48 protein-coding genes and 1 pseudogene (1 of these 49 running past the window's edge) are annotated in these 57,671 nt (G+C 37.8%); 22 read left to right on the forward strand and 27 right to left on the reverse strand.

Annotation, left to right across the window (positions count from 1 at the left end; genetic code table 11):
• Window positions 1–357 (forward strand): annotated as a pseudogene (locus PGN18_RS18100) (hypothetical protein); the annotation flags it as partial.
• Window positions 358–738: 381 nt separating this feature from the next.
• On the forward strand, window positions 739–1,035 hold the full coding sequence (gene trxA / locus PGN18_RS18105) for a thioredoxin (protein WP_335321002.1): 297 nt from the start codon (window positions 739–741) through the stop codon (window positions 1,033–1,035).
• Here trxA and pdeM read toward each other — a convergent pair.
• From pdeM to PGN18_RS18125, 4 genes are all read right to left on the reverse strand, one after another.
• On the reverse strand, window positions 1,032–1,670 hold the full coding sequence (pdeM, locus tag PGN18_RS18110) for a ligase-associated DNA damage response endonuclease PdeM (protein ID WP_335321003.1): 639 nt from the start codon (window positions 1,668–1,670) through the stop codon (window positions 1,032–1,034). The two genes, trxA and pdeM, sit on opposite strands and share 4 nt — an antisense overlap.
• A 116-nt stretch (window positions 1,671–1,786) precedes the next feature.
• Window positions 1,787–4,264, reverse strand: a complete 2,478-nt coding sequence (locus PGN18_RS18115) for a ligase-associated DNA damage response DEXH box helicase (protein WP_335321004.1) — start codon at window positions 4,262–4,264, stop codon at window positions 1,787–1,789.
• Between the two features lie 185 nt (window positions 4,265–4,449).
• A complete protein-coding gene (locus PGN18_RS18120; RefSeq protein WP_335321005.1) occupies window positions 4,450–6,039 on the reverse strand; it encodes an ATP-dependent DNA ligase in 1,590 nt (529 codons plus the stop codon).
• The gene (locus PGN18_RS18125) at window positions 6,036–7,070 is read right to left on the reverse strand and encodes a ligase-associated DNA damage response exonuclease (RefSeq protein WP_335321006.1); all 1,035 of its coding nucleotides are present in this window, start codon (window positions 7,068–7,070) and stop codon (window positions 6,036–6,038) included. The genes PGN18_RS18120 and PGN18_RS18125 overlap by 4 nt, the downstream gene beginning before the upstream one ends.
• A 154-nt stretch (window positions 7,071–7,224) precedes the next feature.
• On the opposite strand from PGN18_RS18125, the gene PGN18_RS18130 reads away from it, so the two are divergent.
• Entirely contained in the window at window positions 7,225–7,836 is a 612-nt protein-coding gene (locus PGN18_RS18130; RefSeq protein ID WP_335321007.1) for a SatD family protein, read from the forward strand.
• The gene (locus PGN18_RS18135) at window positions 7,836–8,546 is read left to right on the forward strand and encodes a DUF3307 domain-containing protein (protein WP_335321008.1); all 711 of its coding nucleotides are present in this window, start codon (window positions 7,836–7,838) and stop codon (window positions 8,544–8,546) included. The genes PGN18_RS18130 and PGN18_RS18135 overlap by 1 nt, the downstream gene beginning before the upstream one ends.
• 32 nt (window positions 8,547–8,578) lie before the next feature.
• On the opposite strand, the gene PGN18_RS18140 is transcribed toward PGN18_RS18135, so the two are convergent.
• The 6 genes from PGN18_RS18140 to PGN18_RS18165 all read right to left on the reverse strand — a co-directional run bounded on the left by PGN18_RS18140 (window position 8,579) and on the right by PGN18_RS18165 (window position 17,099).
• Window positions 8,579–10,747: a S9 family peptidase gene (locus PGN18_RS18140; RefSeq protein WP_335321009.1), complete on the reverse strand. Its 2,169-nt coding sequence runs from the start codon at window positions 10,745–10,747 to the stop codon at window positions 8,579–8,581.
• Window positions 10,748–10,845: 98 nt separating this feature from the next.
• The gene (locus PGN18_RS18145) at window positions 10,846–11,493 is read right to left on the reverse strand and encodes a DUF4412 domain-containing protein (protein ID WP_335321010.1); all 648 of its coding nucleotides are present in this window, start codon (window positions 11,491–11,493) and stop codon (window positions 10,846–10,848) included.
• Between the two features lie 20 nt (window positions 11,494–11,513).
• Complete coding sequence (locus PGN18_RS18150; RefSeq protein ID WP_335321011.1) at window positions 11,514–12,290, reverse strand: enoyl-CoA hydratase/isomerase family protein; 777 nt, start codon at window positions 12,288–12,290, stop codon at window positions 11,514–11,516.
• A 1-nt stretch (window position 12,291) separates the two neighbouring features.
• Window positions 12,292–14,379 (reverse strand): ComEC/Rec2 family competence protein, encoded by a 2,088-nt coding sequence (locus PGN18_RS18155; RefSeq protein ID WP_335321012.1) that lies wholly within the window; start codon window positions 14,377–14,379, stop codon window positions 12,292–12,294.
• 3 nt (window positions 14,380–14,382) lie between these two features.
• Entirely contained in the window at window positions 14,383–16,614 is a 2,232-nt protein-coding gene (locus PGN18_RS18160; protein WP_335321013.1) for a helix-hairpin-helix domain-containing protein, read from the reverse strand.
• A gap of 149 nt (window positions 16,615–16,763) precedes the next feature.
• Window positions 16,764–17,099, reverse strand: a complete 336-nt coding sequence (locus PGN18_RS18165; RefSeq protein WP_335321014.1) for a MerR family transcriptional regulator — start codon at window positions 17,097–17,099, stop codon at window positions 16,764–16,766.
• Window positions 17,100–17,215: 116 nt separating this feature from the next.
• Here PGN18_RS18165 and alaS point away from each other — a divergent pair, with 116 nt between their 5' ends.
• Entirely contained in the window at window positions 17,216–19,855 is a 2,640-nt protein-coding gene (alaS, locus tag PGN18_RS18170; protein ID WP_335321015.1) for an alanine--tRNA ligase, read from the forward strand.
• A gap of 77 nt (window positions 19,856–19,932) precedes the next feature.
• Here alaS and PGN18_RS18175 read toward each other — a convergent pair whose 3' ends face one another.
• The 6 genes from PGN18_RS18175 to pdxH form a co-directional block, all read right to left on the reverse strand.
• On the reverse strand, window positions 19,933–20,445 hold the full coding sequence (locus PGN18_RS18175; RefSeq protein ID WP_335321016.1) for a hypothetical protein: 513 nt from the start codon (window positions 20,443–20,445) through the stop codon (window positions 19,933–19,935).
• Window positions 20,446–20,558: 113 nt separating this feature from the next.
• Window positions 20,559–20,750 carry a hypothetical protein gene (locus tag PGN18_RS18180; RefSeq protein WP_335321017.1) on the reverse strand — a complete coding sequence of 64 codons (192 nt, stop codon included), beginning with the start codon at window positions 20,748–20,750 and terminating at the stop codon, window positions 20,559–20,561.
• Window positions 20,747–21,049, reverse strand: coding sequence for a hypothetical protein (locus tag PGN18_RS18185; RefSeq protein WP_335321018.1), 303 nt, complete (start codon window positions 21,047–21,049; stop codon window positions 20,747–20,749). Before PGN18_RS18185 ends, PGN18_RS18180 begins: the two co-directional genes overlap by 4 nt.
• Before the next feature lie 483 nt (window positions 21,050–21,532).
• On the reverse strand, window positions 21,533–22,555 hold the full coding sequence (gene ruvB / locus PGN18_RS18190) for a Holliday junction branch migration DNA helicase RuvB (RefSeq protein ID WP_335321019.1): 1,023 nt from the start codon (window positions 22,553–22,555) through the stop codon (window positions 21,533–21,535).
• Window positions 22,556–22,578: 23 nt separating this feature from the next.
• Window positions 22,579–23,481 (reverse strand): 3-hydroxyacyl-CoA dehydrogenase family protein, encoded by a 903-nt coding sequence (locus PGN18_RS18195; protein ID WP_335321020.1) that lies wholly within the window; start codon window positions 23,479–23,481, stop codon window positions 22,579–22,581.
• Window positions 23,482–23,569: 88 nt separating this feature from the next.
• Entirely contained in the window at window positions 23,570–24,220 is a 651-nt protein-coding gene (gene pdxH, locus PGN18_RS18200) for a pyridoxamine 5'-phosphate oxidase (RefSeq protein WP_335321021.1), read from the reverse strand.
• Window positions 24,221–24,266: 46 nt separating this feature from the next.
• Here pdxH and PGN18_RS18205 point away from each other — a divergent pair, with 46 nt between their 5' ends.
• The gene (locus PGN18_RS18205) at window positions 24,267–24,830 is read left to right on the forward strand and encodes a YqgE/AlgH family protein (RefSeq protein ID WP_335321022.1); all 564 of its coding nucleotides are present in this window, start codon (window positions 24,267–24,269) and stop codon (window positions 24,828–24,830) included.
• Between the two features lie 318 nt (window positions 24,831–25,148).
• Here the strand turns inward: PGN18_RS18205 and purE are convergent, their stop codons facing one another.
• Both purE and PGN18_RS18215 read right to left on the reverse strand, forming a co-directional pair.
• Window positions 25,149–25,655: a 5-(carboxyamino)imidazole ribonucleotide mutase gene (gene purE, locus PGN18_RS18210; protein WP_335321023.1), complete on the reverse strand. Its 507-nt coding sequence runs from the start codon at window positions 25,653–25,655 to the stop codon at window positions 25,149–25,151.
• Window positions 25,656–25,737: 82 nt separating this feature from the next.
• Window positions 25,738–26,877, reverse strand: a complete 1,140-nt coding sequence (locus PGN18_RS18215; RefSeq protein WP_335321024.1) for a 5-(carboxyamino)imidazole ribonucleotide synthase — start codon at window positions 26,875–26,877, stop codon at window positions 25,738–25,740.
• Window positions 26,878–26,931: 54 nt separating this feature from the next.
• On the opposite strand from PGN18_RS18215, the gene PGN18_RS18220 reads away from it, so the two are divergent.
• From PGN18_RS18220 to PGN18_RS18230, 3 genes are all read left to right on the forward strand, one after another.
• Window positions 26,932–28,122 (forward strand): NAD(P)/FAD-dependent oxidoreductase, encoded by a 1,191-nt coding sequence (locus tag PGN18_RS18220; protein ID WP_335321025.1) that lies wholly within the window; start codon window positions 26,932–26,934, stop codon window positions 28,120–28,122.
• Window positions 28,123–28,461: 339 nt separating this feature from the next.
• Entirely contained in the window at window positions 28,462–28,704 is a 243-nt protein-coding gene (locus PGN18_RS18225) for a DUF433 domain-containing protein (protein ID WP_335321026.1), read from the forward strand.
• Window positions 28,688–29,014, forward strand: coding sequence for a DUF5615 family PIN-like protein (locus tag PGN18_RS18230; protein ID WP_335321027.1), 327 nt, complete (start codon window positions 28,688–28,690; stop codon window positions 29,012–29,014). The genes PGN18_RS18225 and PGN18_RS18230 overlap by 17 nt, the downstream gene beginning before the upstream one ends.
• On the opposite strand, the gene PGN18_RS18235 is transcribed toward PGN18_RS18230, so the two are convergent.
• A complete protein-coding gene (locus PGN18_RS18235; RefSeq protein ID WP_335321028.1) occupies window positions 29,005–29,694 on the reverse strand; it encodes a hypothetical protein in 690 nt (229 codons plus the stop codon). The two genes, PGN18_RS18230 and PGN18_RS18235, sit on opposite strands and share 10 nt — an antisense overlap.
• A 271-nt stretch (window positions 29,695–29,965) precedes the next feature.
• Here PGN18_RS18235 and PGN18_RS18240 point away from each other — a divergent pair, with 271 nt between their 5' ends.
• A complete protein-coding gene (locus PGN18_RS18240; RefSeq protein WP_335321029.1) occupies window positions 29,966–32,176 on the forward strand; it encodes a B12-binding domain-containing radical SAM protein in 2,211 nt (736 codons plus the stop codon).
• Window positions 32,177–32,632: 456 nt separating this feature from the next.
• On the opposite strand, the gene PGN18_RS18245 is transcribed toward PGN18_RS18240, so the two are convergent.
• On the reverse strand, window positions 32,633–32,896 hold the full coding sequence (locus PGN18_RS18245) for a hypothetical protein (protein ID WP_335321030.1): 264 nt from the start codon (window positions 32,894–32,896) through the stop codon (window positions 32,633–32,635).
• A 157-nt stretch (window positions 32,897–33,053) separates the two neighbouring features.
• Window positions 33,054–36,281 (reverse strand): amidohydrolase family protein, encoded by a 3,228-nt coding sequence (locus PGN18_RS18250; protein WP_335321031.1) that lies wholly within the window; start codon window positions 36,279–36,281, stop codon window positions 33,054–33,056.
• A 72-nt stretch (window positions 36,282–36,353) separates the two neighbouring features.
• Here PGN18_RS18250 and PGN18_RS18255 point away from each other — a divergent pair, with 72 nt between their 5' ends.
• From PGN18_RS18255 to rplT, 9 genes are all read left to right on the forward strand, one after another.
• Window positions 36,354–38,252 carry a RecQ family ATP-dependent DNA helicase gene (locus PGN18_RS18255; RefSeq protein WP_335321032.1) on the forward strand — a complete coding sequence of 633 codons (1,899 nt, stop codon included), beginning with the start codon at window positions 36,354–36,356 and terminating at the stop codon, window positions 38,250–38,252.
• A 252-nt stretch (window positions 38,253–38,504) separates the two neighbouring features.
• Complete coding sequence (locus PGN18_RS18260; protein WP_335321033.1) at window positions 38,505–39,812, forward strand: MFS transporter; 1,308 nt, start codon at window positions 38,505–38,507, stop codon at window positions 39,810–39,812.
• Window positions 39,813–39,833: 21 nt separating this feature from the next.
• Window positions 39,834–40,571: a (Fe-S)-binding protein gene (locus PGN18_RS18265; protein ID WP_335321091.1), complete on the forward strand. Its 738-nt coding sequence runs from the start codon at window positions 39,834–39,836 to the stop codon at window positions 40,569–40,571.
• Between the two features lie 655 nt (window positions 40,572–41,226).
• Complete coding sequence (locus PGN18_RS18270) at window positions 41,227–42,129, forward strand: hypothetical protein (RefSeq protein WP_335321034.1); 903 nt, start codon at window positions 41,227–41,229, stop codon at window positions 42,127–42,129.
• 190 nt (window positions 42,130–42,319) lie between these two features.
• Window positions 42,320–43,426 carry an acyltransferase family protein gene (locus PGN18_RS18275; protein ID WP_335321035.1) on the forward strand — a complete coding sequence of 369 codons (1,107 nt, stop codon included), beginning with the start codon at window positions 42,320–42,322 and terminating at the stop codon, window positions 43,424–43,426.
• Window positions 43,427–43,633: 207 nt separating this feature from the next.
• Entirely contained in the window at window positions 43,634–45,559 is a 1,926-nt protein-coding gene (thrS, locus tag PGN18_RS18280; protein WP_335321036.1) for a threonine--tRNA ligase, read from the forward strand.
• A gap of 17 nt (window positions 45,560–45,576) precedes the next feature.
• Window positions 45,577–46,146, forward strand: coding sequence for a translation initiation factor IF-3 (infC, locus tag PGN18_RS18285; protein ID WP_051691975.1), 570 nt, complete (start codon window positions 45,577–45,579; stop codon window positions 46,144–46,146).
• 29 nt (window positions 46,147–46,175) lie between these two features.
• The gene (rpmI, locus tag PGN18_RS18290; protein ID WP_010600880.1) at window positions 46,176–46,376 is read left to right on the forward strand and encodes a 50S ribosomal protein L35; all 201 of its coding nucleotides are present in this window, start codon (window positions 46,176–46,178) and stop codon (window positions 46,374–46,376) included.
• A 73-nt stretch (window positions 46,377–46,449) separates the two neighbouring features.
• Entirely contained in the window at window positions 46,450–46,794 is a 345-nt protein-coding gene (rplT, locus tag PGN18_RS18295; protein ID WP_025144714.1) for a 50S ribosomal protein L20, read from the forward strand.
• Between the two features lie 261 nt (window positions 46,795–47,055).
• Here rplT and PGN18_RS18300 read toward each other — a convergent pair whose 3' ends face one another.
• From PGN18_RS18300 to PGN18_RS18310, 3 genes are all read right to left on the reverse strand, one after another.
• Entirely contained in the window at window positions 47,056–48,507 is a 1,452-nt protein-coding gene (locus tag PGN18_RS18300) for a DUF294 nucleotidyltransferase-like domain-containing protein (RefSeq protein ID WP_335321037.1), read from the reverse strand.
• Window positions 48,497–49,174 (reverse strand): 3'-5' exonuclease, encoded by a 678-nt coding sequence (locus tag PGN18_RS18305; protein WP_335321038.1) that lies wholly within the window; start codon window positions 49,172–49,174, stop codon window positions 48,497–48,499. Before PGN18_RS18305 ends, PGN18_RS18300 begins: the two co-directional genes overlap by 11 nt.
• A gap of 81 nt (window positions 49,175–49,255) precedes the next feature.
• Complete coding sequence (locus PGN18_RS18310; protein WP_335321039.1) at window positions 49,256–50,467, reverse strand: TCR/Tet family MFS transporter; 1,212 nt, start codon at window positions 50,465–50,467, stop codon at window positions 49,256–49,258.
• A gap of 254 nt (window positions 50,468–50,721) precedes the next feature.
• Between PGN18_RS18310 and gyrA the strand changes: the two genes are divergently transcribed.
• The 3 genes from gyrA (at window position 50,722) to PGN18_RS18325 (ending at window position 55,673) form a co-directional block, all read left to right on the forward strand.
• Window positions 50,722–53,313 carry a DNA gyrase subunit A gene (gene gyrA / locus PGN18_RS18315; protein WP_335321040.1) on the forward strand — a complete coding sequence of 864 codons (2,592 nt, stop codon included), beginning with the start codon at window positions 50,722–50,724 and terminating at the stop codon, window positions 53,311–53,313.
• 26 nt (window positions 53,314–53,339) lie between these two features.
• On the forward strand, window positions 53,340–54,428 hold the full coding sequence (locus PGN18_RS18320) for a tetratricopeptide repeat protein (protein ID WP_335321041.1): 1,089 nt from the start codon (window positions 53,340–53,342) through the stop codon (window positions 54,426–54,428).
• A gap of 99 nt (window positions 54,429–54,527) precedes the next feature.
• A complete protein-coding gene (locus PGN18_RS18325; protein WP_335321042.1) occupies window positions 54,528–55,673 on the forward strand; it encodes a tetratricopeptide repeat protein in 1,146 nt (381 codons plus the stop codon).
• A gap of 148 nt (window positions 55,674–55,821) precedes the next feature.
• Here the strand turns inward: PGN18_RS18325 and PGN18_RS18330 are convergent, their stop codons facing one another.
• The 3 genes from PGN18_RS18330 to ccoG form a co-directional block, all read right to left on the reverse strand.
• Window positions 55,822–56,523: a sulfite exporter TauE/SafE family protein gene (locus tag PGN18_RS18330; protein ID WP_335321043.1), complete on the reverse strand. Its 702-nt coding sequence runs from the start codon at window positions 56,521–56,523 to the stop codon at window positions 55,822–55,824.
• A complete protein-coding gene (locus tag PGN18_RS18335; RefSeq protein ID WP_335321044.1) occupies window positions 56,520–56,951 on the reverse strand; it encodes a FixH family protein in 432 nt (143 codons plus the stop codon). The genes PGN18_RS18330 and PGN18_RS18335 overlap by 4 nt, the downstream gene beginning before the upstream one ends.
• A 129-nt stretch (window positions 56,952–57,080) precedes the next feature.
• Window positions 57,081–57,671, reverse strand: the 3' portion of a protein-coding gene (gene ccoG / locus PGN18_RS18340; protein WP_335321045.1) for a cytochrome c oxidase accessory protein CcoG. 789 nt of this gene lie beyond the right edge of the window; only the last 591 of its 1,380 coding nucleotides appear in the window; the start codon falls outside the window, past its right edge — the gene reads right to left on this strand; it ends in the stop codon at window positions 57,081–57,083.

Consider the following 57,671-nt stretch of genomic DNA (forward strand, 5'->3'; position numbering starts at 1 on the left):
ACCAAATACTATTTACATGCTTTAGATATTGCGGTTTGTCGTTATTTAAAAGCCGTGTTTAATCTTTCTGGTTATGATTTAAAATTTGCTGCTTACTTATTTGTTACTTACGCCATTGAAGTGCGTGCAGATGAATTGTATCCAATTTATCAGGCGGCTCTGGACGAAGCAAAAAGCAAGGTAAATGTGAAATCGATTATCCTGGAAGAAGAAGGCCATTTAGAGGAAATGATGAATCAACTGGTTAGTTTTTCTGATAATTGGGAAAACCATGCGGCTGAGGTAATTAAAATAGAAAAGGCTTTATTTGATAATTGGATTGCTGCCTTAGCTGCAGAACTGCCCGTAAGCGCTTAACCATATATCATATTATTTCATATTAGGGTTTTAAAGCATCAAGTCTTTTAAACACAAAAGAAGTCAAGTTTGCCTAGCACATAAGCTATTAAACTTGACTTCTTTCATTTAAACCAGATATCATATTATTGCATATTAGGGTTTTAAGACATCAAGTCTTTTAAAGAGAAAAGAAGTCAAGTTTGCCTAGCACATAAGCTATTAAACTCGACTTCTTTCATTTAAACCATATATCATATTATTGCATATCAGGGTTTTAAGACATCAAGTCTTTTAAAGAGAAGAGAAGTCAAGTTTGCCTAGCACATAAGCTATTAAACTTGACTTCTTTCATTTAAAACCAATCCAACTTTTTCTTGTTTCTAAATAAAGACAAATGTCATGGCTAAATTTTCAGATTTAATTAATGGGGATAAACCTGTACTGGTAGATTTTTTTGCAGAATGGTGTGGTCCCTGCAAAATGATGAAACCGATTTTGGAACAATTAAAATCACAAGTAGGCGATTCGGTATCAATTATTAAGGTAGATATCGACAAAAATCAACCGGCTGCTTCATCATTTAATGTTCAAAGCGTTCCAACATTAATTTTGTTTAAAAAAGGAAAGCAAGTATGGAGACAAAGTGGTGTGCTGCAAACTTCGCAGTTGAAACAGGTGATTGATGCCCATGCTTAAACTTCCAACACGCTCCTGGGCGTAACGGCAAATATACGCTCACTAATTTTAGGGTATATGTTGTAAAGTCCTGTAAATAAGCTAAAAGCTGGCAAAACGGCATATTCCTTACCGAAATAAAAACAGGGAAATTTTAATTTTTGCTTTGCTTTTCCTACAATGGTAACACCAGGGTGGATATGCCCGCTAATAGGGTATAATTCTTCTTCAGTACAGTTTGGTGCGTCATGAATAAAACAAAATGGCCCCAAACAAAAGCTTGGCTCATGTATGTCGATATTCATTGCTGCATAATTTGCATCGGAAAGCCGGTCGTGATTCCCTTTTACCAATAATAAATTAAGTTCTTGGTATTGCTTTCTCCAAATGGAAAATGCTTCAATATCTGTATTTAAACCATGGTGAAACATGTCACCGTTGATCAATAATGTTTTAGGATGGTATTGTTTAATTAATAAGCTTAAACGCTGTAAATCTGTTTGAGCAATGGTTGCCGGCACTTGTAAACCCGATTGGCGGAAGTGTGCAGATTTACCCAAATGCAAATCGCTTATCGCTAAAAGCTGATGTTTGGGTAAGAACAAAGCCCTTTCTTTATCTAAAATCAGTTCTTCTCCCTGGCTTGTAATATTCATTAATAATATCTAAAAAAATCTGAACATTTAAGAAATATAGAGGTTATAAGGCATATTGGCAGAGGGTCACAGCTTATATTTTCTCAAATGTCTTATATAGTCAAAATGATTTGTTTTTATTTAATTCTCTCCGCTTCGGCTTTCATTCTGGCAATCCGATGTTCTAATTCTTCTGAACTCATGTTTTCACGCAAACTGTCTACTTTAATTGGAAAAGACAGTGGGGTGAAACTTTTTGGATTGGTGATAATAATCGCTCCATCCTGGATTCTTTCTAAAGCGGCTGCCAATCTGGGTTCTTCCAGTTGTTGGTAAAAAACCTCATCGTATGCCTGTCGCAAAAGTAAATTATGTTTATCGTAATCGCTAAAAACATTAAAAAACAGACCAGCAGATGACTGGAGGTGTTTATTGGCTACATATTTACCGGGATAGCCCTGAAAAACGAGTCCTGAGATGCAGGCAATATCCCTAAACTTTCTTCTTGCCATTTCAGTTGAATTGATACTCAACGTAATGTCTTCCGTTAAATTCTTAGGTGAAAAAACTGCATAAGCAATTGATTCGTCCATAGGGATTTCTGTTTCACTTAAAAGCTCAAATCCATAATCGTTCATGGCAATAGAAAAACTGATGGGCAGCAATTTACTCAAACGATAGGCGACAAGGGCCGCTAAAACCTCATGTACCAAACGGCCTTCAAAGGGGTAGGCAAAGAAGTGAAAACCTTCTTTATTATTGATGAGTTCTATCAATAATTCGTCGTTTTGAGGTACATGAGAACGTTTTTCTTGTAATAAGAATAGTGGATAGACAGAGTCCAGTTCTTCATCCTGGTGGGTTTTGTCCAGGGCTTCATTGTATTTTTTTCTCAAAACTGATCCCAAATTGGAAGATAGGGGTAAGCGGCCACCGTTCCAGCTCGGAGAAATGGCATTTTTCTGTTTACTTACCCGCACTACAACGGTCATGTCTTTCACCTGTACAAACTCCAAAACCCTTCCGGCTAAGCGGAAGTTATCTCCAGCTTTCAAGCGGGTTACAAAATACTCTTCTACCATGCCAATGTAGCCACCAGAAATGAATTTTACTTTGAGCATCGCATCACTTACAATCGTCCCAATATGTAACCTATGCCGCATGGCTAACTGCCTGCTCTTCACTTTCCAAAGTCCGTCTTCATCTTTGATTACCTTTTTAAATTCTGTATAGGCGCTTAAACTATCGCCTCCTGAGGTGATAAACTGCATCACCCAGGTCCATTCTTCGGGTAGAATAAGTTTAAAGGCATGGGTATTCTTAATTTCTTCGTAAATGATTTTATCGTCAAATCCATCGCCTATGGCCAGTGTAACCAAATACTGAATTAGGGTATCAAATACCATAATAAAGGGCTCACGGCTCTCTATATTGTTTGTTTTAGCAGCTTCTTTAATCGCTGCTGCTTCAACCAGCTCTAAAGCATGCGTAGGTAAAAAATATATTTTTGAAATTTCATAAGGGGAGTGGCCGGAGCGCCCTGCTCTTTGCAAAAACCTGGCAACACCCTTTGGCGACCCGACCTGAACTACTGTATCCACAGGTTTAAAATCTACACCCAAATCTAACGATGAAGTAGCGATAACGGCTTTGAGCTGTCCGGTATGTAAGGCATCTTCGATCCAGTTGCGGAGCTCAAAATCTATTGATCCATGATGTATGGCAATGCGTCCGGCAAGTTCAGGTTCAATATTCAGCAAGTGCTGGTACCACATTTCCGATTGTCCGCGAGTATTGATGAAAATTAAGGTCGTTTTACTTTTTTCTATAATGGGTAGGAGCTTGTAGGCGAGCTTTAGACCCAAATGCCCTGCCCAGGGCAATGTCTCAATATCATCAGGCAGGATAGATTTGATCTGGATTTTCTTTTCCAAATCGGCTTTAACGATAATCCTTTTGGCTTCTAAATTGGGTTCCAATACATCCAAAGCTTCCTCAATATTTCCAATGGTTGCAGAAATCCCCCAGATTCTTAAAAACTGTTTTTTTTCAAGCCTTTGCAAACCTTTAATGCGCGAAACAGCTAATTCAACCAACACACCTCGTTTGCTGCCTAAAAGTTCGTGCCATTCATCCGCTACAATACATTTAAGATTGCGGAACAGTGTTGACGAGCCTTTTTGCGCGAGCAACAGATGCAGGCTTTCCGGCGTAATCAATAAAATTTCAGGCATTGATTTTTTTTGTTGTACTTTTTCTGCCTGTGTCGTATCGCCATTGCGTACACCCACATGCCAATCTAATTCAAGTTCCAATAAAGTTTCCCGCATCGCCCTTGCAATATCTTTGGCCAACGAACGTAATGGCGTAATCCAGATCAATTGTAACCGGTCTTTGGCTTTTTTATTATTGGTTGCTGAGGCATTTAAGGCTTCAATTACTACAGCTAAAAAAAGGGAAAATGTTTTTCCAAAACCGGTAGGTGCGTTTACCAAACCACTATAGCCATTAAGATAATACTGCCAGGCCTCTTCCTGGAATTGAAAAGGCTTTCGCTTGTTTGCCTTTAACCAGGCTTTTATCTTTTTATAACCTTTGGTTTTGGTTTGGTCCATTCTTTTCTTGTGATATTTATATTGATATGTTTTTGGTTTTTGAAAAGCAACTCCAGTAATGCTTGGGTAATAGCAGCCCCGCCGTACGCTTTACCTTTTTTGCAACAACGCTTCGTTCTATGTCCTCACAGACCGAAATTTTCAAGTTGATGTAATGGTCTGTTGGGACACAAACCATGGCGGCGCTATAAGGTAGATTGCAGCAACTGCCTTAAGTCTTCCAAAGTGTTAATTTCATCTGCTTTTTTATCTTTTCGCCAACGCAATATACGTGGAAAGCGTAAAGCTAATCCTGCTTTATGGCGTTTACTTTCAGCAATTCCTTCAAAGGCAATTTCGAAAACAAGTTCAGGTTTTACAGTGCGTACCGGACCGAATTTTTCTATTGCGTTACGGTTTACAAAAGCGTTTACTTCTTTAATTTCCTTATCAGTTAAGCCCGAATAGGCTTTTGCAATCGTGACTAAATTTTCGCCATCACGAACGGCAAAAGTATAATCCGTAAAGAAATTAGCTCTTCTGCCACTTCCTTTTTGTGCATAGATCATTACTGCGTCAACTGTATAGGGGTTAATTTTCCACTTCCACCAATCGCCCCTTTTTCTTCCGCTGTGATAGTGAGAGCTTAGTTTTTTAAGCATAATGCCTTCACTGTTGATCGAACGCGATGTTTGTCGCAGCTCTGCCAATTCCTCCCATGAACTGCAATTGATTACCGGGGATATTATCACCGGACTTTCATCTAAATCGCCTATTAACTTTTCAAGTATGTTACGCCTTACACTTAAAGGTTCTTCCCTAAAATCTTTGGCTTCATATTCTAAAATATCGTAAACAAAAAATCCTATTGGTGCATCGTCCAGCTGTTTTTTACTGATCGTTTTACGGTTTAAACGTTGTTGTAATGTGCTAAATGATAAAACCTGTTTATCTTGTACTGCCAGTATTTCGCCATCTAAGACCACACCATCGGGCAAAACATCAATCATGAAATGCAATTCGGGAAACTGTTCGGTAACCAGTTCTTCACCACGGCTCCAGATAAAGAGTTCTCCATTGCGCTTTACAATCTGCCCGCGGATACCGTCCCATTTCCATTCAGCCTGCCATTCAGAAATATCTCCCAATTTTTCGGGCTCTTGCTCTAAGGCATAAGCCAGGCAAAAGGGGTACGGCCAAGAGTTATCAGTATTCACATGAATACCATTGATCAGTTCATGAAAAGTAATTTCGTAAGGATTCCATTTACCCATAATGCTGTGCATAATCTGGGCGCTATCTAAACTGCTTTGTTTGGCCAAGGCATTCACCAACATTTTGTTGGAAACGCCTATCCTAAAATTACCCGAAATCAATTTGTTAAAAATAAAACGTTCCTGCGTTTCGAGTTTATTCCAGGCACTTAAAATGAAGTCTTTTTTGGTATCATCATCTTTGCCTTCTAAATCGTGCAGATCTTCCACCCATTTATGCAATTGAAAATCTGATGTATTTTCAGCAGGCGGCAATAATAAAGCAATGGTTTCGCTTAAATCACCAACATTGCTATAACTTTCTGCAAATAACCATTCTGGTGTTTGGGTAATGTCTATGGCCCAGTATTTCAATAAGGCTGATTTAATTGGTCTTTTAGGTTTTTTACCCGTAAATAAGGCAATTACCCATACTTTATCTTTATCGTCAGCATAGTTAAAATAATTAACAAGGGCTGCGATTTTATCGTTGGTTTTGTTGCTCAGTTCGAGCTGCTGGATCAATTTTGCAAAACGTTTCATGGCTGCTTATTTTCGTTCTGCTCGGCTAAATCAACTTTATTTTCTTCATCATCTTCCTGGCCAAATTTGGTTAAAACTTCTGCCGCTTCTATACCTTCATCATTTAAAAAGCGGCTAAAAGCAGCTGTAAAACCATGGGTAACATATAATTTCTCGGCACCTGTTGCGGTAATGGCTTCCATTAAACCTGGCCAATCTGCATGGTCACTCAGTGCGAAACCTGCATCTGCACTTTGCCAGCGGCGGTGCGCCCGTACCTGCATCCAGCCAGAACATATACCGGTGACCGGGTGGGATAAATTTTTGATCCATCGGCTATCCCGCATGGCAGGCGGTACAATTACAATTCCTTTCTGTAGCTCGTCTTTTGTGGTTTCAGGGGTAATTCTAATGGTTTTTGGAAGGTTTACACCAGCTTCTATAATCACCTCATTCAGGTTGGCAATGCTGTTATGAACATAAATAGGGGTATCGCCAGCCAGATTCTTAATTAAACGCTGCGCTTTACCTAAACTATAGGCAATTAATACACTTGTTTTCTGCTGATTAATGTTATCATTTACCCAGTTCTTAATTCCGTTGAAAACAATTTCCTGTTTTTGCCATTTGTAAACTGGGAGGCCAAAAGTGCTTTCTGAAACAAAAGAATGACACTTTACCGGTTCGAATGGAATGGTAATGCCATCATCTTCAATTTTATAATCGCCAGAGATGACACAGATTTCACCTTTATATTCCAGGCGTACTTGTGCAGAGCCAATAATGTGCCCTGCAGGAAAAAAAGAAATATTTACACCATTACGGGTAATGCTTTCTCCATATTCCAGTGTTTCTACATTTAAATCTTCACTGATCCTACGTTTGATGATGGGTTTAGTTAAAGTATGGCAGAGGTAATATTTATTGCCGAAGCGCACATGATCACTGTGCCCATGTGTAGTTACGGCATAATCTACAGGCCACCAGGGGTCTACATAAAAATCGCCCTGCTTACAGTAGATTCCTCTTTTAGTAAATTCTATTAATGCCATAGCTACTAAACAATAATACCGATGATTAGTTTTGGACGATTATCGGCTAAATACCCGATAATTTAAAATATCGGCTAAATACCCGATAAATAGAAATATCGGCTAATTAGCCGATATTATTTTAGAATATGAATAATAAGTTCGATATTGTAATATGATTTGCATTATAACGGGCGACATTATAGGCTCCAGAAAGATTAAAGATAGCTGGTTATCAGATCTAAAAACAGCTTTAAAAATAGTTTCTGATCATAGTAGTAAGTGGGAAATTTATCGGGGAGATAGTTTTCAGTTGGAAATAGAGCCAGAAAATGCCATTAGAACTGCTGCCTATTTAAAAGCATGCATTAAAGTAAATAAACCAGCAGATGTACGAATGGGCATCGGAATTGGAAATCTAAAAAACAAACGAAAAAAGCTTTCCGAATCCAGTGGAGATGCTTTCGTGCATTCAGGAGCGGCTTTTGACAGTTTAAAACAAGCTAAGGTTAATTTAGCTGTTAAAACAGATTCTACTGATTTTGATGAAGAAATTAACGTATTAATCAAGTTATCGCTTATTGCGATGGATAGCTGGGGCATTGTAGCTGCAGAAATGGTGAAACTGGCATTGGAAAATAACGACTTGTTACAGAGTGAACTGGCAGCTATTTCTGGCCGAACGCAATCATCGGTTAGTGAGGCGTTAAAACGTGCGCACTATACTGAAATTATGGAGATGGACAGGATTTACCGTAAAAAATTGAACCAAATGATTTTAACATAATGGATATCTACTTAATCAAGCTTATTCTTGCCCATTTAATCGGAGATTTCTTTTTGCAGCCAAATACCTGGGTAAAAGACAAGGAACGGAAAAAATTAAAGTCAACCAAGCTCTATTTACATGTAATGATACATGTGGCTTTGATATTTATTATTTTTTTAAGCTACGGTGTTTGGAAAATGGCATTAACAATAGGTATAATCCATTTGATTATTGATGCGTTAAAATCCATCTTTCAGACTCATAAAAATGCTCGTATATTCTTTTTTGTTGATCAGGTTTTGCATTTTAGCTCAATTGTAGCGGTATGGCATCTTTTCTACAAAGGAAGTTTGAATATTGATTTTTTAAATGATCCACATACCTGGCTACTCCTTTCAGGCGCTTTATTTTTAACCCTGCCTACAGCAATTATAATGAAGGTGGTCATTGCTAAATGGATTCCGGATAATCAACCTGACAGCCCAAAATCATTGGAGAATGCAGGTAAATACATCGGTATATTGGAAAGGACATTAATTTTTCTGTTTATTCTTACCAATCATTTCGAGGCCGTTGGTTTTTTACTTGCAGCTAAATCCATATTTCGGTTCGGTGATTTAAAAGAAAAACACGACCTAAAATTAACCGAATATGTACTTATTGGAACTCTGTTAAGCTTTGGTATCGCCATTGTAACGGCAATGTTTATTCAAATGATTATCGCATAAAAAAAGCAGCCCGAAAGCTGCTTTTAAATTTTCTATCTTGCTCCCGGAGGGCAATTTTCTTTTAAAAATTTAGTATAGGTTAAAGATAAATGTTTGCTGGTACCTTCACCCTCAGAAATACTGTGGGTACGGTTTGGATAACTCATCAACTGAAAAACCTTTCCGTTTTTAACTAATTCATTAATCAGCATTTCGGCATTTTGGTAATGCACATTATCGTCGCCCGTACCATGGATATATAATAAATTGCCTTTTAGGTTTTTAGCACGTGTAACCGGGGAACCTTTAATGTAAGCCTCTTTACTTGGAAAAGGTGTTCCCATATAGCGTTCCTGATAAACATTATCATAAGTTAACTGATTACCAACTGCTGCAATAGCAATACCTGTTTTATAAATTTCAGGAAATTGGAACATCAGGTTTAATGTAGAAGAACCGCCTCCGCTCCAGCCCCAAACAGCCACACGGTCTTTATCCATATAGGCATGAGTAGCCAATAACTTTTTAGCGGCCATCGCCTGATCGCGGATATTAATTACACCAATGTTTTTATAAATGCCTTTACGCCATGCGCTTCCTTTCGGAACTGGTGCACCTCTGTTATCCATTGAAATATAGATGTAACCATCCTTAGCCATGTCGCCATCATATAAATGATTTGTACCTGCGCCGTCAACATCCAATGCTGTTGCACCTGCAGGCTCGCCATAAACATAAAATAAAACAGGATACTTCTTATCCGGATTAAAATTATCAGGCTTTTTCATCCAACCATCCATTTCAATACCATCTTCGGTAGTTACTTTAAAAAACTCCACTTTGTTTTTTGTTGCCGATTGTTTCGCCAGTTGCGTAGTGATGCTTCCATCCATAGTAAATGGATTCCCGGTAGTAAAGTTCATCCACTCTGTAATATACCTAACAACCGAACTGTTATATGAATGGCGTGCAAAAGCAGCATTCGGTGAAATATCGTAATTGTGTGTGCCTGGTAAAACAGATGGCGTAACCTGTTCTAATTTTCCTTTGCCATCCAGCTTGGTTTTAAAAAGATACTTCTGTGTAGCGTTTGTTGGTGAGGCCAGAAAATAAACCAGGTTATTTTTTACATCGATCAATTTAACATCAATCACATCATAATTGCCCTTTGTAACCAATGTTTCTTTCTTTCCATCCAAACTAATCCTGTATAAGTGGTTCCAGCCATCCTTGTCGGATACAATTGTAAACTCTTTATTGTCATTTAACCACTTCCATTCATCTTGCGCATCAATCCAGGCTTTTGCTTTTTCAGTATAAACAGCTTTTGATGATCCTGTAGCTGCATTACAGATAAATACTATACTTTCGTTCTGCTCGCGGTTAAGCTGTTGCAAAATAATATCATTACTGTTCGGTACCCACTGCATACGTGGAATGTAGTGCTGAATATTATCGCCAGGAACCTTTAACCAGTTTGTTTTGGCTGTTGCAACATCAACTACGCCAACTTTGCAGGCAGAAGGATTTTCGCCCACTTTCGGATATTCTACAGGAATGGTAAATGGATAAATAGAATCGGTATTATTGATCATCAAGAAATTTTTGATTTTGGTTGCGTCTAACTGCCAATAAGCGATAGATTTACCATCTGGACTCCATCTAAAACCATCCCTGCAATCAAATTCCTCTTCATAAACCCAATCAAAAGTACCGTTAATCATTCGTTCTGTCCCATCTGTAGTTAAAGCTTTACTTCCAGTGCCATCAATATTTTCGACATATATGTTATGCTTACTTACATAGGCAACTTTGCTGCCATCGGGCGATAATTTAGCAAACATTAACGATGAAGCTGGTTTATCTTTTCCAATCTGAGTAATTTTGTTAGCCGTTAAATCAGCCAACCAATAATCACCACGGGTATCATAACGCCAAACTTTTTTACTGTTGGTGTAGATTAATGCTTTTGTACCATCATCAGACAGTTGAAAGCTCCTTACCGGAATAGCATTAGCTTTTCCTGCTGGTGTTAACAGTGCCCTGGATATAATTGTTTTTCTGTCATTTTTAGGAAGGGTAATTGAAATAATTTCCCCATTTGCAATCTGATAGTAAGAATTACCGTCTTTTGCCCAGTTGATAGTTTGAGCTTTTGCATCAATTAGCGAACAAAATGCTATACAAGCAATTGATAATCTGAATAATAATTTTTTAATCATATATAATTTTTGGACATAAAAAAAGCTTTTCAACTTTCGGGCTAATTTAAATAAAAAGCCTGCAGTTAAAAAGCTGTAAATTACCTTGAATTAGCTAATTATTCACCACCACCTTGCATGGCTTTCAAATCTTCCATCGTTACTACTTCGTAACCGGCAGGAACCTCAGTGTTAATGGCACCCACTTTGGCTTCAGAAAGAGATTTTAAAACCAGGTCTGAATTTACACCATTGATTAATGCCGAATATTTCACAGGAAGTGCACCCAGTCCTTTAAATAGACCACCGGTTGTAATTGCTGGAATTTCAACATCTTTTGTGGCCCATAATTCATGCGCTCCGCCTTTGTCGTCTTTGTAAGTATATTTTTCTGCATTAAATCCTGCGATGGTCTGTTTTTCGCCGGTTGCTTTATAGTCAGAATATTTTGGCATTAAAGCTTCCTGCGCTTCTGTTTCTGCCTTGCTTACCTTTACTGCAAACTGTTTTTGAGCTACGGGCACATCAATCAATAATAATCCGGTTTTATCTGCTGTATTCGAAATGATATTTACCAGGGCCGGGCCGTTCTCAATTTCTATTTTGGTTAAGCTGCCATTAAATTTCGTTTTAACGTCAGTTGTTGAACCATTCGCCGTTACGGCAAATACTAAAGTACCTTCGGCAACTTTCTTTTGTGCATGGGCAATTATAGCTGTACTCACTAAGATTAATGCTACAATGCTGGTTTTGATTGATTTAAACATGTTTATTGTTGTTAAGTTAATTACCAATTAATTTTTTCTTTTTTTAAGAATGAGTAAACTCCCTTTTTAAAATCCTCACTTTCTCTTACCCTCGCATTAATCTGTACTGCGGTTTCTAAACTTTTCTCTAAATGCAGGTTAACAGTTTGGGTAATCAGCTGTTTGGTAATCATAAGTGAATTGCCTGAACTTTCTGTACACAAACTTAATGCAAATTCTCTTGTTTTTTGATGGATCTCGGAAGAATTTGTTACAAAGTTTATTAAATTATATTTTAATGCCTGCTCGGCAGAGAAAGTTTTTCCGGTCAGTAAAATTTCTTTTGCGATGGATTCGCTTACCTTTTGTTTTAAAAAACAGGAAACTATGGCTGGGACAAAGCCAATCTTTACTTCGGTGTAGCCAAAATTACTTTCGGGGGTTGCAAAAATAATATCACATATGGTTGCCAGGCCACAACCACCGGCAATAGCATGTCCCTCAACCTGGGCTATGACTACCTTTGGCAGATAATAAATTGTGGTAAAAAGTTTTTTTAAATGATTGGAATCAGCTACGTTTTCTTCAAATGTATTGTACTGCAATTGCTGAAGATAGGCCAAATCAGCACCAGCACTAAATGCATCTCCATTTGCATTTAATATCAATACTTTTACCTGATCATCTTCTGATGCCATTATGAATGCTTCAGTTAATTCAGTGATAAGTTGAGGATTTAGCGCATTTCTCTTTTCGGGTCTGTTGATTGTTATCGTCGCTATTCTTTCAGCAACCTGATATAAAACCAGATTTTCCATATTATTGGCTTAGTTGCACCAAATATGCTTTATTTTTCTTTAAAACATGCACACCAATATTATTATTCTCAATTTCTTTTTTTAAAATCTGAATTTTATAATCTTTATTGGTAGCATCTATTATTGCTGTTTTATATTTTATGTCAGATTGTATATTAGCCAGCCTAAATTTTGTATTTCCGCTTAACCAGATGCCAGAAAAGTTAGCATTTCCATTTATCTTTTTGTTATTTAGCTGTTCATCAATTAAAAGAACCTTGTATTGAAAAAATGCAATTTGATTGTTATTTAACACAAAGTGTCCCAAAACTGTATCTTTTTTTAATTTAATAAAATGTATTTTATCTATTTGCAATTGAGATAGTGCAGGCTCAACAGAAAAGGTATAGTTTTTATCTTCTCTGTTTAAATCTGAAACTAAAACCACTTCTTTTCCATTAATAAACGCAACCGCATAATTTTTTCTTAGCGAAAAGAAAATGATTTCACGCTGGTGAAAAACCTTCAGATCATCGCTTGCAATCAAAAGTTGATAACAAACAAACAGAAATAATGAAGAAAACAAAAGTTGTTTGTTAAGTTTTATCAACGCATAAATAAAAACGCCTAACGAGAAGCTCAATAATATAAATTCAGGCAGATCAATCCATATTGATGAAACGCTGGCATAGGGTAAATTGGCAATCCAATTTAGCCCTGCATTCGTAAAATTTATGATCCACTCAAATACCGGAGCCAGAAACCTTAATGAAGGGATTAATACCACAATCCCTAAATACATCATTAATATTAATGGAAGAGTAATGAAAAGATTAGCAAATAAAAAGTAAAGGGGAAATTGATGAAAATAATAAATACTTAATGGAAAAGTGACTATTTGAGCGGCGAGAGACATGGATGTAAAACTCCATAATTTATCTATGCAGCCCTGTTCAGTGTAAAGAAGCTTATATATTTTAGGCTGAAGATAAACTAATCCAAATACGGCAAGGTAGGAAAGTTGAAATCCAACATCCCAGACTAAAAATGGATTGTAAATGAGTTGACAAAAAGCTGAAAAGGCCAAAACATTATAGCTGTTGGTTTTTTTCGATAAAACTTTTGCCGTGATTAAAATGCTGATCATGATGGCTGAACGGATTACAGAAGGCGATAATCCGGTCAGCAAGGCATATCCCCAGATCAAAGTGCAAAGAAGCAGTAATTTTACTATTCTTAATACACGGTTCTTATTCAAAAAGAAGAGCATAAAATCTAAAACGACATAAATGATAGCGACATGCGCTCCTGATACGGATAAAGCGTGAATGGTTCCTGTTTTAGAATAGGCCGATAAGGTTTCTTTACTTAAATCGGCACGGTAACCTAAAATAAGCGTAGAGGCAACGGCAAAAGCTTCATTATTTTTAATCAATCTTCTGTATTTTGCTACTTGCTTTTCCCTTATGTTCAGGGCCATTTTTATAATCGGATTACCAACATTGTTTTTGGTAATAATAATGTGATCCTGATCTATAAATGCCTGATGATAAATATTCTGACTGGCCAGCCAGGCTTTAAAATCAAATTCTGCAGGATTGTATGGAGGTTCTATTTCCGTGTATTTAATGGAGATCATCAGTTCATCACCATACTTTATCCTGAGGGGGTTTAAGCTGTCTGATTTTACATTCAGAAGTAACTGGCCCGATGTTTTGATCTGCTTTTCATTTCGATAACCGGATACCATTCCGACTTTCAAGCGTATGATATCATTATTTTGTTGAGGTTCATTAGTTACCCAAACTTTAAAATAATCGCATCCAGTTCTTGAAAAGTAGTTTTGGCTTAATCTTTCATTTTTGAGCAAACAAAATAAGCCGCCGAGGCTGAAAAAAAGTGTGTGGATTAAAATTCCGACAGCACCTTTGTGGCGATATACATTGAATCGTTTATAATTAACATTTAAAAACAAAAGGCAAAGTAGAATGATGAATAGGGTGTTCATCAACCATTTAGTATATGCCAATGCCGGGAAACAATAAAAAATGCAGATGCCCAGAATAAAAGGGAGCAGGATCCTAACAAAGATATATTCCGTTTTAAACATGGATTAAAATTGATAGCGGATTTGAATTTTAACCTCCGATTTTTTGTTACCCTTAATCTCATCCAGATAGGTACCTACTGTTTTAACATCCTGATAAATAAACATCCCATATCGAAGCCAGACATTAAACTTTTTGAAGATATTGTATCGCATGTTGAGGTATGTTCTGAAGCCTTTTCCATTATACATCCCAAAAGCAAAACTGTATAAAACATCATCTTCGTAAGCATAAATTCTACTGTTATAACTTGGTGTATTGAAATAGGCAAACCGTACATTTCCAGAAAGCTTAGCAAACATCGGTGAATAGTCTATGTCCTGATAAACGAGATATCCAAACTCCCTTTTTGCACTTCCTTTTTTATATTGAGAAACTTCCAATCGGTTTTGAAAGTGCCAATTTTTATTCAGTTGCCAATTTGTCTCTGCCCGGTAGCCTTCTCTTTTTACGTCGTCTAGAAAATTTTCAGGTACATCCATATCAGTGTTCTGTTGCTTCTTTTCTGATTTGTACCGAACCAAAACTTTAAAGTTTTTGTTGGGCATGTAAATGGCCTGTGCTAAAACTTCATAGCCTTTTGAAGGTTCATCCACACGATATTTTAACCAGGGAAACCTGAATAAATCACTATAAAAAGAGAATGACCAATGTTTGTTTGGATTAACATTTAAACCTGCATACAATCCCCTCTCATTTACTGCTTCGCTCGACTCGGATACTGCCTGATTAAAGAAACTATGGTAATCTTTGGCATAATTGCGATAGGTGAGGGCTGCAGAAACTGCTGATGACAAACTCACTAATACACCGTTGATATAAGCAAATCCTCCACCTAAACCTTTAGCCCCTTCGCCATAGAGGTACATATTTTTATAGGTATAATTATAAAATAATCCCAGATTGGTTAAAGATTTTCCTGTAAAACTGTACCGATCGTAAGCTGCCGTTTGTGTGATAAAACGACTCTTAAAATTGGTATGATAGGCAATTGCGCCGATGGCAAGATCGTCGTTACTGTATTGAACGGTAGTACCAAATACAGTCTGTGCTAAAGCACCTTTATTCTTAAGCTCCGTGGGCGTTCTGTGCAAACCAGTTTGATTGATGGTAGACTGAACTAAATTTCCATCGGCATCTAACTTCTGACTTGCGTCGAGTTTGCGGAACGAAACAAATGGCGTTATATCAACATTTTTGAATAAATTAATGGTTGCGGCGGCACCTCTGAAAAATGAATATTCGTTGGTAGAATTATAAGGCCTTAAGCCCAAATCTTTTTTGGCTACGCTGGTAACATCAGGACCTTTGCCAAAAGAAAAACCCGACCACAATGTTAGTCCCTGGCCAAACTGTTGCGTATAATCACCAATTACTAATTTTTTTAATCTACCTAATTTAAATAGCGCGATGTTTCCAGAATAAAAATCGAAAGGTCTGCCAATAAATTTTTCTCCAGCATCTTTATCTAAGGTGAACGCTGCTGATAGAATTGAACTATATTGATACCGATATCGCATCTGAAATTTTTCTGGTGAACCTAAGTAGCGGTTTCCAGGTAAATCGGTGAAGCCTTTTTGTTTTTGTAAGGTTTGCGCTAAACGAATCATCAGATCATTTTCGCCAACATGGATCAGGTTTTTAAAATTGATTTGCTGATAATCACTCCTATCAGTTAATGCTACAAATGGGAGCAGATTTTGAATTGTTTTAATATCAAAGCCAGGAATACTCTGCAGTTCCAGTACATCCGCAAGTGGACCATTTTCTTTGATGTGGGTAAAGAAATTAGCAATTTGTAGGGGAGATAAGAATACCAAACTATTTAATTCTTCTACCGAAGTTTTATTTAGGTTAATCGGATGTTTACGGTACCTTTCTAACACATCAACCAACTCAGTCATATCATAATCATCCGGCAGGTTTTCGGCCATGCTCTCCAAAATATCCCATATATCTGTCTCCTGCGTATTGGTTTGTGCATTTGCCATAAAGCCAGCCAGTACTAAAGCGACAGTTAAGATTCTAAATGCATAGCCATTTATAATTAAGAATTTGTGATAAAGAGCAGTAAACCATGAAATGATCAGATTTCGGCAACTGACCAGCATTCTGATTGAAGGATTTGCTCGCCGCAGCAAATTATCCGGTAATGCACGTGAAACGATACCAAAATATTTTTTTGGAAATGAAAAATAGGGAGAAGAGAATGGCAATACTACACACAAAATTTTCATAAGCAGGGTTTAAGCTGGTTAATAAAAAATTAGGGTGATTTTTTGTATTGGTATTTCTAATATAAGAAAATAATTAAAAACTACAAAAAATGTATTTTTAATTACTTGAATGGCAATAGAAAGACCTACAATATAAAGAAATAATATAATTAGAGTTCCTGAGCCAGATTTACCAAAAAGCTTTTTAGTTTTTCTAATGAATCAATAATTTTCTGATTCTCCCTTACACCTGTTTTATTGTTCTTCAAATATTCTTTGGCACCTTTCAATGTAAAACCTTTTTCATCAACCAGATTGAAAATAATTTTTAGATTTTCAATGTCTTCTGGTGTAAAGAGGCGGTTGCCTTTTTTATTTTTTTTAGGCTGAAGGATATCGAATTCCTTTTCGTAAAAGCGGATTTGCGACGCGTTAACGTTAAACATTTCAGTCACCTCGCCCATAGTATAATACATTTTATTAATGTCTCTTTCTTTATAAGGCATATTTTGTGATTGATTATGAGTGTTTTATATCAATTAATTAAAGTATTCAAATGTAGCTTGATTTTTCCTTATTAACGCAATAAAATTTTAATTTTGTTCCCTCCAATAATATTGAAATGACAGCAAAAGAGATTAGACAGGCATTCCTTAGTTTTTTTGAATCGAAACAACACCATGTTGTACCCTCGGCACCGATAGTGGTTAAAAACGATCCCACTTTAATGTTTACCAACGCCGGTATGAACCAATTTAAAGATCTTTTTTTAGGGGAAGCCGCCATAAAATATTCTCGTATTGCAGATACGCAACGCTGTTTACGTGTTTCGGGTAAACATAACGATTTGGAAGAAGTTGGTATTGATACTTATCACCATACCATGTTCGAAATGTTGGGCAATTGGAGTTTTGGCGATCCTGCCCGTCCGACAGGCGGATATTTCAAAAAAGAAGCCATTGCCTGGAGTTGGGAATTGTTAACTGAAGTTTATAAGATTCCAAAAGATAAATTGTATGTTACCTATTTCGAAGGCGATGAAAAAGAGGGATTAGAGAGAGACCAGGAAGCTTATGATTTTTGGAAACATTATGTTGATGAAAGCCATATTTTACCTGGAAACAAAAAAGATAATTTTTGGGAAATGGGCGATACCGGACCATGCGGGCCATGTTCTGAAATCCACGTAGATTGCCGTACTGACGAAGAAAAAGCTTTAGTTGATGGTGCTGGCCTGGTAAATGCAGATCACCCTCAGGTAATCGAAATCTGGAATAATGTATTTATGCAATTTAACCGTTTAAAAAATGGTTCATTGCAAAGTTTACCTGCTAAACATGTTGATACCGGGATGGGTTTTGAGCGTTTGGTACGTGTTTTACAGGAAAAAACTTCTAACTACGATACAGATGTTTTCCAACCGATGATTCAATTTATTGCAGAAAAATCGGGTATTAAATATGGAGCAGACGAGAAAACTGATATTGCCATGCGTGTAATGGCCGATCATATCCGTGCCATTTCGTTTGTTATTGCAGATGGCCAACTGCCTTCTAATAATAAAGCAGGTTATGTCATCCGCAGGATTTTACGTCGGGCTGTACGTTATGCTTATACTTTCCTAAACTTTAAGGAGCCATTTTTAAATCAATTGGTGCCGCTATTGGCAGAGCAGTTTAAAGGTGTGTTCGATGAATTGATTTCGCAACAGGATTTTGTGCAGAAAGTAGTGCTTGAAGAAGAAGTTTCTTTCTTGAGAACCTTATCTATTGGCATTCAGCGTTTCGAAAAATACCAGGCTGCCAATAGTATGGTTGAAGGAGCTTTTGCTTTTGAATTGTCAGATACCTTTGGTTTCCCGATTGATTTAACCGAATTGATGGCTAGAGAAAAAGGTTGGAGTGTTGATCTGGCTGGATACGAGCAGGCATTAAAAAAGCAAAAAGATGATAGCCGTGCCGCAACAGCCATTGACACGGGAGATTGGATTATTGTGAATGAAGACGATCAAAGTGAGTTTGTGGGTTATGATGATTTGGAAATCGAAACGGAGATTTTGAAATACCGTAAGGTAAAGGCCAAGGGTAAGGAACAATATCAGATTGTGCTGCGCCAAACGCCATTTTATGCTGAAAGCGGTGGTCAGGTTGGTGATACAGGTCGTTTGGAAGACCATAGCCGCCAGTTTTGGGTGGATATTACCGATACCAAAAAAGAAAATGGGCTAACCGTTCATTTTACCGATATATTGCCCGATAATCTGGAAGGCAAATTCTGGGCGGTTGTAGATGAAGATAAACGTATTTTAACCGAAGATAACCATTCGGCTACGCACTTGTTGCACGCAGCTTTAAAACAGGTTTTAGGCAAACATGTTAACCAGAAAGGCTCGTTGGTGAATGCAGATTATCTTCGTTTTGATTTTTCTCACTTCGCTAAGGTAACCGAGGAAGAATTGGCGCAGATTGAAGTTATTGTGAACCAGAAAATCAGGCAGAATATTAAATTGAAGGAACAACGTAATGTTCCTTATCAGGATGCCATAGAAAGTGGTGTAACCGCTCTATTTGGTGAAAAATATGGTGATTTTGTCCGTATGATTACTTTCGACGATCATTTCTCTAAAGAACTTTGCGGGGGCACACACGTAAAAGCTACCGGACAGATCGGTTCTTTTAAGATCGTTTCAGAAAGTGCAGTTGCAGCCGGTGTTCGTCGTATTGAAGCCATTACCGCAGATAAAGCGGAGCAGTTTTTCTTAGATCAAAGAAAAGAATTGGGTCATTTAAAAGCCTTATTAAATGGAAGCAAAGATTTGTCAGCAGCTGTTCAGGCTTTGCTGGATGAAAATGCAAAACTGAAAAAGGAAATTGAAAAATCAACTATAGAGCGTATAAATACGTTGAAACATGACGTTGTACATCATGTAAGAGGAATTAATGGTGTTAACCTGATTGCTAAACACATTGATCTTCCGAGTGCTGAGGCCGTTAAAAACCTGGCTTTTTTGTTAAAGGATATGGTCGATAATCTTTTCCTTGTTTTTACATCAGAAATTGATGGCAAACCCGGAATAACAGTAATGTTATCTGATCAATTGGTGAAAAAAGGATTAAATGCTTCAAATATTGTTCGTGAACTGGGTAAAGAAATCCAGGGCGGTGGTGGCGGACAGCCGTTTTATGCAACAGCGGGTGGTAAAAATCCAGCAGGTTTAAAGGTCGTTTTGGAAAAAGCGGAAAGTTTTATTCCACATCAATAGCATATGAAAAACGGCGTCTTGATTTACTTTAGTGCGATTTGTTAAATAAAAAAGAGGCTTTAAGCCTCTTTTTTATTTTAATGTCTTCCATGGCCATGTTTCTCTCGATAACCTCTGGAAAACAAACTTGTATTTACCCTTTTATCATGATGCCTGTGATCAATGTGATGTGGTTTATGATGGCGCTTCGGTGCACGATATTTAATCCTATCCATACCACCACCATAGGATGAACGGTAATAGTTGTTGCGACTAACGTAGGTTGCCCTATGCGTGTGGTAATGGCGGTAAGGACTATTTCCACGCATTACAATTTTTCGGCCATGATGCAGGTCGTAACCTCTGTACCTGGCAGGTAAATACCTTGATCTAACCCAACGGTTCCCATTTAAATAAACGAACTGCCGTTGAGGAACATAATAGTAGGAGTGAACTTCCGGAAGATAATAATAATTAACATTTTGGTAGCCAGCAGGTACCCACGTTGGTTGAGGGCCAATGTTAACGTTAATATTTACCTGAGCGCTCGATTGATTAGAAGTCAAAGCCACGATACCTAAAATCGCAGAGATGATGAATAACTTTTTCATAATAATCCATTTTATTTGTGTGTGGTTCAAACAATTCAAACGCTGTGCCAAAACATCTATTGTAACAGATATATAAAAGAGGCATATTATTTACCTTCTTCTATTAAAATAGTTTAGTGTTTACCATTCCCATGACCTTTTCCATTATCGTGTTTTCCGTAAATTTTTTTTGCCTGTCCAGGAGGCATGCCATTGGGATGTCCTTTCACGCTATAATATTTACGATCTCGACTATCTCTAATCACTAACTGGCCTTTGTTATCTTTATATTTAGCATATTTTACCTTATCATTTTTGAAATTCAAATAGGGTTAGGTGAATTAATGACTACTTTGTAACCATTATACAAATCGTAATTTCGATATTTTGAAGGTAAAGAGTTCGCAAAAACCCATTGATTCCCACTTAAATATATAAATCGCTTCTGAGGAACATTGTAATAACTTTCTACGTCAGGGAGATAATAATAATCGACGTGATCATAACCGATTGGTCCCCATAAGGGTTGGGCATTGATGTTAACATTTACATTTAACTGTGCTTTTACGGGTATGCTGAAAAATGAAACCATCATTAATGCAGCAATTAATAATATTTTTTTCATAATCTATTTATTTAGTTGAATGGCTTTCCAAACCTTATGCCAACATTGGGTTTGTTATAGATTACCCCGGAAAACTTTAGAAATTGTTTTCAAGCTTAAGGCTTAAAAACAGGAGTGAAAATTCCTAAGCATATTAATTCATGACATTTGATCGTGCAGGAAGGACAACATGTTGCGGAACATTATGCTTTTTGAGGAGATATTTTGCCATTCTATTTCGATCAGCTTAATAACGATCTGATGGAAAACTAATGATTGATATCGGTCCATTAAGATTAGCTTCGCTGGACACTTTGCCATTCCAGCCTTAGATGAGAATAACAATTCACTATATCTTAATGTATTCCTCTCAATCGAAGTGGTGAAATCCAGAAATCTGTCTAAAAGATTTTTCCTCACCTGTACGGGCAGAGCGCTGTCCACACAGGCGGGCATTCCGTTGCACTACAATCAAAAGGAAGATGTTACGGGAACTAATGTTGATTAAAATAATTTCCCGGTTTGACCTGGAAAACTTTTCTTTAAATGTTTGTATGCAGCTTCGGTAACTTCTCGTCCACGAGATGTACGCATAATATAGCCTTCCTGAATTAGAAACGGCTCATAAACTTCTTCAATAGTACCTTCATCTTCTCCAACGGCTGTAGCAATGGTCTTTAAGCCCACGGGTCCGCCCTTAAATTTATCGATAATGGTAACTAAAATCCGGTTGTCCATTTCATCTAAACCGTGTTCATCTACATTCAACGCATCTAATGCATAACGGGCTATCTCGGGATCTATGCTTCCATTGCCTTTAATCTGTGCAAAATCTCTTGTTCTCCGTAATAATGCATTGGCAATACGGGGCGTACCACGACTACGACGGGCAATTTCATATGCACCTTCATCGCTGATCGGCGTTTTTAGTATTTCTGAAGAGCGTAATACAATCGTTGTGAGTAATTTAGCATCATAATAAGCCAAACGGGCGTTAATTCCGAAACGAGCTCTTAAAGGCGCTGTTAATAGGCCAGAGCGTGTAGTAGCCCCAACCAATGTAAATGGATTAAGCGAGATTTGTACCGAACGGGCATTAGGGCCGGTCTCAAGCATAATATCGATTTTGAAATCTTCCATTGCCGAGTATAAATACTCTTCAACCAAAGGTGATAAGCGATGGATTTCATCAATAAAAAGAATATCTCCTTCATCCAAACCGGTTAACAAACCCGCCAAATCTCCAGGCTTATCCAATACCGGACCAGATGTTACTTTAATACCCGTAGCCATTTCATTGGCAATAATATGAGAAAGTGTGGTTTTACCTAATCCAGGGGGGCCATGCAAAAGTACGTGATCTAAAGCTTCACCGCGTAGTTTTGCTGCCTGAACAAAAATTTTCAGGTTTTCCATCACTTTTTCCTGTCCTGTAAAATCTTCAAAAGCCTGCGGCCTTAAAACCCTCTCAATATCGCGATCGGTAGGCGTTAGGTGGTTTGCTTCAGGGTCCAGATGCTCATTCATACCGCAAATATAAAATTAAAATGCTAAAAAAATTGGGATTTTTGAAATTTATCAGCAACGACAATATCCTTGGAACCTGCAGTGTACTTATAAAATCCTTCACCCGTTTTAGCACCTTTTTTGCCTGCAGCCACCATGTTAACCAGTAAAGGACAAGGTGCATATTTAGGGTTACCAAAACCATCGTGTAATACTTTTAATATGGCCAGGCAAACATCCAGACCGATAAAATCAGCCAACTGTAAAGGTCCCATTGGATGTGCCATACCCAATTTCATTACCGTATCAATTTCGTGAACGCCAGCCACACCTTCGTACAGTGTATAGATGGCCTCGTTAATCATCGGCATTAAAATTCGGTTGGCTACAAAACCAGGATAGTCATTAACCTCAACAGGAACCTTTTCCAGGCGTTGCGATAGCTCCATAATGGTGTTGGTAGTTTCATCACTTGTGGCATAGCCCCTTATCACCTCTACCAACTTCATCACCGGTACAGGATTCATAAAGTGCATTCCGATTACCTGACTACCTCTACCAGTCACTGCAGCAATTTGTGTAATGGAAATGGAAGAAGTGTTGGAAGCCAGAATTGCATGTGCAGGCGCATGCTCGTTTAGGTCCTTAAAAATCTTCAATTTTAAATCTACATTTTCCGTAGCTGCTTCCACAATTAAATCAGCACTTTGAACACCGTCTTTTATTGAATTATGAGTGGTGATATTATTTAAGGATGTTGTTTTTTGCTCTTCTGTTAAGGTTCCTTTGGCAACCTGTCTGTCCAAATTTTTGGTGATGGTGTGTATGGCTTTATCCAAGGCAGCTTGGTTGATGTCAATCAGGTTAACCTTATAATTAAATTTTGCAAAAGTATGGGCAATGCCATTTCCCATGGTTCCCGATCCTATAACTGCGATTTGTTTCATCCTGTTAGATCAAAAAGAAATTACTTATAAATGATTAGTTAAAATAGATTTGTTGTAAAGCTCAATTTATCGAGTTGGATGAACAACATTAAGGTGCCAACCTGGTTTTTGTCCAGCTTCCTTTTAACAGTTCAAAGTTTATCCTATCGTGCAACCTACTTCTTCTGCCTTGCCAAAACTCTATTCTTGTTGGTTTTACTAAATAACCACCCCAATGCGCTGGTTTGGCTACACCTTTATCGGCACTTTTAGCTTTAAGTTCTTCAACTTTCTCTTCCAAAAATCTCCTGTTTGGGATAATCTGGCTTTGTGGTGAAACTACGGCACCAATCTGGCTGGCAATCGGTCTGGTATTAAAATAGGCTTCCGAAGTTTCCTTATCCAGTTTTTCTACGGTTCCTTCAATTCTTACCTGTCTTTCCAATTCAGGCCAGAAAAACACTAAAGCTGCATTCGGATTGCGTTTTAATTCTTTTCCTTTGGCACTTAGATAATTGGTGAAAAACCTGAAGCCATCTTGATCAACACCTTTAAGTAAAACAATGCGGGCATCCGGACGACCTGCTTTATCTGCGGTGGCAAGAGTCATTACATTGGGTTCGTATATCTGCGCGTCAACAGCATGTTGAAACCATTTTTGAAACTGGACAATCGGATCTGGATCAACGTCAGATTCGTCAAGCGAAGCGCTTTTGTAATCTTGGCGCAGGTTTTGTAGAAATTCATTTGTAACTTGCATTTAACAAAAATAGGCATCTTTTACGGTGTAACAAATGATTATCATCATGCTAAACAATATAAAACCAAAAACCGGCCGCTTGCTTATCTCTGAACCCTTTATGGCCGATCCCAATTTTAAAAGATCTGTTGTGTTATTAACGGAACATGGAGAGGATGGAACTGTGGGTTATATTCTTAATCAGATAGGAAATCTGGTATTGAACGATGTAATACCAGATTTATGGGATGCTAAAAATTATATTTATTTCGGCGGTCCGGTTGCGGCAGATACCTTACACTTTATCCACAGGTGTTATGATAAGTTACAAAGTGGAGAACCCATCGGCAATGGTTTATACTGGGGCGGAAATTTTGAAACCCTTAAAATCCTCATCAATACAAATGCGATAAAAGAGGATGAGGTGAAATTCTTTCTGGGTTATTCGGGCTGGGATCAGAATCAGCTCGATCATGAAATACAGCAGAACGCCTGGATGGTAAGTGATACGTTTAACCCTGATCTGATTTTTAGTCATGATGATGAAAAACTTTGGCGGGATGTAATTGTAAACCTGGGCCCAAAGTATGCGCACATTAGTAATTTTCCGGTTGATCCGAGTTTAAATTAGTTTAGTTTTAGTTGGCAAATGGCAGTTTTTCGAAAATAATATTAAAATAAAACGGGCGATGTAAATTTATTTCCATTGCCCTTTTACATTTACGCAGGAATAACATCATCTCTTTATCTGTATGTTTTTGAGGGATTTTCTTAGAATGTTTAGACTTAGATCCGTCATCCTGAATTCATTTCAGGGTCTATCATATTAGTAAGATGCTGAAATAGATTCAGCATGAAGACGGCGCTGAGAAGCTGAACTAAAAAGGATATTTTAAACAAATATTTAATCGAATTCAGTTTACGATTAAACAGACTAAAAACTCCCGACTTATGACTCCAGACTATCAGCGCTTTCCTCCACTTTTTTTCTCAACTCATCCTTATAAGCCTGCATTTTAACAGTTAAGGATTCGTCAGCGGTAGCTAGAATCTGCGAGGCCAATAAACCTGCATTTTTAGCCGCGTTTAAAGCTACTGTGGCTACCGGAATGCCATTCGGCATTTGTAAAATAGATAAAATACTATCCCAACCGTCTATCGAGTTTGATGATTTAACCGGAACACCGATTACCGGTAAAGTAGTGATCGAAGCCACCATTCCAGGTAAATGCGCCGCGCCGCCCGCACCCGCAATAACTACTTTTAAGCCACGGCCCTGTGCTTCTTTAGCGTAATTGAACATGCGCTCTGGCGTTCTGTGCGCAGAAACTACGGTAATTTCGTAGTTTATTCCAAATTCTTTTAATACATCGGCAGCATCCTGCATCACAGGCAAATCTGATTTGCTACCCATTATAATCCCAACTAAGGCCGAATTTGAATTTACTTGACTCATATTTATTTTATTTCTAATTATTTTCTTTTAAAATTGTATTTCCACCTCGCTATTAGTTCCCCACTTCAGGGGGCTTTTGGGCTTATGCAATTACCTTTAATGTTTTTTGTACGAACCTCGCTTTTTCAATTGCCTTTTCCCTGTCTATATCAACAATGGTTACATGCCCCATCTTACGGAAAGGTTTAGTGTACTTTTTGCCATATAGGTGAACATAAACACCATCAATGGCGAGTACTTTTTCGAGATTTTCATATTGGGCTACACCCTCAAAGCCTTTTTCACCAAGAAGATTAATCATAATGGCATTGGTTATGCTGCTGGTATCACCCAATGGCAAATTATAAATAGAGCGCAAATGCTGTTCGAACTGAGAAACATAATTGCCCTCAATGGTTTGATGACCGCTATTGTGTGGGCGGGGAGCAACCTCATTCACCAATAATTCACCATCTTTACATACAAACATTTCTACCGCTAATATACCGGTAATATTCATGGCAGAAGCGATGTTTTTAGCGATGTTTTCTGCTTTTTGTTGTAAACTTTCTGCAAAAGTAGAAGGCGAAATCAGAAACTCAACCAAATTGGCTTCCGGATTAAATTCCATTTCAACCATTGGAAAGGTTTTTACATCGCCATTGGCATTACGTGCCACAATTACAGCGACTTCTTTTTCAAAATTTACCAGTTTTTCAACAATGCAAGGTGCATCGAAGGCTTTATCCAGATCGGCTGCACTATTGATTTTCATTACACCTTTGCCGTCATAACCATCTTTCCGAAGTTTTAAAATGTATGGAAAAGGAATATTACAGTTTTCCATATCTTCCTTTGTATTTACAATCTGGAAAGGAGAGGTTGGAATGTCGTTTTCTTTAAAAAACTGTTTTTGTACACCTTTATCCTGGATTAAACGGATTACTCTTGATTGCGGAAATACCTTTTTGCCTTCTTTCTCAAGTTGCTCAAGAGCATCAATATTTACTTTTTCAATTTCAATGGTGATGATATCAGCTTTCTTACCAAAATTATAAACCGTATCGAAATCGGTAATGGAACCATTTTCGAAGTAATTGGAGATGTGTTTACATGGAGCATCAGGATCCGGGTCTAAAACTAATGTAGTTACATTGTAGTTAATGGCTTGTTGAATGAGCATCCTGCCCAGTTGTCCGCCACCTAAAATACCTAATTTTAATTCGCTAATCTGTTTTGCCATGCGCTTGAAAATAATGCTACTTTTGTGCAAAAGTAACCATAATAAATTTTATTGATGAATGCAGATGCAATAATTATTGGTGCAGGCGCCTGTGGATTGATGTGTGCGGTGCAGGCAGGCTATCTGGGGAAGAAAGTAATTGTGCTGGAAAAGAACGAGAAGCCTGGCGCCAAAATCTTGATTTCAGGAGGTGGCCGTTGTAATTATACCAACCAATATGCATCAGCAGAGCAGTTTATATCTGCCAATCCCCATTTTATAAAATCGGCTTTTAACCAATGGACGGTTGACGATACCATCAGTTTTTTTGAAACTTACGGTATTGAAGGCAAGGAAAAAACTTTGGGGCAATTATTTCCTGACCATAAAAATGCCAAGGATGTGGTACAGGTTTTTACTTCCATTTGCAATGATTTTGGACAGGAAATTCGGTGTAATGTTGAAATAAAAGATATTGAAATATTACCTGAAGGTTTTAAAATAAGTTATGATAAAAGCGGAAAACTCACTGTTTTGACAGCCGAAAAACTGGTGATTGCCACAGGGGGCTTGCCCATCCCAAAAATGGGTGCTACCGATTTTGCTTTACGTATTGCCAGGAAGAATAACCTTAGGATTATCGAAACTGCACCGGCCCTGGTTCCCTTAACCATTACCGGGAAGGACGAAGAGTGGTTTGCACAACTTTCGGGTAATACTGTTTTTTGCGAAGTGAGCAATGAGAAAATTTCTTTTCAGGAAAATATTCTTTTTACCCATTGGGGATTGAGCGGTCCGGCTATTTTGCAAATATCTTCTTTTTGGAGAAGGGGGGGGACGGTTAATATAGATTTACTACCACATCAAGATATCGTTTCGTTATTGGATGCAGAAAGAAAAACAAACGGGAAAACCTTACTATCTACACTGTTAAACCGAATGTATACCAGGAAATTTACCGATGCATTGGGCAAGTTTTTACCGCTAAATAAGCCGGTCGCGGCGCTAACAAAATCGGATATTGATTTAATTGAACAGACAATCCATCATTTTAAAGTAAAACCCGCTGGCGATAAAGGGTATGATAAGGCCGAGGTGATGCGTGGCGGAATTGATACGAACGAAATTTCTTCCAAAACTTTGGAATGTAAAAAGATCCCCAATCTGTTTTTTGGCGGCGAGTGTTTGGATGTTACGGGTTGGCTGGGTGGCTATAATTTCCAATGGGCCTGGGCCAGTGGTTTTGTGATTGCACAGAATTTATAACATCCGTCACCCTGAATTTATTTCAGGGTCTATCTAAACCTTTCATTTTTAAACTGTGTAAGCCTCAATAATACCGATGAAACCTGATAGCTTTTTAAGTAGCCCTATTTGTATGCCTTTACGTGATTAAAGTGCTTAAGTTTTTCAATAATGAGCGGTCGCAATACTTCGGTTACTGCAACCCTGCAATTCCTATAAGTCCTCACTAAAGCTTCAGGCTTTTCGTTCTATCAGAATTATTTAATAAAAACATCGACATTTGGTAAAAACAAAAAATTAAGATAGATATGTTAATAATCTTTAGATTATGCCACTACAATTTAGTAAATTTGATACATTATGGAATCATTAAAAAATATCATTTCAGCTAATACTGATGTTTTAGGCGGTTTGCCTGTTTTTACAGGTACAAGGGTGCCTGTTGAAACCTTATTTTTTCATATAGAAAAAGGCATTACCATTGATGAATTTTTAGAAGACTTTCCAAGTGTGTCTAAGATACAAGTGGTCAACGTATTAGAAGTTGCAAATAAGTTGTTAACTTCTGATCATATAGATAAAATATATGAAATTGCTTCTTGATGAAAATCTTCCCAAAAGATTAAAAGAACATTTTGCTGGGCATGAAATTTATACAGTTAGGGATATGGGATGGAATGGTGTTAAAAATGGTGAATTGCTTAAACTAATGATCGCTGATGATTTTCATATACTGATCACATTTGATAAAAATTTACAGTTTCAGCAAAATTTCGAAAAATATACACTACCGATCATTGTTCTAAATGCATTAGACAATACCTATTTAACGCTAAAAGAATTTGTTCCGCAGATTTTATCGTTGCTAAAATCAGATCTAAAAGCTGGCGCTAATATTATCAACTACAAATAAACGTTAGGCATAATTTCCCATGCCCACGGTTTCCTAAAGGTTTTAAATGTTCTAAGCCCTGAAAAATATAAAACTTCACTTGTTTTATGGTTTGCAATATCCCTTTTGTGCAAATTGCCAATAGTTGTAAATAATTCCCTGGTTTTAAAATCAAAAACCCTTTCGGTCATATCGCCAGTATTTTGATTAAAGTAAAGATTGATGGCACTGGTTAGAAACCAGTCTTTATTTTCAAATTTAAAGGTGTAACCTAATTCCCAGCGCCATTCAGAACCACCCTGAAAACGGAGATAAAGTTGTTGGTCTTTAATGACTATCTGTTGTAGAGGATCTCCCAACTTTCCACCTTCTTTCGAACGCAGGATGAAATCGTTATTTTGAGTAGATAGGTGAAAAACTCCCTTTAATTTATCTTTAAAAAATATGGCCAATACCCTTGGTTTTTGCGTTTCCTTTATAATGTCGGTGTTATTATCGCCATATACCCTTGTTTCATCAATTGGCCGATTGTATTCAAAAACCACTGCCAAATCCTCTGAAGCATCGTTATTTAAATCGCCATATGCCTGGTCGATAATGGTCCAGTCTGGCGGGGTAAGCTGTTCAACAGAAGAACCTAGTGTTTTAATTTTGGGGAAAACAAATGTTTTTTGGGCAAAACTAACTTGTGCACAGAGCATGATAATGTAAAAACAAAAAACTTTCATTCAGGCAGAAAAGGTATTGATACAAGGATAGAACGTCTGGATTGATATTTTAGTTTAATTGGATCATGTCGACTACTTATAATGATAATCCCATAGCCATCGAACTAATTTCGCGCGAAATCATCTTTCGATATCTACCAGATACTGTATGGTTAGTACTTTACCCTCGAAAAAGACCCTGAAATGAATTCAGGGTGACGGCACTAATTGAAAAATCCCTTACTTTTGCAGAAAAAAAATCCTTTTGAAAACCGAAATATTTGCCATTACGCCCCCGTTTACCCAACTGAATACCCCATATCCGGCAACTGCGTATATAAAAGGTTTTCTGAATACCAAAGGCATAGGCACTACACAAGCCGATTTAGGTATTGAAGTGATTTTGGAACTTTTTTCTAAAAAGGGATTACAGGATTTATTTGATCACAATGAATGGATTGTAGACGATCAAAAACAGATAAGCGATAACGCCAAGCGAATCTTTGCTTTACAGATCGAATATCTGAAAACCATTGATGCGGTAATCGCCTTTCTACAAGGGAAAAATCCAACCCTTGCCTTGCAGATCTGTAGTGACGATTTTTTGCCCCAGGCTTCCCGTTTTTCACAGATGGAAGAATTAGACTGGGCTTTTGGTGCCATGGGTACACAGGATAAAGCAAAACATTTGGCCACACTTTACCTCGAAGATATATCTGATTACATTGTTGAGTGTATTGATGAAAATTTTGGATTTAGTCGCTATGCTGAACGTTTAGGTAGAAGTGCCAATTCTTTTGATGAGTTGTATAATGCCTTATCAAAAGAACCTACTTATATAGATCAAATCCTGATTTCGGTTTTAAAAGATAAAATTGAAAAAGTTCAACCAAAATTATTCCTGATTTCTGTTCCTTTCCCAGGCAATTTATACAGTGCTTTTCGTTGTGCGCAATGGATAAAAGCAAATTACCCTGAAATAAAAATTTCAATGGGTGGCGGTTTCCCCAATACCGAATTAAGATCTTTGTCAGATGTACGTGTTTTTGAATTTTTCGATTACATCACGCTGGACGACGGTGAACTTCCGATTGAATTGTTGTATCATAATATCATGCATCCTTTTCCTGCAGAGGCCCATTTTTATAAAAGAACCTTTCTGCTCGAAAAGGACAAAGTGGTTTACCGAAATGATGCGTTTAGAAATGATTACAAACAGGCAGATGTAGGTACGCCAGATTATACCGATCTTCTTTTGGATAAATACATTTCTGTAATTGAAATTGTTAACCCCATGCATCGCATGTGGAGCGATGGGCGTTGGAACAAACTCACAATGGCACATGGCTGTTATTGGGGCAAATGTACCTTTTGTGATATTTCGCTGGATTATATTAAAGTTTATGAACCTGTTGCAGCCAGGTTAATTGTTGACCGCATAGAGGATTTGTATGCTAAAACCGGACAGAATGGTTTTCATTTTGTTGATGAAGCTGCACCACCGGCACTGATGCGAGAAGTAGCACTTGAAATTATCAGAAGAAAACTAGCAGTTACCTGGTGGACTAACATCAGGTTCGAGAAAAGTTTTACGCTGGATTTATGTTTGTTGTTGAAGGCATCAGGTTGTATTGCAGTTTCAGGCGGATTGGAAGTTGCTTCAGATCGTTTGTTAAAGTTAATTGATAAAGGGGTAACGGTTGAACAGGTAGCAAAGGTTACGCGTAACTTTACCCAAGCGGGCATTATGGTACATGCTTATTTGATGTACGGCTATCCTACGCAAACGGTACAAGAAACAATTGATAGTTTAGAGATGGTACGCCAACTGTTTGAAGCTGGCATATTGCAATCTGGCTTTTGGCATCAATTTGCCATGACAGCGCATAGCCCTGTAGGGATGTATCCCGAGAAATTTGGTATAGTTAGAGATACCGAAGTGATCGGAACTTTTGCGAATAACGATATCAATTATACCGATAAAACCGGGATAGATCACAATAAATTCAGTTATGGTTTAAAAAAATCGCTTTTCAATTTTATGCATGGAATCTGTTTTGATTACGAACTGCAGGATTGGTTCGATTTTAAAATCCCCAAGACCAAAATTCCTGCTGATTTTATTGAAAAGGCGTTAACCGACAATAATCAATTTCACACTAAACCAACTGCAAAAGTAGTATGGATAGGAGGAAAGCCCACTTCAGCGTATTTTACCAAATCGAAAAAGGGAAATACCTGGGAAATGGCCTCAATTACGTTTCACGATAAAAAGGAAACTTTTACCATTCAAACCAATAAACAAGAAGGTGAATGGTTAAATGACATTTTAAGTAAAATTTCGATCTCGAACGAAAGAGTATATACTTTCCAGGAGATTAAAACGGATTTTGAAACGGAATTGGAGAATTTCGAACTTTTCTGGTATTCGAAACCGATTAATACTTTGAGGGAATACGGTTTACTAATATTATAAACCTGAATTTAATTAATAGTTCAGCCTTAAATGACTCCTGTAAGATATTTTCAATTCAGAGTCGTCCTCTTAAATTCATTTCAGGGTCTTTCATGCTAACAGATGCTGACTACGCAATAGCTACAAGATAATTGAAAACGCTACTTCTACCTGTAAAATAAATTCAGCATGGCGAATAGATCGAAATTAATCGCTTTTACAACACTATTTTAAGTAAATAATTATCGAATTCAGTTTATAAGGTACTGATCAAAAGAATCTGTTTCTTTACTCGATTCGTCAACCCCTGAACTTGATTCAGGGTCTATTTGGAGTGAACATACAGCTTCAAATTTAAGGGATTGATTAATTGTAGTTTTAAATATTACTTTAAAAAGATTCTTCACTGCGTTAAGAATGACAAGAATGGAAATTTGGATAAAGGCAATGAGTTGTATAAAACTTACGCATACATAGTTACATCTTCATTTTAAAGTGCGTTAGGAAGTAAATGATGCAAATAAGCACAATCGAATTTAAGATGAGAAGCAGCCATGAAATAGCCGATTTTCTATCTTTCATTACTGCTATAAAGGCAGTGATGTAGGCCATCGCGATCAATGCTAAAAACAAGTTTACAGTTTGGATACCCAAGATATCATATCCGCTATAGGAGAAAGCCGCTATACTTAAGATTAAGAATATAACTGATGCTGTAATGTAGAACTTGTTAGGTTTCATATATGTATTTAAAGAGAGTTATTAACTTATCTTCATGCCCTTTGCAGTTGCGGTTAATGATTCATTTACTATTTCCTGACCATATAAGCAATATCATTATTATCCTGATTGGATCTTGTATCCCTTATATGGTTTACGGTCAGTGCTAACTTCTTTCTTAATCACAATGTGGAACCGTAAACGTCCAGGTTTCTGATTCCCCGTTTGGAATAATGTAGCCGTTTCCTTTTGCACTCTCGAACCATAACTTGCCTCGAAGTTTTTCTCGCGTACCTACTTCGTTTAAAGTGGCGCTATCGTAAAGCCGGCCATTAATCATTACATATTTGATTTTTTCAGAATTGCGGATATCATCTAAAGGGTTGGCATCCATAATCACCATATCTGCCAGTTTACCCACTTCTAATGAACCGATTTCTTTGTTCATGCCTAAATAGCTTGCACCGTTTAATGTGGCAGACCTTATGGCCTGCAGCGGACTAAATCCACCCTGAACCAGCATCCACAACTCCCAGTGCGCTCCTAAACCCTGTATCTGCCCATGTGCACCAAGGTTAACTTTGGTACCACCATCAGCAATTTGCTTGGTGGCTTTGGCAACTTCAATATGGTTGTAGTCACTGTATTCGGACGTAGTTCTACGTCTTGCTCTTGAGTCAATAATAGAGCGAGGGGTGTAAGTCATCAATTTTTCGTTTTCCCATACGTTGGTCCTGTCGTACCAATAGTTTTCGCCCCACTGGCCGCCATAAGCTACAATTAAAGTTGGGGTATAGGCTACTTCTGTATTGTTCCAAAGCGTGGTTACATCTTTATAAACCGGCAAAACAGGAATACTGTGCTCAATGCCGGTATGTCCATCAGCAACCATGTTCATATTGGTGAAAAATGTGGAACCGCCTTCGGGTACAACCTCCATTTTAAGCTGGCGGGCTGCTTCCAAAATTTGCTGACGCTGCTCTCTACGGGGTTGGTTATATGATTTAACCGAAAATGCACCTACAGCTTTCAACCGGCGAAGGTTGGCCAATGCATCATCCAAACTGTTAATCACCACCTTGAAATCGCCATCTGCACCATATAAAATAGATCCAGTAGAATAAACCCTCGGACCAACTATTCTGCCAGCCTTCAGCATTTCGCTTTGGCTAAAAACCATTTCAGTATTGCTTGATGGATCGTGTGAAGTAGTTACACCAAAAGCCAGGTTCGCCATATAACTCCAGTCGCTTTGAGGCGTTATTCCATCCGGACTGGTTCGCAGGTGTGCATGAACATCAACAAGGCCGGGCATAATTGTTTTGCCGTTAACATCAATTATTTTGGCATTGGCCGGAATATTTACTGCATCTGCTTTTCCTATTGCCGTAATTTTATTTCCTTCGGTAATGATGGTTCCATTTTCAATCACCTCATCACCTTTCATCGAAATAATCCTTGCTCCTTTAAGTGCAAGTGTTCCGGTAGGCATGTCCGATTTTAGTGTCAAGTTAATGTCTATGGCAGAAGCTTCAGTTTTCGGCGTAGTGCCATCAAAATTGAATGCACTGCTTACATCAATAGTAAAGTATTTTGGACCTAATGTCCAATGCAGAGTTTTACTATCTGCACTCCATTGCATATATGTTCCGCCATCAGTTGTTACTTTGGTAACCGGGATGGAATTATTGCCTGCAGAAGCATCCTGTGCTGTACCGATGTTGATCATTGGCGTGATGTAAACATTAAATAATTCATTAAATGCCAACCATTTATTGTCCGGGCTAATTACAAACTGATTCGCGTATTGTGAGGTAAAATGAGTCCTTTCGTTTGCACCGTTCAGGTCAATACTTTTTAACGCTTTTTTTCCATCAGCATAACTTTGGAAATAAATGCGCGTATCGGCATTGTTAAACTGCGGGCGGATTCCATTGTCCGAAATCAAAGTTTTAGCACCACCATTGGACGGCATTATAAAAATACCGGTGCCCCGACCGAAGTTATAGCCTAAGACGTCGTTCCCACTCCCTTTTCTAAAGACAATTTTATCTCCCTTGGTAGAATATTTTGGCGAATAATAAAAACCTTTTTCATCAGTTAGCATAATGGTTTTTCCAGATTTTATATCTGTACGTTTTACTGCTCCACGTAGCTCATCGCTCCAGGTAGTATAAATAATGTATTTTCCATCAGGACTAAAGGCCGGTTCAAATTCAAAGTCTAAGCCATTTGTTAATCTTTCCGGTGTTCCTGCTGGCAATTCCTGTTTATACAAGTATCCTGCTGCATTAAAAACAACTGTTTTTCCGTCGGGCGAGGTAGTTAACTGCCTTAACATTTTTGCTTGGAACTCATTACTGAAAACCTGCTGCTCGAAATGTAAGGCTTTTTGTACGGTTTGGATGGTATTGGCCTGAAAAGGTATGGTGGTGTTGATCAGTGTCCCAATTTCTGTTTTTCTGATTTTTCCTTTCGCGTAAAAAACGATGCTTTTACTATCCGGTGTCCAGGCAAAATTTGGGTAAACCCCAAAAATGGCCCATGTTTCTTGTTGATCATGTGATAAATCTTCATTTATTGGCCACTCTTCTCCTGTTCTGAGGTTCTGAACATATAAGGTAGACTTTAATCTTACCCGTTTTACAAAAGCGATTAAATTTCCATCCGGAGAAACCTGCGGACGGCAAGCACCTCCCTGTTCGTCAATTAAGGTATTTAATTTTCCAGTGGTTAAATCCAGCTGACGAATGGCATAAATGGTTCCATTGGGATCTTTACTGTATTCGAAATTTGGGCCTGGAGTTACATCTTCGCTAAAGTAAACATATCTTCCATCAGGCGAAACGTTGGGTTCACCGGCATCCTGCTGATCATTTTTCCGTTTAGTTAACTGCACGCCATCACCACCGTTTATACTATACATCCACATTTCGCCTGCGCCGAGCGAACGGCTTGCCGTAAAGTGCTTACGCGCAATAATGTATTCGCTGTTTGGCATCCAGGTGGCATTATTCAATAACCTGAAGCTCTCTTTGGTAATTTGTTTTTTACCCGAGCCATCCCGGTTCATGATCCAGATATTATCTCCACCACTTTTATCGCTGGTGTAGGAAATATATTTTCCGTTAGGGCTAAAGCGCGGCTGAACATCCCAGGCAATTCCTCCGCTAATCAGTTTTGCGACACCACCAGCAATTGGCATAACATAAATGTCCCCCAATAAATCAAAAACAATTTCCTGTCCATCAGGACTTACATCCAGATTCATCCATGTGCCTTCATCGGTGTTTAAAGTGAAATTTTTGGTTGTTCCCTGGTATTTTTCAATATCCCATTTTTTCTCCTGGGCATTAGCACTGAAAAATAACAGAGAAAGAGCGGATAGAAAGTAAAGGTGTTTCATCAAATTTTTGATTAATTGTGGAGCAATTTAGCAATATCAACAGCTTTTTTATAGTTTTGATACCGCCGATTTATGACAGCAATAGAGATTTTACAAAAATATTGGAGACACCAGGCTTTTAGACCTTTACAGGAAGACATTATTGCTTCGGTTTTGGAAGGCAAAGATACTTTGGCGCTGTTGCCCACGGGTGGGGGGAAATCGATTTGTTTTCAGGTACCTGCACTGGTAAAAGAAGGAATTTGTATAGTGGTTTCACCACTGATTGCTTTGATGAAAGATCAGGTAGAAAACCTAAAATCGAAAGGGATTGAGGCCATTGCCATTTATGCAGGTATGGGTAAACGCGAAATCGATATTTTACTGGATAACTGCATTTATGGCAAGGTTAAATTCCTGTACCTTTCACCTGAAAGATTGCTTTCGGAATTGGTGCAGGTCAGGATATCTTACATGAATGTGAACCTGATAGCGGTAGACGAAGCACATTGTATTTCGCAATGGGGTTATGATTTTCGTCCACCATATTTACAGCTATCCAAACTTCGCGAAATCCTGTCTAATATTCCTGTTTTAGCGCTTACGGCTACCGCTACTGAATTTGTACGGAAAGATATTGTAGCAAAACTGGAAATGAAAGACCCACAGGTTTTTGTAAAAAGTTTTGCAAGGGATAACTTAAGCTATGTGGTTGTTGGTAATGAGGATAAATATAAAAAGCTGATCGATATCTGTAAAAATGTAAAAGGGACTGGCTTGGTGTATGTTCGAAATCGAAGGGAAACCGCAGAAGTAGCCAATTTTATTAACCGCAACGGGATCAAAGCCGATTTTTACCACGCCGGGTTAGAGCGTGATGTACGTTTCTTAAAGCAGGAAGAATGGAAGAATAACAAAACCCGCGTTATGGTAGCCACTAATGCTTTCGGGATGGGTATAGATAAGGCAGACGTTCGTTTTGTAGTGCATTTAGATTTACCCGAAAGTTTGGAGGCTTACTACCAGGAGGCCGGCAGGGCAGGGCGCGATGAAAAAAGAAGTTATGCGGTTTTATTGGCCAATCAATCGGATATCATGAGTTTGGAATCGAGGTATTTGGATAGTTTCCCTTCACCAGATGAAATGAGAAAAACCTATCATTACCTGGGAAATTATTTTCAACTGGCCTTTGGTGCCGGTGAAGGCTTAACCTTTGCTTTTGATATCGCTGATTTTTGTAAGCGATTTAACGTTAGTGTTTTAAAAACAATTTCTGCGTTAAAGTTTTTAGAACATGATGGCTATCTTACCTTTTCAGAAAGTGTTTTTTTGCCTTCCAGGATGATGTTTATTGCCAGTCACGAGGATGTCTACCGTTTTCAGATCGAAAATAAGGCTTACGATGGGATAATAAAGACCATTTTACGTTCCTACGGCGGTGCTTTTGATGGTTTTGTTAAAATTAATGAGTCGGATTTAGCCAATAGAACAGGCTTATCTTATAAAGACATTATCGCGCTGCTGGATAAATTACAAACAGTCGAGTTGCTCACTTATATCCAACAAACAGATCAACCACAGTTGCAATATATCAGGTCCAGGGTAGATATGGATCATTTTCATCTGGATGTAAAATACCTGGAGCTTAGAAAGGAAATCTTACATAAACAGATCAATGCTGTGGTCAGCTATGCTTCATCTAATTTGTGCAGAAGCGTCCAGTTGCTTCATTACTTTGATGAACACCATGCGACAAAGTGTGGCGTTTGCGATGTTTGTCTGGCTGAAAAAAGAGCCGAAAACCAGCATTCGCTACGTGAAGAAATAGATTACGAAGTTATTTCTCTACTTCAGCAGCAACCTTTAAGTCTTGATGATTTGGTAACCCATATTAACAATGGCAATGAAGGGGAAAGAATTGATGCCATTAGAGAATTATTAGATGCCGGTAAAATTAAAACAGATGGGAAGAAGTATTACTTGGAGATGTGAGATGTGAGATGTGAGATGTGAGATGTGAGATGTGAGATGTGAGATGTGAGATGTGAGATGTGAGATGTGAGATGTGAGATGTGAGATGTGAGATGTGAGATGTGAGATGTGAGATGTGAGATGTGAGATGTGAGATGTGAGAAAAATGCCAGACAAGTTACAGATAAAATATTAGTTTTGTAATGAAGTATTTAATCGCCTAAAAAAATAAATCCATTAATCGATTAAGCTGTTAACCTCCCATAAAACTAAATGATAGAAAAAGATAATAAGAAAACCATTCGTTCTTGGGCTTTCTTCGATTGGGCAAATTCAGCCTATAACCTGGTTATAACCTCAACAATTTTCCCGGTTTATTACGTTGCCATAACCACAACTGAAGCGCACGGTGATGAAGTAACCTTTTTTGGTAAAACTTTTATCAACACCGTTTTATCAAACTATGCTTTGGCATTCGCTTATTTAGTTATGGTGGTTTTATTGCCGATTTTATCATCTTATGCCGATGCAAAAGGCAAAAAGAAATTTTTCATGAAGTTATTCACCTATGTTGGATCATTTGCCTGCATGGGCCTGTTTTTCTTCAAACTCGAAAATCTAGAAATGGGAATTATTTGCTTTGTGTTAGCCGCAATAGGTTATGTTGGCGGTGTGATGTTTAACAATGCTTATTTGCCAATAATTGCATCCACAGAAAATCAGGATAAAGTAAGTGCGCAAGGATTTTCATACGGCTATGTTGGCAGTGTTATACTTCAGTTAATTTGTTTCGTATTTGTATTGAAACCTGATTTATTTGGCATCACCGATAAATCCCTTCCTGCTCAAATATCTTTCTTATTAGTAGGTATATGGTGGTTTGTATTTGCTCAGATTCCGTTTAAGGCCTTACCAAAGGATATTCCAAGTCAACCTGATCATGGTCATGGCTTTATTAAAAGTAGTTTCGGCGAGTTTGTCAAAGTTTGGAAACAATTAAAACAGATTAGTTTTTTAAAAAATTATTTAATTGCTTTTTTCTTTTACTCAATGGGTGTACAAACCATTATGCTGGCAGCGGCGGGCTTTGGAGCAAAAGTGTTGAAATTAGAATCAAGCAGCTTAATTGCTGTCATTTTGATTATTCAATTGGTTGCAATTTTAGGTGCATGGCTAATGTCTCGGTTGGCAACAAAATGGGGTAACATAAATGTTTTGATTATTGTAGTATTGATTTGGATAGCTTGCTGTGTATATGGTTATTCAATTACTACTGAAGCTCAGTTTTATAGCTTGGCTGCCATAGTTGGTTTAATAATGGGCGGAATCCAATCCCTATCTCGTTCTACATATTCCAAACATATTCCTGAAAATACTACCGATACTGCTTCATTCTTCAGCTTTTATGATGCTACAGAAAAATTAGCGATCGTAATTGGTTTGTTTAGCTTTGCTTTTATAGAGGGAATCACACATAATATGCGCCAATCGATCATCGCTTTGGCATCATTTTTTATAGTAGGACTAATCTTTTTGGTAATCTTAAGGAAAATCGAACGCAAAGAACCAGCAAAATTGTAAGTTTGCAGCGTAAAGAATATGATGAAAGTAGAATTATTTGTGCCTTGTTTTGTAGATCAACTTTATCCGGAAACCGCTTTTAATACTTTAAAGTTATTAGAGAAATCGGGATGTGAGGTAAACTATAATTCAAAACAAACCTGTTGTGGACAACCGGCTTACAATGCTGGCTATTGGGACGAAGCTAAAGAAGTGGGCACGAAGTTTCTGAATGATTTTACCGAAAACACTTATGTAGTGGCGCCATCAGCATCGTGCGTAGGAATGGTGAAAGGTGGATTCAATGATCTTTTTACCAATACGATTGTACATAACAAATGTCGTAGTTTACAATCAAACATATGGGAGTTATCCGATTTCCTGGTTAAAGTGGCTAAAAAAGATTATTTCGGTGCGGAGTTGGAAGGTAAAGCGGTGTATCATGATTCGTGTAGTGCTTTGCGCGAATGTAAAATCAAGGATGAGCCACGTCAGCTTTTATCTAAAGTACACGGTTTGGAGATGATTGAAATGGAAGATACGGATATGTGCTGTGGTTTTGGTGGTACATTTGCCGTTAAATTTGATGCCATTTCATCGGCCATGGCCGAGCAGAAAGTAAATCATGCCCTTGCGCAAGGTGCTGATTATATCATTTCTACTGATTTATCATGCCTGTTACACCTGCAAGGTTATATCGATAAAAATAACCATCCAATCAAAACCATGCACATCGCCGATGTATTGTGTAATGGCTGGCTGGAGAGTACCGAATATTAACTTAAACGTCGAAGGTTTTGAAAACTGCGAGGTTTGATCGTCTCCATGGTCTGTGTCCTCACAGACCATCATCGTTAAAACCAGAATTTCGGTCTGTGAAGACACAGACCGAGGAAGGAGCTGATTAAGTGTTTATAATAACGAGATTGTCATGCTGAGTTTATTTTACAAGTAGATATGATGTTTTCAATGGCCTTGTAGCTACTTCGTGGTCAGCATCTTTTCTGTTAAACCGCCTTGCTATGAAGACCCTGAAACACCTGTCCGACTGGCCGGGCGGAAGTTCAGGGTGACGGCCGCCTAAACCTGATAGGTTTTTCTTACAAAGGCGCACAGCTTTTTTTTAACTAAACCCCAGCCCGATCCGTTGCAGGCGATGACTAACAGCGTTATCCCGGTTTAAAGATCAATTTTAAACTATAGCGTATGTTCTATCGGAATTAAGCAAAGGGCGGGACTTTTACAACAGAAGCACTACTGCAACTGCTTTCCAAAATACAATTGTAAAAAATAAATTACATCGGGCTTTAAACAGCTTATTTGGACAATCCAGGTATTGACTTTAACACTATTTAACACGTTTTACATTAAATCTAAAATATCTTTGTTAAACCTTTTCAAGGCTTTTGTATCCAACTCACAAAACAAAATCAAAATGAAAAAAATAACCGTCGCTTTACTTGGGTTTTTATCAATTGTATCTGTGGTAAATGCCCAAAAGAAAAAAACTTCGGGCGCTATACAATTCGAAAACACGGTAGATCCTGCCGCAATGGCTTTGGCGAGTGGCATTCAGTTAACCGATCAGATGAAAGCAAGGATGCCTTCCTCAAGTAAAACCAATTTTGAATTATTATTTACAGCAACCAATGCCAGTTATATGCCGGTTGAAGAAACGGAAGATAGCAACGGTGCAGGTGGTGGCGGTGGAGGAATGGGTAGGATGATGATGCGTTTTGGTGGTGCTGGTGGCAACCGCGAGTATTATTACACTTTTGCTGATAAAAGCCTAACAGAGGTATTCGACCTGAATGATACTACCTATTATATGCCAAGCAAATTAACCCTTTCTACTTCAGGACCAATCTCTTCGTTCAGAATGGGAGCTGGTAACCCTAATGATACCACGAAGGCAAAAGCTGCCCAGGCACCAAAAATTGAAGTGGTTAAAACGGACTCAACTAAACAGATTTTAGGTTTTACCTGTCATCAGGCCATTGTAAGATCGACAAGGGCAATCAAAATTTTAGATATGGATAAAAATGTGGTGGAAGAAACCAAAATCTGGTATACCAACGATTTAGGTTTCGATTTTTCTCCAAATCCAAATATGTGGACAGAAGGTACGGTACTTGCTATTGAGGGAAGAGGAAACAGCACCGTTGCCAAAAGCATCGAATACAGAAATGTAAGTGCTAAAGATGTAACTGCGCCTAAAAAAGCAAAACTGATTAGCCCTGAAGAATACAAATCTAAAATGGAGAACATGATGAAACGTTTCAGACAAAACAGACCAGGTGGTGGCGGAAGCCAGATCAGATCATTTGGTATGAATTAATTATTTCGCGAAATTTCCGAAGTTTGTGCTTTTGGCCAGCCCGTGGGCTAACTGCTGAAGTCTTACAATAAAGCCTTAAAAGCGTAAGCATTCAGGGCTTTTTTTGTATCATTTTTGAAAGAGTTATTTTTAGTCTTTGCATCCAATTGAAGAATAAGTATACTTGGGTTCAGATAAAACCTGGCCTAAAGTGATTACAGCAGAAAACAAGACAAACTTATTAGCAACTAAACAGCATTTCGAAATTTTAGATGGGTTACGAGGCATAGCAGCCATTGTGGTGGTCATTTTTCATTTTATGGAAATTGCCATTACTGATTATAGCAAAAATTTTATCGGTCATGGTTATCTGGCTGTCGATTTCTTTTTCTGTTTATCCGGCTTTGTAATGGCCTACGCCTACGATAACCGTGCGGCACACCTTGGTATTACACAATTTTTCAAATTAAGATTAATTCGTTTACACCCTTTGGTTGTTATTGGCGCTGTATTGGGCCTGCTAACTTTTCTATTTGATCCTTTTAGTGATTTTTACCCTGTTTATGGCTTCGGTAAAACAGCTTTGTTATTTTTAACCTCGGCTTTCCTCATTCCATACCCTATTATGGTAGAGCGTTACACCAATTTATTCTGTTTAAATGCGCCGGCGTGGTCACTGTTTTGGGAATACATCGCTAACATCTTCTACATACTGCTGCTTTATAGAATTAATAAAAAAGCATTAATAAGTCTTGTCTTTGTCGGAGCGGCGGTGCTTTGTTATGTAGCTGTACGGTCTAAAAATCTTAGTGGGGGCTGGGGCGGACAAAATTTTTGGGATGGAGGAGCCAGGGTACTGTATTCATTTTCTGCAGGAATGCTTGTTTACCGGCTCAACCTTATTATTAAAAACAAATTTGGGTTTTTAGGACTTACTGCGTTATTATTGGTCGCCTTTTTATTTCCTTTTAATGATGATTATAACTGGATTAGCGAATCTATAATAGTATTATTTTACTTTCCATTATTGATATCATTGGGAGCGGGGGCAAGGTTGAGTGGAGGTTTGAAAAACATTTGCAGGTTATCTGGTGATATTTCCTATCCTCTGTACATGACCCATTATCCTTTCATCTGGCTATTTTTAACTTATGTGGCCGTAATAAAGCCGTCAATGTCTACGTTATGGGTAGTTATTCCGGTTTCGGTATTGCTTTTAGTCGTTTTCTCTTATATTGTAATGAGGTTTTTGGATGTTCCTTTGCGTAGATGTTTGAAGACTAAATTCTTTAAAGGAGCTAAAATAAATTTAGCATGACGATTGCGTTAGACAAAGCGTAAAATAATCATGTCAATAAATATTAGTAGAAGCCAGTCTAATGTAAATTATCGTGTAAACGTTCGCATTTACTTATCATCTTTAACTTGCTTTTTAGTCGAAAAAAATCTATTTTTGCACAAAATAAAATCACATTGTAGGTGATCTTTAAAACTTTTTTATTTAAAATTTAAATCATAGTTGTAGATGATTAACATTACTTTACCTGACGGTTCTGTTCGTCAGTATGAAAAGGGCACTTCTGCCCATCAAATTGCATTGTCAATTTCAGAGGGCTTAGCCCGCAACGTGTTAGCCGCCGAGGTTAACGGCGAGGTTTGGGATTCAACAAGGCCGATCGAGTCTGATTCAACAGTAAAATTATTGACCTGGAATGATGCAGCCGGAAAGTCGACTTTTTGGCATTCATCCGCTCACTTAATGGCCGAAGCTTTAGAAGCCCTTTACCCAGGTACAAAATTTGGTATTGGTCCGGCAATTGAAACTGGTTTCTATTATGATGTAGACTTTGGCGACCGCGAATTTTCTTCGGATGATTTCAAAGCCATTGAAACCAAAATCATCGAACTCGCTAAACAAAAGGAAACTTTTGTTCGCGAAAGTGTAAGCAAAGCTGATGCGGTGAAATACTTTACAGAAAAAGGCGATGAGTATAAATTAGATTTAATTGATGGCCTTGAGGATGGTAAAATTACTTTTTATACCCAGGGTTCATTTACCGATTTATGCCGTGGACCGCATATTCCAAATACTGGTTTTGTAAAAGCCGTAAAACTAATGAATGTGGCGGGTGCATATTGGAGAGGTGATGAAACCAAAAAACAGTTAACCCGCATTTATGGCGTAACTTTTCCTAAGGCGAGCGAGCTTACTGAATATCTTTTAATGATTGAGGAAGCGAAAAAACGCGATCACCGTAAATTGGGAAAAGAATTGGAACTTTTTGCCTTCTCTGAAAAAGTGGGTATGGGCTTACCGCTATGGTTGCCTAAAGGAACTGCTTTGCGCGAACGTTTGGTGAATTTCTTGACTAAAGCACAGGCAAAAGCAGGATATGAGCAAGTTGTTACACCGCATATCGGACATAAAAATCTATATGTAACTTCAGGTCACTGGGAAAAATATGGTAAAGACTCTTTCCAACCAATTAAAACTCCACAGGAAGGAGAGGAGTTCTTCTTAAAACCGATGAACTGCCCGCACCACTGTGAGATTTATAAGACCAAACCACGTTCTTACAAAGATCTTCCCGTTCGTTTTGCAGAGTTTGGTACGGTGTATCGTTACGAGCAAAGTGGCGAATTACATGGTTTAACCCGTGTACGTGGCTTTACTCAGGATGATGCGCACTTGTTTTGTATGCCCGAACAAGTGAAAGATGAATTTAAAAAAGTGATCGATTTAGTACTTTATGTATTTAAATCGTTGGGCTTTGAAAACTATACTGCCCAAGTTTCGTTAAGAGATCCGGAGAACAAATCGAAGTATATTGGTTCTGATGAAAACTGGAAATTATCAGAAACTGCCATTATCGAAGCTGCTGCAGAAAAAGGCTTAAATACTGTTGTAGAATATGGCGAAGCGGCCTTTTATGGTCCTAAGCTTGATTTTATGGTGAAAGATGCTTTAGGCAGAAAATGGCAGTTGGGTACTATTCAGGTTGACTACAATCTACCGGAGCGTTTCGAACTGGAATATACTGGTAGTGATAACCAGAAGCACAGACCAGTAATGATTCACCGTGCACCTTTCGGTTCATTGGAAAGATTTATTGCGGTTTTGATCGAACATTGTGCCGGAAACTTCCCATTATGGTTAAGTCCTGAACAGTTTATTATTCTTCCCATTTCAGAAAAATATGAAGAATATGCAAAAAAAGTTTTAGATGAACTAAATAATTCCGATATTCGCGGGCTGATTGACTTTCGTGATGAGAAAATCGGTCGCAAAATACGCGATGCGGAGGTTAAAAAGATCCCATACATGCTCATTATCGGCGATAAAGAGATGGCGGAAGGGAAAGTTTCTGTTCGTAAACATGGAGAGGGAGATTTAGGCGAAATGACGTTGGAAGAGTTCAACAATTTATTAAGAAAAGAAATAACAGTTTAAATTAAAATAATACAAATTTGGCATTAGGAAGACCAGGATTTAACAGGGGACCACGTCCACCTTTTAAGAAAAAAGAAGCAGAGCATAACATTAATCAGTATATAAAATCGCCTGAAGTGCGTTTAGCTGGCGATAATGTTGAACCGGGGATTTATCCTTTGGCGAAAGCTTTGGCGCTTGCTGATGAACTGGAATTGGATTTGGTAGAGATTTCTCCAAACGCTGTACCGCCAGTTTGTAGGATTATTGATTACAGTAAATTTGTTTACGAGCAAAAGAAAAAGCAAAAAGAAATTAAAGCTAATGCCAAACAAACTGTAATTAAGGAGATCCGTTTTGGTCCTAATACCAATGACCACGATTTCCAGTTTAAATTAAAACATGCGGTAAGCTTTTTGGAGAACGGTGAGAAAGTTAGGGCTTACGTGCATTTTAAAGGTAGGGCAATTGTATACAAAGAGCAGGGAGAAATTTTATTATTGAAATTTGCCCAGGCTTTGGAAGATGTTGGAAAAGTAGAGTTGTTGCCTAAATTAGAAGGTAAACGGATGTTCCTAACAGTTGCACCTAAAGTAGCGAAAAAATAAAAACAATTTTATAAATTAAATAACAGGTTATGCCAAAAATGAAAACCAATTCCAGTGCCAAAAAGCGTTTTTCGCTTACTGGAACAGGTAAAATCAAAAGAAACAAAGCATACAAAAGTCACATCTTAACCAAGATGAGTACTAAACGTAAACGCGCCCTTGGAAATGCAGGAATTGTAACTGATGCAGATTCAGGTAACGTAAAACGTATGCTTTGCATCGGAAAATAATTCATTAATTTCACCAGGTATCAGGCATTAAAGTCCCGTAAATGGGCGCCGCTTACCAAAAAACAACAACAACATGCCACGTTCGGTAAACGCAGTAGCTTCAAGAAGAAGAAGAAAAAAGATCCTTAATTTAGCCAAAGGTTATTGGGGAGCAAGAAGTAAGGTTTATACTGTTGCTAAAAACACAGTAGAAAAAGGTTTGCAATATGCATACCGTGACCGTAAGGTTAAGAAAAGAGAATTCCGCGGATTGTGGATCCAACGTATCAATGCTGGTGCACGTCAACACGGTATTTCTTACTCTCAATTAATCGGTAAACTAGCTTCAAAAGAAATCGGTTTAAACCGTAAAGTATTGGCTGATTTAGCAATGAATCACCCAGAAGCTTTCAAAGCTGTAATTGATGCAGTAAAATAGAAATTTCGCTTAGGCGATAATCATATTTAAAAAAGGTTCTGATGCAAATCGGAGCCTTTTTTGTTTAAAAGAAGGTTGTCACCCTTGACCTGCAGCGCAGTGGAAAGCTACGCAGTAAACCGAACCGTAAGCGAGCTCACCGAAGGTAATTTATTTCAGGGTCTTCCATTAACGTGTTAAGTATGATAGTTGCTGAAATAAATTCAGCATGAAGGCCGGGTATTATAAACGCTTAAGTATCAAAAGCCCTAGGCACTAAGCCTAACCCAAGCTATTGGTAAACTTCATTCTGATCCCACTCTGAAAGTTGAGGATTATTTTAAATATTTCAATCAGTGTTACCTTTTCAATTTTGGTTAAACTGTCAATTTCAATAAAATTATTCGGGGCAGCTTGATCATTGATAATCTGATTGGCCTGATGTTTTAATCTTAAACCCATCAGGTAATAATAAGATTGTGAAAGTTCATTGAATTGCTTTTCACTAAAAACTCCAAAGTCTCTTAAAGCCTTTAAACGTTCACCGGTATTCTCCTTTTGAAAAATCCTATTTTGTAAAGCATAAACCCTCGCTAAATCCACAATTGGGGTCATGGCTGTTTTAATATCAAATACCTCTTTTTTGTGGATTTTTTGCGTTCTGATATTTTTAAAATAGGTGAGGGGCGGTTCATAAAGTAAAGCGTTTTTGGCCAGGTATACGTAGAATTTTTCAATAGGTTTTTGCAATTCCTCATCCACGAAAGACCTTAAGCTTTCCATTATAGCCAAATCGCCATAAATCGCCCTGCAATCAAAAAATGCGGCAAATTTCACAGCCGTTTCAGGCAATGCTTCTTCAATCCAATTTTTATAATTATACTTCCAGTGGGATAATGAATGCGTCCAGTTTGGATTGGTGGCCATATAATCTCCATCACAATATACAAAGCCTACAAAATTTAGTTTATCAGAAACTTGCGTTGCCAGATCAAGGAAATAAGAGCGTACGGCTGCCCTATTCTCTTCCGCCGTATCTTCATATATAATAGCATTGTCCTGATCGGTTTTTAAACTAAGCTCTTTTCTTCCCTCACTACCCAAAACCATAAACACAAATTTCGCTGGCGGTGGACCTAATCTGGCAATAACATCTTCAATAATCTTAAAAGAAATCGTATCTGCAATCGTGGTAACTACTTCATTTACAATTTTCGAATGCACACCTCTGGTCAGTAACTTAGATACGATGCCAGGTACTTTTTGCCATTTTAATTTTAAATCGCTGGTATTTACAGCCGATTTTACCGATTGGATAAATACCAGTGGAGACTCTGCCTGTTCGCTTAAAAGACGGTTTCTACTCAAAAAACCAACAAAATTTCCATTGTCATTTACCAATAGATAGCGCGATTTTTTACTGAACATCATCAATATTGCCTCATAAACATAAGCATCTGGCGTTATGGTCATGATATTGGCATCCATCACTTCGTCAATAGGCAAAGTTGCACTCAGTTGTTTGGCGATGACATTATCTCTTAAAGTGATATCAGTTACGAAGCCTAAATAATCGCCCAGATCATTTTTAATAAAAAGACAGCTGGTTTTCTGTTCCGACATTTTAATTGCAGCTTCAAAAATTGGTGTGCCGGGGCTACAGCTCACAATTTTTCTGAAAGTAATGTCTCCAATGCGGGCAGTATAAATTTGATCGGCTAATCTATCTTCCATTAAAAAGTTCCTGTAAAATTCTTTTAAACGAAAATTCTTTTCTCTGTACTTTCTCCATGTTAAAAGTATGCTCTTGTTGGTAGATTGAAGTTAAGTTAATTTTACCTGTTTTTAATAGGTGAAAAAAAATCTTTGCGGTATTTAGCGTATCAGATAAAGCATTGTGGATATTTTCGGGCACTTCATTAAATAAAATGGTGTAAAATTTATCCAGTTTTAAATGGCTGATTATAGTATTGGTAATGTAAGGTGCACTTGCCTTCATTGTACAGAAAAATGGAAGGTTTTTAAATGTATTTACTTTGCCAAGACGTTGAAGTTCAACATTTACCATGTGATAATCCAGTTCAATAAAGTGTCCGATAACCAATGGTTTGTACTTTTCTATATCTTCAGAAAACTGCAACATCACCTGTTCTTTGTTTTCTCCATGTTCATGTAGGTATTCGGGTGTGATTTTGTGAATCTTCAATGCAGCCTGATCAATTGTGAAATCAGTATTTTTAATATAATGATTTTCGCGCTTTATTTCCTGATAGGATTGATCATAAATAATCCAGGCAATTTGAACAATATATGGCCAGTTCTTTTCCTTAGAATAAGGTGCCGTCCAATTTTTAGGCAGGCCCGAGGTTTCGGTATCAACAACGAGGAAGTATGCTTGCAATTTTAGATGGTTAGGTAAACAGTAGCGCGATGTTATATCAAAGATAACGATTATTCGGTAGCGGCATAATTAATTTGATTCTCAATGATATTTCTTCAAACTTCTCAAGCAAATAAATAACCCGATCAAAGTTAATACCGCACTTAGTATGAATGGTGCCCCAGGGAAATAAAAAGGTGCTTTTCCTTCAATAAAATAAGCGAAAATATGTGTCATTACCCAAGGTGCAAATATGGCAGCCAAACTTTGTAAACCAGTCAAAACACCTTGCATTTCGCCTTGTGCATTTGCAGGTACCTGATTAGAAATGAGTCCTTGCATAGCAGGACCGCCAATTCCAGCCAAACCGTATGGAAGCATAAAAGCAAACATCATCCAGCCTTTAGACGCGAAGGCAAAGGCTACAAAGCCAACTACATATAAGATAAGACCAAAATAGACCGCTTTTTTTTCTCCTATTTTTGGTAAAATTAACCTGATTAATCCACCCTGTACAATGCCGATAACCAAACCCACAAAGCCTAATGAATAACCCACCCAGGCCGCATCCCAATTAAATTTCTCCATGGTGTAAAATGTCCAGTTAGATTGAACCGAGTGACTTGAAAAGTACAATAAAAACAAGGTAGCCATTAAACCTGCCAAAGCCGGATACTTACCAATACTGCGTAACGAGCCAATAGGGTTGGCTCGTTTCCAGTTAAAAGCCCTGCGTTTCTCAACCGGTAAAGATTCTGGCAATATAAAATAACCATAAAGCCAGTTCACTAAGGATAAACCTGCAGCAACCATAAAAGGAACACGGGTGCCAAAGTGACTGAAGACGCCGCCTAAAACCGGGCCCAAAATAAAACCAACTCCAAATGCAGCACCAACCAAACCAAAATTCTGTGCCCTTTTTTCGGGAGCCGACACATCTGCAATGTAAGCCTGCGCGGTTGTAAAACTGGCACCCGTAATACCTGCAATGATGCGGCCTACGAACAGCCATACAATGGAAGGGGCGAAGGCTAAAAAGATATAATCGATGCCTAAACCGAACAAAGAGCTTAACAATACAGGCCTTCGCCCATATCGATCGCTTAATGCACCAATAATTGGAGCGCTAAGAAATTGTACTGACGCATAGGCCAATGTGAGCCAGACTCCATATTCTGCGGCCAAACCGAAGCCGCTACCGGTTAAATCCTGTATGAGCTTTGGTAAAACCGGAATAATGATACCAAAACCTGTAAAATCAATCAGGAGGGTTACCATAATAAAACTCATCGCGGATTTCGTCTCGTTTGCCATCTTTAAAAGGTTGAAAAACAAAAGTATCAGAATTACTGAAGAATGTAAATTTTAGTTACAAACCTTATAGGTTTCGAAAAAAAAAATGCGTTAAACTCGCTCTCAATAAATTAAAAATCAATCAGACATCAAAAACCTATAACAACGGTCAAAAATTTTCCACAATGCCTTAATCCGGCTAAATTTTGCTAAATTCGCAAGGTTATAGTAACACCCTTTTTTAATATCGTTTTAAGTAGCGAGAATAATAATTTATGGCAGAAGATTTAGAAAATCAGCAGAACGACAAAATCATTCCAATTAACATAGAAGAGCAGATGAAATCGGCTTACATTGATTACTCAATGTCAGTTATCGTATCAAGGGCCTTGCCTGATGTACGCGATGGATTAAAACCGGTACACCGCCGCGTTTTATATGGTATGCTCGATCTTGGTGTAACCAGCAATAAACCACATAAAAAATCTGCCCGTATTGTAGGGGAGGTTTTAGGTAAATATCACCCACATGGTGATGCATCTGTATATTTTACCATGGTACGTATGGCTCAGGATTGGAGCTTACGTTATCCAATGGTTGATGGTCAGGGAAACTTTGGCCACATTGATGGCGATTCTCCAGCGGCCATGCGTTATACAGAGGCACGTTTTTCAAAAATCGCTGAAGAAATGCTTGCCGATATCAACAAAGATACAGTCGATTTTCAGCTCAACTTTGATGATACTTTACAGGAGCCGACTGTTTTACCTGCCAAAATCCCTAACTTACTGGTTAACGGATCTTCTGGTATTGCGGTTGGTATGGCCACTAATATGGCTCCCCACAATTTAACAGAAGTAATTGATGGGGTGGTTAATTATATCGACAACAGAGATATTACAATAGAGGAATTAATGAAGTTTGTAAAAGCTCCTGATTTCCCTACAGGTGGTATCATTTATGGATATACTGGTGTTAAAGAGGCATTCGAAACCGGCCGTGGGCGTATTGTCATGCGTGCCAAAGCTGAAATAGAAAGCATAAAAGACCGTGAAGTAATTATTGTTACTGAAATTCCTTACCAGGTAAACAAAGCCCAGATGATTGAGCGTACTGCTGAACTGGTAGGTGAGAAAAAACTGGAAGGTATTGCCAATATTAAAGACGAATCGAACAAAGATGGGATCCGTATCGTGTATGAAATTAAACGCGATGCCAATGCCTCTATCGTTTTAAACAACTTATATAAATATACTGCCCTACAAACTTCATTCAGCGTAAATAACATTGCATTGGTGAAAGGCCGTCCACAAATGTTAAATCTAAAGGATTTGATTGTGCATTTTGTGGATCACCGCCACGATGTAATTGTTCGCCGTACCAAATACGAGTTGGCTGAAGCCGAAAAACGCGCACATATTTTAGAAGGTTATTTAATTGCTTTGGATCATTTAGATGAAGTAATTAAATTGATTCGTGCCTCTGAAACACCAGATGAGGCTCGCTTAGGTTTGATGGAGAAATTCGGACTTAGTGACCTTCAGGCACGTGCTATCCTTGATATGACCTTACGTCGTTTAACAGGACTAGAACGTGATAAGATCAAAGAAGAATATGCCGAATTGATGAAAACCATCGAATATTTGAAATCTATTCTTACAGACGAAGGTTTGCGGATGAAAATAATTAAAGATGAGCTGGAAGAAGTAAAACAGAAGTTTGGTGATGAGCGTAAAACCACAATCGTTCACTCGGCTGAAGACATGAGCATGGAAGATTTCATCGATGATGAAGAAGTGGTAATTACCATCTCTCATGAAGGTTATGTTAAACGTACGCCAGCTAGCGAATTCAAAGCGCAGGGCAGGGGTGGTAAAGGCGCTAAAGGCAGTACCTCAAGAAACGAAGATTTTATTGAGCACATGCTGGTTGCCACCAACCACAATTATATGTTATTCTTTACTGAAGCCGGAAGGTGTTTCTGGCTAAGGGTGTACGAAATCCCAGAAGGTTCAAGAACAAGTAAAGGAAGAGCGATACAGAATATCATCAACATCCCTAAAGAAGAGAAAATTAAGGCCTATATTAAAGTAAAAAATCTTAAAGATCAGGAATATCTGGAGAACAATTTCATTATTATGTGTACTAAAAAAGGTACCATAAAGAAAACTTCTCTAGAAGCCTATTCAAGACCACGTGTAAATGGTATCAATGCCATTAACATTAATGAAGGAGATATCTTGCTTGAGGCTTGTTTAACCAATGGCGAAAGCGAAATTGTAATGGCATTACGTTCAGGCAGGGCTATACGTTTCAATGAAAAAACCGTTCGTCCGATGGGTAGAACCGCTACAGGTGTACGAGGTGTGAGGCTTGCGCATGATCAAGACGAAGTTGTTGGCATGATTGCTGTAAACAATCCTGAAGTTACGGTGTTAGTAGTATCAGAAAAAGGATATGGTAAGCGTACCGATATTGAAGATTACCGTGTGACCAACCGTGGAGGTAAAGGAGTAAAAACAATTAACGTTACAGAAAAAACCGGACAATTAGTTTCGATAAAAGACGTTACTGATAGCGAAGATTTGATGATTATTAACCGTTCAGGCATTGTTATCAGAATTCCGGTTTCAGCGTTGAGGGTAATGGGCCGTGCCACACAAGGAGTTCGTTTAATCTCATTAAAAGGTGATGACGAAATTGCTTCTGTAACTAAAATCGACCATGAGGAAGACGAGGAAGAAACAGTAGATTTGACTGATGTAGTAGTTACAGATGGCGAGGAACTGGAAGCAGATAATACGCCGGAGGCGGATGATACTGAAGAAGAAGGCGAATCAGATGACGAAACGAAAGAAGAAAATTAAACTAAAAATAAGATTAGCATAAAATTATGAAAAAAGTATTTCTAAGTATAGTTTTAGCAGGTGCGGTAAGCGCTGCATTTGCACAAAAAAGTGAAGTTAATGCCGCGAAAAACGATTGGAATTTGTTCCAGATCACCAATTCTAACGCATCAACTCCATTAGAAAAAAAACTTGAAGCTTTAGCAAAAGGTTTAGCCCATACAGATAAAGCCATTGCTGATGATAAATCTAAGGTGATGCCTGAAGCCTGGTCATACCGTGCTTTGTTTGCTTCCTCTGCTGCAATTTTGGACTCAACCAGTACTGCAAACGCTGATGCAAATTTAAAAATTGCTCAGGATGCAATCGTTGAGGCAAAGAAATTAGATACCAAAGGCAATGAAAAAGATAACATTAGTTTAGCTGAAACCAATGTTAGCAATGCCATTAGAAATGGTGGTGTAATTGCCTATAACAAAAAAGATTACAAAACAGCTTACGAAAAATTTGTTGCCGCGACCGTAATCAATCCACAAGACACTGCCATGTATTTAAATGCTGGTATTGCAGCTAGAAACATTGAGGATTATCCAGCGATGATCACCCAATTTAAAAAAGTGATCTCTTTAAATTCACCACAATCTAAAGATTTATATTCTGAAATTCTCAATGCCACGTTAAGCAAGCAAAAAGATACCACAGCTGCCTTAGCCGTAATTAAAGAGGCTACTGCAAAATTTCCTGAAAATACGGATTGGATCAAAACTGAAACACAGATTTATATTGATAGGGGTGATGCAGCAAAATCTGAGCAGATGTTAACAGCTCTGGCTACAAAAGAACCGAATAATGCCAGCTATCAGGTTTTACTAGGTAATATCTATTTCAGTCAGGCTTTAAAATTACAGGCTGATAGAAATAAAATTGATCCTAAAAAAGTGAAAGAATTTAACGAAGTAACTGGTAAAATGAATGCTTTGTTGGATAAATCGCTTCCTTTTTACAAAAAAGCTTTAGAAGTTGATGCTAAAAATCAAGGCGCTTTAGAAACTTTGAAAACAATCTATGCTTTCAGAAACGATACCAAAAATTATGAAGATATCAAGAAACGTTTAGATGCATTGCCTAAAGAATAATTCTGATACCGATCTAAAAAAAGAGCCCCGAAATTTCGGGGCTCTTTTTTTTATGTTTATTTTTATGGTTTATTACGGTTTTACTATATCATTTAGCTTATGCAAAATTGCTTTAAAATATCATTAATCGCCTTAATTTTCGTTTCCTTTACTGCTGTGGCTCAAAAAAGCCAGATCTTGATTGCCCGGAATGCAGTAGGTAAACTTCAGGCTGCCATTGCTAATAAAGAAGATGAAAAAAAGCAATTGGCTATTATAAATGAAGGTATAAAAGCTATTGAATCTGCAGAAAAAGACAACAAGACAAAAAAATGGGCCGAGACCTGGTCAATAAAATCTTACCTGATGTCTTTTGCCACGTTAATCGATACCGATCCAAATAATGCCAATAAATATTATGACAATGCGATTGACGCTGTTGCGAAAGCAAAATCACTTGATCGTTACGATGACAATTCAGGTTTGATTAAGGCTTCAGAACACAATATACTAATCAAAAAGCAAGATAAAGGCAACGAAGCTTTCTTCAACAATGATTTTAAAGAAGCATTTGCAGATTTAAAGGATGTAGGAGATAATTTTCCTGCTGATACGACCTTGGCCTTAAATACGGCTATTTGCGCCTTAAATATCCAGGCTTATGATGAAGCTTTAACCTATTTCAAACGCGCTAAGGAAAATGGAATCAAAAATCCATCAGTTTTTCAGAAAATGGCCCAGATGTACGTTGTTAAGTCAGAAACTGAAACCGCAATTAAAACTCTAGAAGATGGATTGTCGCTTAATCCGTTCAACCGGTTTTTAACCAACGATTATATCAATCTATTACTGGATACTGAAAATTACAGTAAAGCACAAGGATTGATCGAAAGTAATTTAAAAGTAGAGAAAGGAAATAAATTACTGTATTTTCTTTACGGATACCTACAACAAATTGACGGTAATAACGCTACAGCTATTTTAGCTTATGATAGGGCATTGTCAACTGATCAGAATTATTTTGACGCTTTGTATCAATTGAGTTTAGCTTATATTAATACAGCTAACGAAACATTGAAAAAAAATGAAGCAGACAAAGCTGCTAAATATAATGGATTGATTAACCATGCGCAGTTTGCTTTACAGCGTGCGAACGAAATTAACCCGAACGATAAAAAAACTGTTCAATTACTGATTGATATTTACTCGAAAAAGAAAGTTACCGACAAAGTTCAGGAGTTAAATCGAAAACTTCAGGAATTATAGTTAATTTAAAGATTCGTGATAATAGGAGCTATATAAGAAACCACAACTTAACATAATATTAATTATAAGACATTATTGATTTTAATTTGATAGGGGTTGGTCTGCTCTGAATTGAAATTTTGATTATTACCATAGTGATGGCTGTTAATTATTTACATTCTATAGAATGGCGGTAACCCCCCGTGTTTTTAGGAGAAAAAAATGGAATGTCCAAATCGGCAGAACGCAAAATAAGTAAAGCGCCCATAAAAAACATTAACCATGGAATCAGCCTGTTGGTGTTAAAACGGATATACTTTTTCAAAAAGATTCCCCCAAGCGAGATCATTAGCATGAGCGGCGTGGTACCCAAACCAAAAAGAAACATAAATATAGCACCCGATTGCACGTTGCCCGTATTTAAAGCTGTTGCCAGAGCCAGGTAAACCATTCCGCAAGGAATAATGCCATTCAGCATGCCTGCAAATAATCCCCAAAATTTTAAATCAAATACTTTACCCAGTATTTTGCTTAGTGGATTCATTGCGCTTAACTGAAGGTTGGAAACTCGATTTGTATAGCTTTTATTAAACTGTAAGACGGTGAATATAATCAACATCGAACCAATAAAAATACTCAAGGTTTTTTGATTACTGAACAGGTTTATACTGCTTCCTAATAGCCCAACCAGCGAACCTAAAATAGTATAAACTGTAATCCTGCCGAGTTGATATAACAGCAATTGAAATGCAGTTAAAAATAAATTTTGTTTTCTAAAAGGCATACCCAGCATAATGGGTCCGCACATTACTGCGCAATGGAGGCTTCCAAAAAGCCCCATCAAAAATGCCAATGGCAAATAGCTTGTCATAAAGTAATGTTATTTTTAAACAGATATTTCTTGCCACTATTGTTATGCCATGAAAGGTTGATAAACCACATGCCCTTAGCCATTTTAGCTCGATCTACCAGGATAAGATTCGAGGTTCCGGTTGTATTTCCATTCATTTTAACATCATCATCACTGTTGGAGGCCCGCATGAGCACCAGTTCGTATTCTGCACTGTCTTTTAACTTTATCACCAACTGTGTATTGGTAATGGTAATTTGAGGCTTCGCATCATCCTGTAACACATTTTGTCTGGCATCATATTCCACGTTGTAATTGATTCCCTTTTCGTAGTAATTTTCTTCAATCAGGGCATCTCTACCGTGTATATGGAACATATAAATTACCATTGCTATAATAAAAATTATAAATGCAAACATTCCCATTACTATTTTCGTTCCCCAATTCATACGTTTTTGTTTTTAAAATTTAATCAGTGAGTGATTGAGTTTAGAATGAGTGTAATTTAATAGCAATTTCCAGATTCAAGAATTGAACTCCAATCATTTTACCATTATATCCCTCACTCCTTCCATCATTCAATCATTACCACTCGGCTGCGCAAAAAAACTCGTTGTTGCAGTACTCACCACCTCGCCATTGGCAATCACTTCGAAAACTGCATCTGTTTTATATTTTTTAATCAAACCATTTTTCCTGATCAGAAAGAAAGTGAGGTGCGCGGTACGTTCTTTTGGCAGTACAGTTGCCTTTTGGATAAAATCGATCTGATCACTACTATCTTGAGGCTTGAAAGTAAATTCTATTGTTTTATTAGTTTTGTTTACCAGCTCTGCGTTGTAAAGGTTACTGGTTTTATAGGTTCCCCTACTCTGGTACAAAGTACCACTCGCCCTTAAAACGGTGGTTTGAATACTTTCTCTTTTATAAATCAGCGAAGAGAAAACCGTTATTATGACGAACAGAACCGCAGCATACCCGTATGCTTTTAAAGCAATTTTATAAGGTTGGCGTTTTGCAATAAAATCCTGGTTAAAGAAACCGATCAGGTTTTTAGGTTTGCTTGTTTTTAGCATCACCTCATTGCAGGAATCAATACAAGCCGTACAATTTACACATTCTAGCTGTGTTCCCTTGCGGATATCAATCCCGGTTGGACAAACCTGCAC

This window comes from Pedobacter terrae, from assembly GCF_036946585.1.
In the GTDB taxonomy this organism is placed as follows: domain Bacteria; phylum Bacteroidota; class Bacteroidia; order Sphingobacteriales; family Sphingobacteriaceae; genus Pedobacter; species Pedobacter terrae_C.

What these genes read in the sequence shown, in the direction of transcription:
- trxA (WP_335321002.1), top strand. Translation starts at nt 739, where the DNA reads ATGGCTAAATTTTCAGATTTAATTAATGGGGATAAACCTGTACTGGTA.
- pdeM (WP_335321003.1), bottom strand. Translation starts at nt 1,670, where the DNA reads ATGAATATTACAAGCCAGGGAGAAGAACTGATTTTAGATAAAGAAAGG.
- PGN18_RS18115 (WP_335321004.1), bottom strand. Translation starts at nt 4,264, where the DNA reads ATGGACCAAACCAAAACCAAAGGTTATAAAAAGATAAAAGCCTGGTTA.
- PGN18_RS18120 (WP_335321005.1), bottom strand. Translation starts at nt 6,039, where the DNA reads ATGAAACGTTTTGCAAAATTGATCCAGCAGCTCGAACTGAGCAACAAA.
- PGN18_RS18125 (WP_335321006.1), bottom strand. Translation starts at nt 7,070, where the DNA reads ATGGCATTAATAGAATTTACTAAAAGAGGAATCTACTGTAAGCAGGGC.
- PGN18_RS18130 (WP_335321007.1), top strand. Translation starts at nt 7,225, where the DNA reads ATGATTTGCATTATAACGGGCGACATTATAGGCTCCAGAAAGATTAAA.
- PGN18_RS18135 (WP_335321008.1), top strand. Translation starts at nt 7,836, where the DNA reads ATGGATATCTACTTAATCAAGCTTATTCTTGCCCATTTAATCGGAGAT.
- PGN18_RS18140 (WP_335321009.1), bottom strand. Translation starts at nt 10,747, where the DNA reads ATGATTAAAAAATTATTATTCAGATTATCAATTGCTTGTATAGCATTT.
- PGN18_RS18145 (WP_335321010.1), bottom strand. Translation starts at nt 11,493, where the DNA reads ATGTTTAAATCAATCAAAACCAGCATTGTAGCATTAATCTTAGTGAGT.
- PGN18_RS18150 (WP_335321011.1), bottom strand. Translation starts at nt 12,290, where the DNA reads ATGGAAAATCTGGTTTTATATCAGGTTGCTGAAAGAATAGCGACGATA.
- PGN18_RS18155 (WP_335321012.1), bottom strand. Translation starts at nt 14,379, where the DNA reads ATGTTTAAAACGGAATATATCTTTGTTAGGATCCTGCTCCCTTTTATT.
- PGN18_RS18160 (WP_335321013.1), bottom strand. Translation starts at nt 16,614, where the DNA reads ATGAAAATTTTGTGTGTAGTATTGCCATTCTCTTCTCCCTATTTTTCA.
- PGN18_RS18165 (WP_335321014.1), bottom strand. Translation starts at nt 17,099, where the DNA reads ATGCCTTATAAAGAAAGAGACATTAATAAAATGTATTATACTATGGGC.
- alaS (WP_335321015.1), top strand. Translation starts at nt 17,216, where the DNA reads ATGACAGCAAAAGAGATTAGACAGGCATTCCTTAGTTTTTTTGAATCG.
- PGN18_RS18175 (WP_335321016.1), bottom strand. Translation starts at nt 20,445, where the DNA reads ATGAAAAAGTTATTCATCATCTCTGCGATTTTAGGTATCGTGGCTTTG.
- PGN18_RS18185 (WP_335321018.1), bottom strand. Translation starts at nt 21,049, where the DNA reads ATGAAAAAAATATTATTAATTGCTGCATTAATGATGGTTTCATTTTTC.
- ruvB (WP_335321019.1), bottom strand. Translation starts at nt 22,555, where the DNA reads ATGAATGAGCATCTGGACCCTGAAGCAAACCACCTAACGCCTACCGAT.
- PGN18_RS18195 (WP_335321020.1), bottom strand. Translation starts at nt 23,481, where the DNA reads ATGAAACAAATCGCAGTTATAGGATCGGGAACCATGGGAAATGGCATT.
- pdxH (WP_335321021.1), bottom strand. Translation starts at nt 24,220, where the DNA reads ATGCAAGTTACAAATGAATTTCTACAAAACCTGCGCCAAGATTACAAA.
- PGN18_RS18205 (WP_335321022.1), top strand. Translation starts at nt 24,267, where the DNA reads ATGCTAAACAATATAAAACCAAAAACCGGCCGCTTGCTTATCTCTGAA.
- purE (WP_335321023.1), bottom strand. Translation starts at nt 25,655, where the DNA reads ATGAGTCAAGTAAATTCAAATTCGGCCTTAGTTGGGATTATAATGGGT.
- PGN18_RS18215 (WP_335321024.1), bottom strand. Translation starts at nt 26,877, where the DNA reads ATGGCAAAACAGATTAGCGAATTAAAATTAGGTATTTTAGGTGGCGGA.
- PGN18_RS18220 (WP_335321025.1), top strand. Translation starts at nt 26,932, where the DNA reads ATGAATGCAGATGCAATAATTATTGGTGCAGGCGCCTGTGGATTGATG.
- PGN18_RS18225 (WP_335321026.1), top strand. Translation starts at nt 28,462, where the DNA reads ATGGAATCATTAAAAAATATCATTTCAGCTAATACTGATGTTTTAGGC.
- PGN18_RS18230 (WP_335321027.1), top strand. Translation starts at nt 28,688, where the DNA reads ATGAAATTGCTTCTTGATGAAAATCTTCCCAAAAGATTAAAAGAACAT.
- PGN18_RS18235 (WP_335321028.1), bottom strand. Translation starts at nt 29,694, where the DNA reads ATGCTCTGTGCACAAGTTAGTTTTGCCCAAAAAACATTTGTTTTCCCC.
- PGN18_RS18245 (WP_335321030.1), bottom strand. Translation starts at nt 32,896, where the DNA reads ATGAAACCTAACAAGTTCTACATTACAGCATCAGTTATATTCTTAATC.
- PGN18_RS18250 (WP_335321031.1), bottom strand. Translation starts at nt 36,281, where the DNA reads ATGAAACACCTTTACTTTCTATCCGCTCTTTCTCTGTTATTTTTCAGT.
- PGN18_RS18255 (WP_335321032.1), top strand. Translation starts at nt 36,354, where the DNA reads ATGACAGCAATAGAGATTTTACAAAAATATTGGAGACACCAGGCTTTT.
- PGN18_RS18260 (WP_335321033.1), top strand. Translation starts at nt 38,505, where the DNA reads ATGATAGAAAAAGATAATAAGAAAACCATTCGTTCTTGGGCTTTCTTC.
- PGN18_RS18265 (WP_335321091.1), top strand. Translation starts at nt 39,834, where the DNA reads ATGAAAGTAGAATTATTTGTGCCTTGTTTTGTAGATCAACTTTATCCG.
- PGN18_RS18270 (WP_335321034.1), top strand. Translation starts at nt 41,227, where the DNA reads ATGAAAAAAATAACCGTCGCTTTACTTGGGTTTTTATCAATTGTATCT.
- thrS (WP_335321036.1), top strand. Translation starts at nt 43,634, where the DNA reads ATGATTAACATTACTTTACCTGACGGTTCTGTTCGTCAGTATGAAAAG.
- rpmI (WP_010600880.1), top strand. Translation starts at nt 46,176, where the DNA reads ATGCCAAAAATGAAAACCAATTCCAGTGCCAAAAAGCGTTTTTCGCTT.
- rplT (WP_025144714.1), top strand. Translation starts at nt 46,450, where the DNA reads ATGCCACGTTCGGTAAACGCAGTAGCTTCAAGAAGAAGAAGAAAAAAG.
- PGN18_RS18300 (WP_335321037.1), bottom strand. Translation starts at nt 48,507, where the DNA reads ATGGAAGATAGATTAGCCGATCAAATTTATACTGCCCGCATTGGAGAC.
- PGN18_RS18310 (WP_335321039.1), bottom strand. Translation starts at nt 50,467, where the DNA reads ATGGCAAACGAGACGAAATCCGCGATGAGTTTTATTATGGTAACCCTC.
- gyrA (WP_335321040.1), top strand. Translation starts at nt 50,722, where the DNA reads ATGGCAGAAGATTTAGAAAATCAGCAGAACGACAAAATCATTCCAATT.
- PGN18_RS18320 (WP_335321041.1), top strand. Translation starts at nt 53,340, where the DNA reads ATGAAAAAAGTATTTCTAAGTATAGTTTTAGCAGGTGCGGTAAGCGCT.
- PGN18_RS18325 (WP_335321042.1), top strand. Translation starts at nt 54,528, where the DNA reads ATGCAAAATTGCTTTAAAATATCATTAATCGCCTTAATTTTCGTTTCC.
- PGN18_RS18330 (WP_335321043.1), bottom strand. Translation starts at nt 56,523, where the DNA reads ATGACAAGCTATTTGCCATTGGCATTTTTGATGGGGCTTTTTGGAAGC.
- PGN18_RS18335 (WP_335321044.1), bottom strand. Translation starts at nt 56,951, where the DNA reads ATGAATTGGGGAACGAAAATAGTAATGGGAATGTTTGCATTTATAATT.